This is a genomic window from Sphaerochaeta sp. PS (genome assembly GCF_032144095.1).
In the GTDB taxonomy this organism is placed as follows: domain Bacteria; phylum Spirochaetota; class Spirochaetia; order Sphaerochaetales; family Sphaerochaetaceae; genus Sphaerochaeta.
The window spans coordinates 1-57,671 of the sequence record NZ_JAVSNJ010000003.1; the positions used below are offsets into that span (position 1 = coordinate 1).

At 49.7% G+C, this 57,671-nt stretch carries 58 protein-coding genes (1 of these 58 running past the window's edge); 25 read left to right on the forward strand and 33 right to left on the reverse strand.

Going from position 1 to position 57,671, the window contains the following annotated elements; genetic code table 11:
• Positions 1–65: 65 nt before the first annotated feature.
• From ROJ03_RS04455 to ROJ03_RS04475, 5 genes are all read right to left on the reverse strand, one after another.
• On the reverse strand, positions 66–1,070 hold the full coding sequence (locus ROJ03_RS04455) for an aldo/keto reductase (protein ID WP_313725793.1): 1,005 nt from the start codon (positions 1,068–1,070) through the stop codon (positions 66–68).
• A gap of 106 nt (positions 1,071–1,176) precedes the next feature.
• Positions 1,177–3,492 carry an alpha-xylosidase gene (gene yicI / locus ROJ03_RS04460; RefSeq protein ID WP_313725794.1) on the reverse strand — a complete coding sequence of 772 codons (2,316 nt, stop codon included), beginning with the start codon at positions 3,490–3,492 and terminating at the stop codon, positions 1,177–1,179.
• Between the two features lie 14 nt (positions 3,493–3,506).
• On the reverse strand, positions 3,507–4,337 hold the full coding sequence (locus ROJ03_RS04465; protein ID WP_313725795.1) for a carbohydrate ABC transporter permease: 831 nt from the start codon (positions 4,335–4,337) through the stop codon (positions 3,507–3,509).
• The gene (locus ROJ03_RS04470; protein WP_313725796.1) at positions 4,334–5,224 is read right to left on the reverse strand and encodes a sugar ABC transporter permease; all 891 of its coding nucleotides are present in this window, start codon (positions 5,222–5,224) and stop codon (positions 4,334–4,336) included. Before ROJ03_RS04470 ends, ROJ03_RS04465 begins: the two co-directional genes overlap by 4 nt.
• Positions 5,225–5,289: 65 nt before the next feature.
• Entirely contained in the window at positions 5,290–6,549 is a 1,260-nt protein-coding gene (locus ROJ03_RS04475; RefSeq protein ID WP_313725797.1) for an extracellular solute-binding protein, read from the reverse strand.
• Positions 6,550–6,727: 178 nt separating this feature from the next.
• Between ROJ03_RS04475 and ROJ03_RS04480 the strand changes: the two genes are divergently transcribed.
• The gene (locus ROJ03_RS04480) at positions 6,728–7,813 is read left to right on the forward strand and encodes a LacI family DNA-binding transcriptional regulator (protein WP_313725798.1); all 1,086 of its coding nucleotides are present in this window, start codon (positions 6,728–6,730) and stop codon (positions 7,811–7,813) included.
• Between the two features lie 93 nt (positions 7,814–7,906).
• Here the strand turns inward: ROJ03_RS04480 and ROJ03_RS04485 are convergent, their stop codons facing one another.
• Positions 7,907–8,461 carry a hypothetical protein gene (locus ROJ03_RS04485; protein ID WP_313725799.1) on the reverse strand — a complete coding sequence of 185 codons (555 nt, stop codon included), beginning with the start codon at positions 8,459–8,461 and terminating at the stop codon, positions 7,907–7,909.
• A 459-nt stretch (positions 8,462–8,920) separates the two neighbouring features.
• Here ROJ03_RS04485 and chvE point away from each other — a divergent pair, with 459 nt between their 5' ends.
• The 16 genes from chvE to ROJ03_RS04565 all read left to right on the forward strand — a co-directional run bounded on the left by chvE (position 8,921) and on the right by ROJ03_RS04565 (position 25,300).
• Positions 8,921–10,009: a multiple monosaccharide ABC transporter substrate-binding protein gene (gene chvE / locus ROJ03_RS04490; protein ID WP_313725800.1), complete on the forward strand. Its 1,089-nt coding sequence runs from the start codon at positions 8,921–8,923 to the stop codon at positions 10,007–10,009.
• A 230-nt stretch (positions 10,010–10,239) separates the two neighbouring features.
• Positions 10,240–11,778 (forward strand): multiple monosaccharide ABC transporter ATP-binding protein, encoded by a 1,539-nt coding sequence (gene mmsA, locus ROJ03_RS04495; protein ID WP_313725801.1) that lies wholly within the window; start codon positions 10,240–10,242, stop codon positions 11,776–11,778.
• 5 nt (positions 11,779–11,783) lie between these two features.
• A complete protein-coding gene (gene mmsB, locus ROJ03_RS04500; protein ID WP_313725802.1) occupies positions 11,784–12,968 on the forward strand; it encodes a multiple monosaccharide ABC transporter permease in 1,185 nt (394 codons plus the stop codon).
• Positions 12,969–13,526: 558 nt separating this feature from the next.
• Complete coding sequence (gene folE, locus ROJ03_RS04505) at positions 13,527–14,186, forward strand: GTP cyclohydrolase I (protein WP_313725803.1); 660 nt, start codon at positions 13,527–13,529, stop codon at positions 14,184–14,186.
• A gap of 13 nt (positions 14,187–14,199) precedes the next feature.
• Positions 14,200–14,901 (forward strand): SDR family oxidoreductase, encoded by a 702-nt coding sequence (locus ROJ03_RS04510; protein ID WP_313725804.1) that lies wholly within the window; start codon positions 14,200–14,202, stop codon positions 14,899–14,901.
• Between the two features lie 12 nt (positions 14,902–14,913).
• Positions 14,914–15,276, forward strand: coding sequence for a dihydroneopterin aldolase (locus ROJ03_RS04515; protein ID WP_313725805.1), 363 nt, complete (start codon positions 14,914–14,916; stop codon positions 15,274–15,276).
• On the forward strand, positions 15,273–15,785 hold the full coding sequence (folK, locus tag ROJ03_RS04520) for a 2-amino-4-hydroxy-6-hydroxymethyldihydropteridine diphosphokinase (protein WP_313725806.1): 513 nt from the start codon (positions 15,273–15,275) through the stop codon (positions 15,783–15,785). The genes ROJ03_RS04515 and folK overlap by 4 nt, the downstream gene beginning before the upstream one ends.
• Positions 15,786–15,798: 13 nt before the next feature.
• Complete coding sequence (locus tag ROJ03_RS04525) at positions 15,799–16,290, forward strand: carboxymuconolactone decarboxylase family protein (protein ID WP_313725807.1); 492 nt, start codon at positions 15,799–15,801, stop codon at positions 16,288–16,290.
• Between the two features lie 160 nt (positions 16,291–16,450).
• Positions 16,451–16,831 carry a DUF488 domain-containing protein gene (locus ROJ03_RS04530; RefSeq protein ID WP_313725808.1) on the forward strand — a complete coding sequence of 127 codons (381 nt, stop codon included), beginning with the start codon at positions 16,451–16,453 and terminating at the stop codon, positions 16,829–16,831.
• 32 nt (positions 16,832–16,863) lie between these two features.
• Positions 16,864–18,036, forward strand: coding sequence for an FAD-dependent oxidoreductase (locus tag ROJ03_RS04535; RefSeq protein WP_313725809.1), 1,173 nt, complete (start codon positions 16,864–16,866; stop codon positions 18,034–18,036).
• Between the two features lie 236 nt (positions 18,037–18,272).
• Positions 18,273–18,899 (forward strand): TetR/AcrR family transcriptional regulator, encoded by a 627-nt coding sequence (locus tag ROJ03_RS04540; protein WP_313725810.1) that lies wholly within the window; start codon positions 18,273–18,275, stop codon positions 18,897–18,899.
• A gap of 19 nt (positions 18,900–18,918) precedes the next feature.
• Positions 18,919–20,205, forward strand: coding sequence for an MFS transporter (locus ROJ03_RS04545; protein ID WP_313725811.1), 1,287 nt, complete (start codon positions 18,919–18,921; stop codon positions 20,203–20,205).
• On the forward strand, positions 20,180–22,534 hold the full coding sequence (locus tag ROJ03_RS04550; protein WP_313725812.1) for an ABC transporter permease: 2,355 nt from the start codon (positions 20,180–20,182) through the stop codon (positions 22,532–22,534). The genes ROJ03_RS04545 and ROJ03_RS04550 overlap by 26 nt, the downstream gene beginning before the upstream one ends.
• Before the next feature lie 18 nt (positions 22,535–22,552).
• Positions 22,553–23,305, forward strand: a complete 753-nt coding sequence (locus ROJ03_RS04555) for an ABC transporter ATP-binding protein (RefSeq protein WP_313725813.1) — start codon at positions 22,553–22,555, stop codon at positions 23,303–23,305.
• Between the two features lie 349 nt (positions 23,306–23,654).
• On the forward strand, positions 23,655–24,230 hold the full coding sequence (locus tag ROJ03_RS04560; RefSeq protein WP_313725814.1) for a DNA-3-methyladenine glycosylase I: 576 nt from the start codon (positions 23,655–23,657) through the stop codon (positions 24,228–24,230).
• 134 nt (positions 24,231–24,364) lie between these two features.
• A complete protein-coding gene (locus ROJ03_RS04565) occupies positions 24,365–25,300 on the forward strand; it encodes a pectinesterase family protein (RefSeq protein ID WP_313725815.1) in 936 nt (311 codons plus the stop codon).
• Between the two features lie 95 nt (positions 25,301–25,395).
• Here the strand turns inward: ROJ03_RS04565 and ROJ03_RS04570 are convergent, their stop codons facing one another.
• A complete protein-coding gene (locus ROJ03_RS04570) occupies positions 25,396–26,046 on the reverse strand; it encodes an RloB family protein (RefSeq protein WP_313725816.1) in 651 nt (216 codons plus the stop codon).
• Positions 26,039–27,340, reverse strand: coding sequence for an ATP-binding protein (locus ROJ03_RS04575; protein WP_313725817.1), 1,302 nt, complete (start codon positions 27,338–27,340; stop codon positions 26,039–26,041). The genes ROJ03_RS04570 and ROJ03_RS04575 overlap by 8 nt, the downstream gene beginning before the upstream one ends.
• A 263-nt stretch (positions 27,341–27,603) precedes the next feature.
• On the opposite strand from ROJ03_RS04575, the gene ROJ03_RS04580 reads away from it, so the two are divergent.
• From ROJ03_RS04580 to ROJ03_RS04590, 3 genes are all read left to right on the forward strand, one after another.
• On the forward strand, positions 27,604–28,281 hold the full coding sequence (locus tag ROJ03_RS04580; protein WP_313725818.1) for a Crp/Fnr family transcriptional regulator: 678 nt from the start codon (positions 27,604–27,606) through the stop codon (positions 28,279–28,281).
• Positions 28,282–28,379: 98 nt separating this feature from the next.
• Positions 28,380–28,541 carry a rubredoxin gene (gene rd, locus ROJ03_RS04585; protein ID WP_313725819.1) on the forward strand — a complete coding sequence of 54 codons (162 nt, stop codon included), beginning with the start codon at positions 28,380–28,382 and terminating at the stop codon, positions 28,539–28,541.
• A 20-nt stretch (positions 28,542–28,561) separates the two neighbouring features.
• Positions 28,562–28,702: a hypothetical protein gene (locus ROJ03_RS04590; RefSeq protein ID WP_313725820.1), complete on the forward strand. Its 141-nt coding sequence runs from the start codon at positions 28,562–28,564 to the stop codon at positions 28,700–28,702.
• On the opposite strand, the gene rpsD is transcribed toward ROJ03_RS04590, so the two are convergent.
• Positions 28,690–29,280, reverse strand: coding sequence for a 30S ribosomal protein S4 (gene rpsD / locus ROJ03_RS04595; RefSeq protein WP_313725821.1), 591 nt, complete (start codon positions 29,278–29,280; stop codon positions 28,690–28,692). The genes ROJ03_RS04590 and rpsD overlap by 13 nt on opposite strands.
• Positions 29,281–29,722: 442 nt before the next feature.
• On the opposite strand from rpsD, the gene tpx reads away from it, so the two are divergent.
• The 5 genes from tpx (at position 29,723) to ROJ03_RS04620 (ending at position 35,970) form a co-directional block, all read left to right on the forward strand.
• The gene (tpx, locus tag ROJ03_RS04600; RefSeq protein ID WP_313725822.1) at positions 29,723–30,211 is read left to right on the forward strand and encodes a thiol peroxidase; all 489 of its coding nucleotides are present in this window, start codon (positions 29,723–29,725) and stop codon (positions 30,209–30,211) included.
• A gap of 257 nt (positions 30,212–30,468) precedes the next feature.
• Positions 30,469–31,572, forward strand: a complete 1,104-nt coding sequence (locus ROJ03_RS04605) for an AAA family ATPase (protein ID WP_313725823.1) — start codon at positions 30,469–30,471, stop codon at positions 31,570–31,572.
• Between the two features lie 325 nt (positions 31,573–31,897).
• A complete protein-coding gene (locus tag ROJ03_RS04610) occupies positions 31,898–32,914 on the forward strand; it encodes an ABC transporter substrate-binding protein (RefSeq protein ID WP_313725824.1) in 1,017 nt (338 codons plus the stop codon).
• A 103-nt stretch (positions 32,915–33,017) separates the two neighbouring features.
• A complete protein-coding gene (locus ROJ03_RS04615) occupies positions 33,018–34,376 on the forward strand; it encodes a sensor histidine kinase (RefSeq protein ID WP_313725825.1) in 1,359 nt (452 codons plus the stop codon).
• Positions 34,377–34,380: 4 nt separating this feature from the next.
• Positions 34,381–35,970, forward strand: coding sequence for a response regulator (locus ROJ03_RS04620; RefSeq protein ID WP_313725826.1), 1,590 nt, complete (start codon positions 34,381–34,383; stop codon positions 35,968–35,970).
• Positions 35,971–35,998: 28 nt separating this feature from the next.
• Here ROJ03_RS04620 and ROJ03_RS04625 read toward each other — a convergent pair whose 3' ends face one another.
• The 24 genes from ROJ03_RS04625 to ROJ03_RS04740 form a co-directional block, all read right to left on the reverse strand.
• Positions 35,999–37,078, reverse strand: a complete 1,080-nt coding sequence (locus ROJ03_RS04625) for an ABC transporter permease subunit (protein ID WP_313725827.1) — start codon at positions 37,076–37,078, stop codon at positions 35,999–36,001.
• A 1-nt stretch (position 37,079) separates the two neighbouring features.
• Complete coding sequence (locus ROJ03_RS04630; RefSeq protein WP_313725828.1) at positions 37,080–38,156, reverse strand: ABC transporter permease; 1,077 nt, start codon at positions 38,154–38,156, stop codon at positions 37,080–37,082.
• Complete coding sequence (locus tag ROJ03_RS04635) at positions 38,144–39,661, reverse strand: sugar ABC transporter ATP-binding protein (protein ID WP_313725829.1); 1,518 nt, start codon at positions 39,659–39,661, stop codon at positions 38,144–38,146. Before ROJ03_RS04635 ends, ROJ03_RS04630 begins: the two co-directional genes overlap by 13 nt.
• Before the next feature lie 117 nt (positions 39,662–39,778).
• Entirely contained in the window at positions 39,779–40,765 is a 987-nt protein-coding gene (locus tag ROJ03_RS04640; protein ID WP_313725830.1) for a substrate-binding domain-containing protein, read from the reverse strand.
• A gap of 1,094 nt (positions 40,766–41,859) precedes the next feature.
• On the reverse strand, positions 41,860–42,033 hold the full coding sequence (locus ROJ03_RS04645; RefSeq protein ID WP_313725831.1) for a hypothetical protein: 174 nt from the start codon (positions 42,031–42,033) through the stop codon (positions 41,860–41,862).
• 85 nt (positions 42,034–42,118) lie between these two features.
• Positions 42,119–42,460, reverse strand: a complete 342-nt coding sequence (locus ROJ03_RS04650) for a hypothetical protein (protein WP_313725832.1) — start codon at positions 42,458–42,460, stop codon at positions 42,119–42,121.
• Positions 42,453–42,800, reverse strand: a complete 348-nt coding sequence (locus ROJ03_RS04655; RefSeq protein ID WP_313725833.1) for a hypothetical protein — start codon at positions 42,798–42,800, stop codon at positions 42,453–42,455. Before ROJ03_RS04655 ends, ROJ03_RS04650 begins: the two co-directional genes overlap by 8 nt.
• 2 nt (positions 42,801–42,802) lie before the next feature.
• Complete coding sequence (locus ROJ03_RS04660; protein WP_313725834.1) at positions 42,803–43,108, reverse strand: hypothetical protein; 306 nt, start codon at positions 43,106–43,108, stop codon at positions 42,803–42,805.
• Entirely contained in the window at positions 43,101–43,373 is a 273-nt protein-coding gene (locus ROJ03_RS04665; protein WP_313725835.1) for a hypothetical protein, read from the reverse strand. Before ROJ03_RS04665 ends, ROJ03_RS04660 begins: the two co-directional genes overlap by 8 nt.
• A complete protein-coding gene (locus ROJ03_RS04670) occupies positions 43,354–43,620 on the reverse strand; it encodes a hypothetical protein (protein ID WP_313725836.1) in 267 nt (88 codons plus the stop codon). Before ROJ03_RS04670 ends, ROJ03_RS04665 begins: the two co-directional genes overlap by 20 nt.
• A gap of 12 nt (positions 43,621–43,632) precedes the next feature.
• The gene (locus ROJ03_RS04675; RefSeq protein WP_313725837.1) at positions 43,633–46,125 is read right to left on the reverse strand and encodes a hypothetical protein; all 2,493 of its coding nucleotides are present in this window, start codon (positions 46,123–46,125) and stop codon (positions 43,633–43,635) included.
• Positions 46,125–47,501 (reverse strand): hypothetical protein, encoded by a 1,377-nt coding sequence (locus ROJ03_RS04680; protein WP_313725838.1) that lies wholly within the window; start codon positions 47,499–47,501, stop codon positions 46,125–46,127. Before ROJ03_RS04680 ends, ROJ03_RS04675 begins: the two co-directional genes overlap by 1 nt.
• Positions 47,501–49,177 (reverse strand): hypothetical protein, encoded by a 1,677-nt coding sequence (locus ROJ03_RS04685; protein ID WP_313725839.1) that lies wholly within the window; start codon positions 49,175–49,177, stop codon positions 47,501–47,503. The genes ROJ03_RS04680 and ROJ03_RS04685 overlap by 1 nt, the downstream gene beginning before the upstream one ends.
• Positions 49,178–49,179: 2 nt before the next feature.
• Complete coding sequence (locus ROJ03_RS04690) at positions 49,180–52,173, reverse strand: phage tail length tape measure family protein (RefSeq protein ID WP_313725840.1); 2,994 nt, start codon at positions 52,171–52,173, stop codon at positions 49,180–49,182.
• A complete protein-coding gene (locus tag ROJ03_RS04695; RefSeq protein WP_313725841.1) occupies positions 52,174–52,359 on the reverse strand; it encodes a hypothetical protein in 186 nt (61 codons plus the stop codon). It lies immediately after the preceding gene.
• Between the two features lie 83 nt (positions 52,360–52,442).
• Positions 52,443–52,799 carry a hypothetical protein gene (locus ROJ03_RS04700; protein ID WP_313725842.1) on the reverse strand — a complete coding sequence of 119 codons (357 nt, stop codon included), beginning with the start codon at positions 52,797–52,799 and terminating at the stop codon, positions 52,443–52,445.
• The gene (locus ROJ03_RS04705; protein ID WP_313725843.1) at positions 52,796–53,200 is read right to left on the reverse strand and encodes a phage tail tube protein; all 405 of its coding nucleotides are present in this window, start codon (positions 53,198–53,200) and stop codon (positions 52,796–52,798) included. The genes ROJ03_RS04700 and ROJ03_RS04705 overlap by 4 nt, the downstream gene beginning before the upstream one ends.
• 15 nt (positions 53,201–53,215) lie before the next feature.
• Complete coding sequence (locus ROJ03_RS04710; RefSeq protein ID WP_313725844.1) at positions 53,216–53,368, reverse strand: rubredoxin-like domain-containing protein; 153 nt, start codon at positions 53,366–53,368, stop codon at positions 53,216–53,218.
• Positions 53,368–53,823: a hypothetical protein gene (locus ROJ03_RS04715; RefSeq protein ID WP_313725845.1), complete on the reverse strand. Its 456-nt coding sequence runs from the start codon at positions 53,821–53,823 to the stop codon at positions 53,368–53,370. Before ROJ03_RS04715 ends, ROJ03_RS04710 begins: the two co-directional genes overlap by 1 nt.
• The gene (locus ROJ03_RS04720) at positions 53,820–54,230 is read right to left on the reverse strand and encodes a hypothetical protein (protein ID WP_313725846.1); all 411 of its coding nucleotides are present in this window, start codon (positions 54,228–54,230) and stop codon (positions 53,820–53,822) included. Before ROJ03_RS04720 ends, ROJ03_RS04715 begins: the two co-directional genes overlap by 4 nt.
• Entirely contained in the window at positions 54,227–54,802 is a 576-nt protein-coding gene (locus tag ROJ03_RS04725) for a hypothetical protein (protein WP_313725847.1), read from the reverse strand. Before ROJ03_RS04725 ends, ROJ03_RS04720 begins: the two co-directional genes overlap by 4 nt.
• Positions 54,803–54,815: 13 nt before the next feature.
• Positions 54,816–55,928 (reverse strand): phage major capsid protein, encoded by a 1,113-nt coding sequence (locus ROJ03_RS04730; RefSeq protein ID WP_313725848.1) that lies wholly within the window; start codon positions 55,926–55,928, stop codon positions 54,816–54,818.
• Positions 55,929–55,938: 10 nt separating this feature from the next.
• Entirely contained in the window at positions 55,939–56,583 is a 645-nt protein-coding gene (locus ROJ03_RS04735; RefSeq protein WP_313725849.1) for a hypothetical protein, read from the reverse strand.
• Positions 56,584–56,588: 5 nt separating this feature from the next.
• A protein-coding gene (locus ROJ03_RS04740; protein WP_313725850.1) for a phage portal protein crosses the window boundary here: on the reverse strand, positions 56,589–57,671 show its 3' portion. The gene runs 888 nt beyond the window's last position; 1,083 of the gene's 1,971 nt are visible here — the last part of the coding sequence; its start codon lies beyond the right edge, outside the window; the stop codon is at positions 56,589–56,591.

The following is a 57,671-nucleotide window of genomic DNA, read 5'->3' on the forward strand; positions in this document are numbered from 1 at the left end:
AAAATTATTCACCAAAACAACATGGAAACGGTATAGTCCCGTATGGAATGGGTTGTATTGTTGTATCAGGCCCTGGTTTCCTCGCTTCTGTCAGTTGCAGGTGGAGGTGGGGGGCTAATTGTATCTATTTCTGCCTTCAGTTGCTCGTCGATCGTAATGTCTATTGATGCAAGAGAGGATTGTAGCTGGCTTGGATTTGCCGCTCCCAGGATTGGAGCCGTAATGGCAGGATTTGACGCTACCCAGGCTACCGCCAGGCTAGCAGGTTCTACTCCACGTTCCTTGGCCAGGCGTGTGAACTCTGTAGCCAGGTGCAGGTAAAATTCGCCATCATATCGTTTCTGGTAGGTCTTGTTCTCGACCAGGCGTCCAGCAGAGGCTTTGATGTCCGATCCATAACGGCCTGTCAACAATCCTCCTCCCAGCGGGCTGTAGCTGAATACCCCAAGGTTCTCCGCCTTGGCAAGAGGGAGCAGTTCAACCTCTGACTGCCGTTTTGCAATGTTGTACATGGGTTGGAGGCAATGGATGGAGGTGAGGCCCTTGAGCTCCCCGATGCCCAGCATGCGGGCAACCTGCCAGGCAGCAAAGTTGCTGACACCCACTGAGAGCACTTTCCCTTGGGAGATGAAGTCGTCGAGGGTCCTGAGCACCTCCTCCATGGGGGTAAGAGGATCGTAATGGTGGATGAAGTAGACATCCAGGTAGTCGGTCCTCAACCTTCTGAGGCTGTCATGTAGGGATTGGGTCAGGTGCTTGCGTGAACTTCCTCTCCCATTCGGGCCATCGGCCATGAGAGAGCCCCCTTTCGAGGTGATGACCACATTGTGCCTCTCCTCCTGGATGAACTCGCCCAGATACTCCTCTGCAACCCCTTTCTGGTAGACATTGGCACAGTCGAAGAAGTTGATGCCTGCGTCTCGGCACTGCTGATACATCTCCTTGGAAGTAGTCTTGTCAGCCCTCCCTCCAAAGGACATGGTCCCAAAACAGAGCTCTGATACCTGTATCCCTGTTTTTCCTAGTGTCTTGTAGTGCATCTGTCCCATCGTGTTGCTCCTTGTCTGCATAGGTGGGGGTAGTATACTACAAAATGAATTCTGAATAGTGGGAATCTTTTCCAGAATGCGACGACACCTCCTCCACCTGTTTTGCGGTGGAAGAGGTGCTTTGGCATTATTCAATAATTTCTATTGCCGTACTCCCTTTTGGGATTGCGACAAGGATCCCGTTGGTAGTGGCAGAAAAGGTTCCAGCACTTGTGCTCTCTATGGTGGATAGGGATCGGAACAGTATGTTCCAAGGCTTCCTGGTTCCTGTATAACGGACGCTATACCCTCGCTCTGTTTTTTCTATCGTGAAGGATGCATCTACTTCGCCTTGAGCATTGAAGACCTGTGAAGAAGCAACTGAATTGAGGGTGAATACGTGGAACGTGACCCCGTCAGCGTAGTCATAATCGGGCCTTTGGTTGTTGGAGCCAACGGCCAGAACACTATTTTCCCTTACCATGAGAGGAAGGGTAAAGTACCCATGTCTTTCCCGTACCCATTTCCCTCCATTGACTGGTTCTCCAGTCAGGAAATTGGTCCATCGCCCTTGAGGTAGGTAGTAGGATACCTCTCCTGTATTCGAGAATATCGGGGCGACCAACAAGGTATCCCCCAACATATACTGACGGTCGACATAGGGACAGGAAGGGTCATCGGAAAATTCAAGTATCATAGGCCTCATCAAAGGAATTCCTGTTTGATGGGTGATGCAGGATTGGGCAAAAATATAGGGCATGAGGGAAGATTTCAGTTCAACATAATGCTTGAGTACCAAGCTCGCCTCCTCATCATAATTCCAAGGTACCCTATATGATTCATTGCCATGGAGACGGCTGTGCGAGGAGAGGAGCCCAAAAGCTACCCATCGCTTAAACAGGTCAGGCGTTGCCGTCAGTTCGAATCCCCCGATATCATGGCTCCAGAACCCGAATCCTGAACACGATAGGGAAAGCCCTCCTCTCAAGCTTTCTGCCATTGATTCATAGGTTGCAGAGCAATCGCCACCCCAGTGAACTGGGAATTGTTGCCCTCCTGCCGTTGCCGATCGTGCAAATACGACTGCTTCATGTTTGCCTCTCGCCTTTTCAAGGAGCTCGAATACCGACTGGTTATACAGTTGGGTATAGTAGTTATGCATCTTGATTGCATCTGAATGGTCATAATAGACAACATTGGTTGGAATCCTTTCACCAAAATCTGTCTTGAAGGTATCGACGCCCATATCGAGCAGCACCTGTAATTTCGCCTGGTACCATGAAACAGCCTGGGGATTGGTAAAGTCAACAAGGGCCATCCCTGCTTGCCATCTGTCCCACTGCCAAACATTGCCCTCCGGTGTAAGGACCAGATACCCGTTTTTCATCCCTTCATCAAACAACCTGGATTTCTGGGCGATATAGGGGTTGATCCAAACACAGATGTGCAGCCCCTTTGCCTTGAGGCGGGATAGCATGCCAACCGGGTCAGGGAACTTGTCTTCGTCCCACGTGAAATCAACCCACTGGTATTCTTTCATCCAGAAACAGTCGAAATGAAATACGTGCAAGGGGATCTTCCGTTCCTGCATGCCATCCACAAAGGAATTGACGGTTTTTTCATCATAGTCGGTGGTAAAAGAGGTTGTAAGCCATAACCCAAAGGACCAAGGTGGAGGGAGAGCGGGCTTGCCCGTAAGGCTGGTATAGTTTACCAGCACCTCTTTCAAGGTTTCTCCTGATATGATGTAATACTCCAGTATTTCTCCAGGAACCGAAAACTGTACTGTGGTGACAACCTCGGATGCAACTTCTATCGACACCTTCCCCGGGTCTGCTATGAAAACCCCATATCCAGCGCTGCTCAGGTAAAAAGGGATGTTCTTATATGCCTGTTCGCTGCTGGTTCCGCCATCCTCATTCCAGATATCGACGGCCTGTCCGTTCTTGACAAAAGCTGTAAACCGTTCGCCCAGGCCATAGATGGTTTCACCAACCCCCAAGGATAGGTGCTCACTCATGTAGACACTCCCATCTGACCTGGTTATATGGCCGGAGAGCCTTTGCACAATTGAGGTAAGTTTTTTGTCTCCCCTGAAAAAAGCCATTTCACCGGTGGAGCCTTTTCCGACTGCTACCCGTAGGTCCCCATGTTCCAATTCAAGGGAAGCAGCAGTTTCCTTGGTCACAGGGGTTGTGGACCCATCGTTATGGATGGAGAAAGCAGGGCCTGTTGGGCGACGGCCTTTGAACCTATAGGAGGTAACGTGTAGTACGTCCTTGGCAGGGGAAGAAAATTCCGTAGTGATCAAGGGTGCATTAAGCGTATCGCCACGGTGCAGTGTTTTCTTCATGCTCGAATATACGGTAATCTGAGCATCTGTCATCTTGATGTCCCGAGTTTCTGCTCGGTTTATCAGGGAAGTCCCTTTTTGTATGCCCCAGTACCCATCTCTGAATTTCATTGTGTATTCTCCAATCAGGTTTTGACTGCACCTGCAGTCATCCCTTTTATAATGTGTTTTTGCAGACTCAGGTATAACAGGATAGCTGGAGCAAGGGTAAGCAAGACACCGGCCATCGCAAAATTCCAATCGATCTTATACATCCCAAAGAAATTATAGGTTGCCAACTGTAAGGTAAGAGCCTTTTTCGAGCCACTGAGGACCAGGAGAGGCAGGAGAAAGTCGTTCCACATCCACATGGCATTGATGACAATTACCGAAACGGTCACCGGCTGCAACAAGGGGAAGATGACCTGAGCGAAAGCTCGAATAGGGGAGGCTCCGTCAATGAGTGCGCAATCATCCAGTTCCTGGGGAACCGATTTGACAAATCCATGGTACAGGAATAAGGCAAGGGGGGTGCCGAGACCCCAATACAGAACGCCCAACCCTATTGGGGAACCGGTCAAGGAGAGTGATTTGGCAATTTTGACAAGGGCTATCATAAATGAATGGAATGGGATCATCATTGGTGCAATCATGACCATGAACACCACCCAACTGTAGCGGGTCTTTGTCCTGGAGAGCTTGAACCCTGCAAGAGAGCTCAAGGTCACAACCCCAACGACCCCGATGCTTGTAGCAATAAACGTGTTTAGGAAGTAACGGGGATATTGCATGATGGCAAATGCTTTGACAAAATTGCTGAGGTTCAAGGATGAGGGCAGGGATATCACGTTTGACGTTATTTCGCTGAATGTCTTGAATGAGTTGATGATCACAAGAAAAAGCGGGTAGAGGTACAGGATTGCGATCAAGGCCGTGACGGCAGTCAATGCAAGAGATGCTGGTGTTCTCTTTTTCATACCTCCACCTCCATCTGCTTGAACATTCTTACCTGGAAAAATGTCAGTACCAAAATCAACAGGAAGAGGATTACCGATTTTGCAGTGCCATAGCCAAACCGGTTGATGACAAAGGCCGTGCGATAGATGTCCAGTGCAATCGTGGTGGTGGCACTGCCAGGCCCACCACTGGTGAGGCTGAATATTACATCAAACGCTTTCAGCCCATTGGAAAGGGAGTGAAATACTGCTACGGTAACTGAGGGCATTATTATCGGAAGGGTGATCTTGAAAAACCTGGCAAATGGATTGGCACCATCTATCATGGAAGCTTCAATAAGGTCTTTGGGTACTGTCTGTAGTCCAGCAATGTAGACGACGAGATAGAACCCAAGAGAATGCCACACTGAGACGATCACGACACTGAATAGGACCAAATGGGTATCGCCAAGCCAGCTGAGCATGAACACTGGCAACCCTGTCGCTGCAAAGAAGGAATCAAAGGCATTGCCATAGATGAAGCGCCAAATGTAGCCAATGATTATCAGGCTTATGATATTGGGTACGTAGAATGCCGCCCTAAGGAAATTTTTTCCTGCAATGTCACTATCAAGGATAACCGCAAGCAATAGCGCCAATACGTTGGTGATTATCACCGTGAAGAAGGTAAGCGTAATGGTGAACCACAAGGCTTTAAGCATCGCAGGATCATCCGTCAGTGCTTCGATGTAGTTTGCAAAACCGATGAATACCGGCACCTTGTCGAGGCCATTCCATTTGGTGAATGAATACAGGATGCTCATGAGAAATGGCAGTTCAACAGATAAGAGGATTGCCAGGAAAGCAGGAAGGGTGAATCCTATAAATACTCCCGCCTTATTCAGTTTCTTTTTGGAGAGACTTGTCATAATTTTGAATTCCTAAAACCGGAGAACTGAATGTTCTCCGGTTGTTTCAAGCGTTGCCAGAGTGTTTACTGTAAAGCTTTTGCAATTTTGGAATAGGCGGCGTCAAGTGCATCCAGTGTCTGGGCCCTATTGGTTTGGCCTGCACAATAGCCTTGCAGAATTGAGCCAAGCTGCTGTTCGGTTCCAGTAGGCCACATCTGGTAGAACCATGGATATCCAGGAACACCTGCACCAAGTTGTCCTACTGTCTCGACAGCTATCTGTGAGTCAGGTGCACCTGCTCCCTTGATAGGGGACATCTGCTTGATCTTGGTAGGGATCCAATTCTTTCCATATTCACTTGTTGTGAGCCATTTTAGCCAATCAAGTGCTGCAGATAGGTTTTTCCCATCCTTGGCAATCCTGATGGTTTGGTTGGAGTCAAACATGATTCCCGCAGCTGCGGCATTTTGGCCGGCAGGTCCTACCAAAAATCCAATCTCAACCTCAGGGTTTGTCTTGCGGATTGTATCTTCCGCCCAGTTTCCCTGATGGATGATACCGACCTTACCGGTTGCAAGAGACGATGTCTGGTCATTGAAGTCAGACTCATTGGGTTTTGGTCCGCCGTAGGCTTTGATGAGGTCCAGCAAGTCGAAAACCTGGCTCATCTCCTTGATATCCTTGAATTTCAGGGACCCATCGTTTAGGCTGGCAACAAATTTCTCATACCCACCATAGTTCCCGATTGAAGGGGCGAGTGCTTGCCAAGCGGTTTGTGGCAGTACCCAGAACTCCTTGAATCCTGTAGCAAAGGGCTGGATGCCTTTTGCCTGCAGTTTCTTGGCAACATCCTCAAATTCTTTCAAAGTCTTTGGCAATACAGTGATACCTGCATCTTTAAACACTTTTTTGTTGTAGATAAATGAGTGTGATTGCACCAGGAACGGATAGCCTAGCACTCTTCCATTGACAGTCACCCCTTGCAGGGCAGAGGGTTCGATCTGGGAGATGAATGACTCGTTGGTCAGATCATACACATAGTCCTTGTATGTTGAGTTGTCAGCGTAGGCGCTGCTCATGAATACATCAGGGACATCGCCTGTGTTGATTCGGCTTGTCAGGACAGACCGGTAGTCTGTCTGTAGAACTGTAATTTCCAGTTTGACTCCAGTCTCCTTAAAATATGCTGATACCATATCATCATATTGTTCAGATAGTTCTGGGCTATAGAACATTACATCCAGAGTAACGGGTTTTGTGGTGCTTGTTTCCTTGGCTCCATTTGAAAACAGAGGTGGAACTAAGAGAAGCATGACGCTCAGTACCAATAATGCCTTTTTCATGTAAGACCTCCTTAAATGTGTAGAGACTACACAATCTTACCAATATATGTTATACGTATAACATACAAAATGGCGGTTGTCAATTTATGATTTTCATACTTTGATTTTCCCGACCCGTAATATTGAATTATAGGGAGATTCGAATTAGATTACGACATTGGAAGACAAAGGAAGAGGCATGCGGACAACACAAAAAGATATTGCAAAAGAGTTAGGTATCTCATTGTTGACAGTTTCACGGGCATTGAATGGGACAGGGTATGTCTCTGCAGCCTTAAAGGAAAGGGTGCTCGCCTATGCCAAAGAGAAAAATTATGTGCCCCACAAGGCCTCGCAGGTCCTTGTAAGAAATAAGATCCAGCGTCTTGCCCTATTTTCCTCAACCCTTCCAACCTACTTCTGGGACGATATCCGTAAGGGTATCGATATCGCAGGTGAACAGATTGTTCCTTTTGATTATGTTGTTAGCTACCACAATGTTGCAGAACACGATACTGAAGGGTATATCCGCCTCATCAAGGAGGAAATACAAATCGGCTTGGCTGCGGTTGGGTTTGTAAACCAGCGGAAGTACGATATGAAAAGGATCATCAACACCATCAAAGAAGCAAACATCCCCTATATAACATTTAATTCTGATGCTCCAAAAAGCGGAAGGCTCAGGTACATTGGTTCAAACTATGGATCTGGAGGGGCTCTGGTTGCTGATTTCATCGGTAGTACACTGCGGTTCGCAACTCAAAAAAGAGTACTTGTTTTGCTGGTGGATGAGCATGAAAAGATCTATTCCCAAACTCCCGACATAAATGTTGAGCGGTTGGCAGGGTTTAGGAGCGTGATGGAAACCAAATATCCTATGGTAACGTATGAGGTGGTACATTTTTCAGCCACGCTCAATAAGCAGGAAGAGACAACAGAACTTGAACAGATCCTCCGTTCCTATCATGGTTCAGTTGAAGCCGTATACCTTATCCCTGCTTTTAATACCATGTTCCTTAAGGCACTTAAGGCAACGGGGTATCGGAATGTCGTCACCATCCTCCATGATATCGATGCAAATATTTCAGCATACCTGCAAGATGGAACCCTCACGGCTGCTGTATACCAAAATCCAGCCTTGCAGGGGTATTATGCGGTAAAGACATTGGAAGAAATTGTAGAAGCAAAAATAACCATACCTTTGCAAGATATTGAAATTGCCCATAACCTGGTTCTTTCTGAGAACATAGATATCCTGAATTCAACCCTTTTCAAGATTTACTGATGGATGATTGGAAGATGTGCACCGTCGGCAATCTCCAATAAGAAAGGTTGTGGCTCGTAGGGATGAGCTTGCTGGAACTAGGATAGGAGAGTGTTAGTTGAATCTGTACCGAAGTCCTATTTTGGGAACCAGGTCAATGCCAAAGGCATCATGCAGGTTACTTGCCGTAGGGATGTAGTAAAGATTGTAGATGAATTCGATGGGGAGCGAGAAGTTTTGGAAAAAGAGTATTTCGACTCCAAAGCCTGCTCCCACAATGATCTTGGCAACATAGGGGTCTGCTGTCTGTGAATCAGAATCATAGGGGATCTCCCCTGTATGGGCCAATGAAAGACTCGCGTAGAGTTGGCCTCCTATGAATTTGTCAAAATCATTGCCATATATGGTCCTTTGGTAATCAAACGAGACCGTATAGGCCAATACCGACTCATACATGTGGTCTGGGTCATAGGTGATGCCCACAACCCCTTGCAATGCATTCTCCCCAAAACGCTGGTGGTACGAGAGACCCCAAATAGAGGGGCCTAGTTGCATTCCTATTCCATACGGGTACTTTTGGTAGGTGCTGGTTTCTGCATGAAGGGGCACGCTACCAATGAAGGCCAAGAGCAATCCCATAGTGAGCAGTAGGTGGGGGTGGTTTTTCATGTGCAAAGTATAATTTGATACTAGTACAAGAACAAGGTCTTCCCCTATCGTTTGCCTCCTTTGGCAAGATGTGGTAACGGATATCCAGCAATGGAAAATGATGGGCTTACCTGCTCAATGGGGATTTTCTGTGTTTTTCCTTGTTTTTTTGAGGTTTTTCTGTTGTCCCTAGGACAAACGTCCTAGGGCAAGTCTAGGCATTTGGCTAGTGATGCACACCCCAAATGGGAAGTATCATCACACTAAGAGTAGATTCGTCCGTATAAAAATATGGAGGAACCAGCTTGGCTGATAGTATACATAGTTTTTATCAAAATGTGGGAGATGGGAGTATACTAAAGACCATCGGGAGAATGTACTGGGACATAACAAAATAGGTGCATAATTTGTACATCCATCAGTGGCCGTTGCATGGTAGTTTCGTGTACATGAACGAAATATAAACGGAGGAGTTTGAAGATGAAGAGAACATTGACAATTTTGTTGGTGCTTTTGATGGCTGTTGCTTTTGTGTATGCACAGGGCAGCAAGGAAGCTGGCGCAGCTAGCGATGTCGCCAAAATTGGTGTATCCATGCCGACTCAAAGCCTACAGCGCTGGAACCAGGATGGTGCTAACATGAAGAGCCAGCTTGAGGCCGCAGGGTACAAGGTTGATCTGCAGTTTGCAGGTGACAATGATATCCCGACCCAGGTTGCCCAGCTTGAAAACATGATCATGGGAAATTGCAGGGTTTTGGTTATTGCATCCATTGATGGTTCTGCTTTGACCGAAGTGCTCAAGAGTGCCAAGGAAAAGAACATTCCCGTCATTGCCTATGACCGCCTGATCATGAACAGTAACGCAGTTACCTATTATGCAACCTTCGACAACTACAAGGTTGGAACAATCCAGGGTGGATTCATTCGTGATGCACTCGATCTTGAACATGCCAAGGGCCCATTCAATATCGAACTGTTCACCGGTTCCTCCGATGACAACAACGTCAACTTCTTCTTCGGTGGGGCAATGTCCATTCTCAAGCCTTATATCGACAGCGGCAAGCTCGTTGTGAAATCAGGTCAGACAACTCTCGCACAGTGTGCAACTCCCAACTGGTCAACTGAAGAAGCCCAGAAGAGAATGGAAAACCTTGTTACCGCCAACGGCTACGGACCTAAGGGTGTGAAGCTTGATGCAGTACTCTCTTCCAATGACTCTGTTGCAAACGGCATCACCAACGCATTGGTTGCTGCAGGTTACACCAAGAGCAACTTCCCAATCTTGACAGGACAGGACTGTGACAAGCCAGCTGTAAAGAACATGTTGCAGGGCATCCAGAGCATGTCAATTTTCAAGGACACCAGAACTCTTGCCTCCAAGGTAGTGGGTATGGTCAACTCGATCCTGAAGGGAACAGCCGTTGAAGTCAATGATACGAAGACCTACAACAATGGTACCGGAGTTGTTCCTTCGTACCTTTGTGACCCAGTATTTGCGACAGTTGATAACTACAAGGAACTGTTGATCGACAGTGGATACTACAAAGAAGCAGACCTCAAGATCTAATTGGTTTCTGTTGTGAAGGGAGGCGGCAGTTGCCGCCTCTTTTCTGTATACCAAGCCAAGACCAGCTTGAAAGAGTCAAAGTATCCCACCAACTGGCGTATAAATGGTGATACAATGTTACATGTAAGGTTTTATATGCAATTCAATTACACCGTCCCTTACCGCATGTGATGGTGTGAGTAGCTGAAGTCCTGATGTCTTTGGCTCGCAATTTCTTAAGGAGGGTATCTGTGTCCAAAACACTATTGGAGATGAGAGACATCACCAAGGTTTTTCCTGGTGTCATAGCACTGAGTCATGTGAATTTGGATATTACCGAAGGGGAGATACACGCACTGGTAGGGGAGAACGGGGCAGGAAAATCTACCCTGATGAATGTCCTCAGCGGAATCTACCAATTCGGCACCTATGAAGGTGATATCATCTATGACGGCAAGGTGTGTGAGTTCCATAGGATCAGGGACAGTGAGAGCCAAGGGATCTCGATCATCCATCAGGAGCTTGCTTTGGTTCCCTATCTCTCGATTGGAGAGAATATGTTCCTCGGCAATGAGATTGCAAAGCATACGCTCATTGACTGGGACAAGACCTACGCAAAAGCCGATGAGTTGCTCAAGATGGTAGGGTTGAAGGAATCCTCGAGGACACTCATCAAGGACATCAGCGTGGGAAAGCAACAGCTGGTCGAGATTGCCAAGGCGCTTTCCAAGAATGTGCGGTTGCTGATTCTCGATGAGCCTACCGCTTCCTTGAACGAGACTGACTCCAGAAAGCTCCTGGACCTTTTGTTGGGCTTCAAGCGCAACGGAATGACAAGCATCATCATCTCCCACAAGATCAACGAGGTCTCCTATGTCTCAGACCGCATCACCATCCTTCGTGATGGAGCTGTCATCAAGACCCTCGAGAAGAACAACGGGGGAAGCTTTAGTGAGGATGAGATCATCAAGAGCATGGTGGGAAGAAGCCTTACCGACCGTTTCCCGAAACGGGAACCCCATATTGGGGAGGTCTGCTTTGAGACGAAACATTGGACAGCATTCCATCCGATCTATCAGGGACGGAAGATCTGTGATGATATCAACATTACCATCCGCAGGGGCGAGGTTGTCGGCATCAGCGGCTTGATGGGTGCTGGACGGACGGAATTTGCCATGAGTGTCTTTGGGAAAAGCTATGGTACCAATATTTCTGGTTCACTCTTTCTCAATGGCAAGGAAGTGGTACTCAATAGTGTGAAGGATGCCATTGAGCACCACTTGGCCTATGTAACGGAGGACCGCAAGGGAAATGGGTTGATCCTCAGCAATCCGATTCGGGAAAACACCACACTTTCCAAGCTTGAGAAAGTCAGCAGCCATGAGGTCCTTGATACTGACCTGGAACAGAAATACGCAGTTGAATATACGGAGAAGCTCTCCACAAAATGCTCAAGCGTTTCCCAGTTGGTCTCAAACCTTTCTGGTGGGAACCAGCAGAAGATTTTGCTCAGCAAGTGGATGTTTGCAGACCCTGACGTGCTGATCCTCGACGAACCAACCCGGGGTATTGATGTTGGGGCAAAATATGAAATTTACTGCATCATCAATGGCCTTGTGGCGGAGGGGAAATCTGTACTCATGATTTCATCCGAGATGCCCGAGATCCTGGGTATGTGTGATCGCATCTATGTAATGAATGAAGGAAAGATTGTCGGGGAGTTCCCACGTGAGACTGCCTCCCAAGAGGCTATTATGTTCGCAATCATGAAATCAGGAAAAGGAGAGTAAGGAAGATGGCCCCAAAGTCTAACGTTGCCAATGCATTGAAGAAAAATACCATGTTGATTGCCCTGTTTGCAGTCATGATCTTGTTCCAGATCATGATCACCACCTCTGGCAGGGGGTCCTTGTTTGCACCCGCCAATATTTCCAATCTGATCAACCAGAACTCCTATGTAGTCATCCTGGCAACCGGTATGTTGCTCTGTATCCTCACCGGAGGAAACATCGACCTCTCCGTAGGGTCCATTGTCGCGGTGGTCGGGGCTGTTGCCGGGACGCTGATCGTGAACATGCACATGAACATCTATCTTGCCATAGTGTTCTGCCTGCTCTCAGGTATTGCCATCGGTGCATGGCAGGGGTTTTGGATTGCCTATGTCCGTATCCCCCCGTTTATTGTTACCCTTGCAGGAATGCTTCTTTGGAGGGGTGTGGCTCTGCTTATTCTCAATGGCCTTACAATCTCCCCGTTTCCCAGCAACTACCTCCAGTACTTCACCAGTTTCATCCCCGGCGGCGAGGTTGATTCCTCCACCGTCTTTACCGTCACCATGGTAGTGGGGATATTGGCCAGTCTGATCTTTGTGATCCTGCGTATCATAGACAGAAAAAAGAAACAGGCAAAACAGTATGAAGTTGAACCCTTGGTATTCATGGTCGCGAAAAGCGTCATAATCCCTGTTGTTGTCCTAACCATGTCCTTTCTCCTTGGCAAACACAAAGGTATTCCTGTAGTGCTTGTTTTGGCCGCAATTGTAGTGTTCGTCTATAGCTTCTATACCTCCAGGACGGTTCCTGGCCGTCATCTCTATGCTTTTGGAGGAAATGAGAAGGCTGCGAAACTCTCGGGAATCGATACGAACAGGGTCCTATTCTCGGTCTACCTGAACATGGGTTTCCTCTCCGCAGTAGCCGCCCTTGTCTGTGTTGCCCGCTTTAACTCGGCGGCTCCTACAGCAGGGCAGAACTATGAGCTCGATGCCATTGGATCGTGTTTCATCGGAGGCGCCTCAGCCTATGGTGGAATAGGGACCGTAGGTGGGGCTGTCATTGGAGCCATCTTCATGGGTGTCCTCAACAATGGTATGTCCATCCTTGGCATCGACTCCAACTGGCAGAAAGCGGTCAAGGGCCTTGTCCTGCTGATAGCCGTTGTCTTTGACGTAGTGTCCAAGAAGCAGGTAAAGAGCCATTAGGCTCGGGTAGGTATCTATAGGCAAGGACATACTGTCCTTGCCTATTTCCCCGGTCTCCTCCCTTTTTGTTCCAGTCTGTTTAGCTAGGGGATGCGGTAAGGTCTCAGATCACATATGATACTGGGCCCTTCACAAGATCCTGAAGCAAGGTGTTACGCTATGGTCTATTTTGGAAAAGAGTTGCCAAAAGCAGTAATCGAAAGGAGTACCTGCTTTTGTACAGGATATGCCACAAAAGGATATCTCCATTATGTTGTGCAATATATGATTCATGATAACTGTTGTATCAACAGATAGTTGCTCAAAAACCTCCAAAAAATGTATTTGTTGATTTAGCCCTTGTTTGCTATTGACAGGGGAGAGGGTTGCTTCTATACATGAATGCATGCATATATAAGTATATATACATATTTTGGCGGAGGGAACCAATGGCAGTACAGATAAAAAAGCGCCTGCTTGGACAAAGAACCAATAACTCTTAACCCGTTCAATCCTCCGGCCCTGTAGGTTCCCTCTTTTTGTTGGGAGTACTCATGGAGTAAGAGAAAGGAAGGCCATATGCATAGTCATGATGATAATACGATTGATAGCGAATACCTTGCAGCGATGAAACTGCAGAAGCGAAGCGTTTCTGCTGAGCAATTTTCCCAGTTTGAAGGGTATGTTGCGGAAATCTTTACGGCTTTTGGCCTTGATCTGCACAGCCCATCCACCGAAGAGACCCCCCGACGGTTCATCAAGGCACTGTATGATATCACTGAAGGGTATGACGGGGACCCCAAGCTTGTGAAAGCCTTCGAAACCGAGTGCCACGGCGATTCCGATTGCAGGCTCAGCCAGATAATCCAGGGGCCGATTCCCTTCTATGCCCTGTGCGAGCATCATGCCCTTCCCTTCTATGGAAAGGTGTATGTAGGCTACATTGCCAATGAGAACATCATCGGAATCTCCAAACTTACCCGGTTGGTTCGGCTTTTCTCTAAACGGTTTGCTGTCCAGGAGAGGATAGGCCAGGAGATAGCAGGCCTGTTGGATGTGATGGTCCATCCCACCGGTGTCGCTGTCTACATAGAGGCCCACCATCTCTGTATGGAGATGCGCGGCGTTCGTGAGGAGGTTCCGATGACCCGGACCACTGTTTGGCGAGGCGCCTATCACGACGACCCAGCCTTGCGCTCAGAGTTCTTTACCTCCTGTGGGTTACCCCGCAATGGATAGGGGGAGGTTTGTTTTGGTCACCGGTGGAGCCCACCGGATAGGGCGCTCGGTCTCCTTGGCAGTAGCCCGTTCAGGCTTTGATGTGGCCATCCATTACTGGACCTCCCACGAAGAAGCCGTAGCCCTTGGCTCTGAGATCGAGGCCCTTGGAAGGAAGGCGATCCTGGTGCAGGCTGACCTTGCCCAGCCAGAGCAGGTACATACCCTCATCGCCCGTATCCTGGAGCATGGTTCCCTGGTTGCTTTGGTAAACAATGCTGCCATCTTTGAAAGGCTTGACTGGCAAAGCTCCACCCTTGAAAGTTGGAACTTACACCTGATGGTCAACCTGACAGCCCCCTTCCTGCTCAGCCAGGCGTTTGCCAGGGCCCTGCCTCCAGGGGAGCAGGGACGCATCATCAACATGCTAGATTGGCGGGTGTCGCGTCCGGGTGCCGACCATCTTCCCTACAGTGTCAGCAAGTCGGCCCTGGCCTCATTGACGGCCTCCCTTGCAGCCGCTCTGGCCCCACACATTACGGTAAATGCCCTTGCCCTGGGTGCCATCCTTCCCCCGACCGATGGCAACAAAGATCCGAATATACTGGCCAACATCCCTTCAGGACGGTGGGCCAGCCTTGAGGAAGTCGATCAGGCCCTGATCTTCCTGTTGACAGGGCCTACGTACATGACAGGTGAGATTCTCTACATCGATGGAGGCCGTCACCTGCTATAGTGAGGAGGCTCTATGGATCAGGTATGTATCAGGAACCTGGTAGCCCGTGGAATTATCGGCATCAATGATTGGGAGCGCGAGAAACCCCAGGAGATAATGATCAATGTGGTGCTGTTTGCCGACCTACATGCTGCCGGAAAGAGTGACAACATCCAGGATAGTGTGAACTACCGGACGATCGCCAAAAAACTGTTGCTACACGCAGAGTCTGCCCACCGTTTTACCGTAGAAGCATTGGCGGCGGACCTTGCTCGGCTCTGTCTTGATGACCCAGGGGTACATAAGGTACGGATCCAGCTTGAAAAGCCTGGTGCTGTGAGGTTTTCCAGTTCGGTAGGTGTCGAGATTGAGCGGACCAGAGAGGATTTCCTATGAAACGGAGTGAGCATGGCATCTGCCTGCTGTTAGGCTCCAATATTGAGCCTGAGGACAACCTCCCCCGTGCAATCGTCCTGCTGCAGAAGCACCTATGCCTTATACAGACCTCCTCAGTCTGGGAATCGAGGGCTGTTGGATCGGATGGTCCCAACTTCCTCAATGCCGCAGTATTGGCCACAACCTCGTTGGATGCCGATACCTTGCGCCTGCATCTGCTACGCCCTTTGGAAGCCCAACTGGGTAGGGTACGTACATCTGACAAGAATGCACCACGAACCCTGGATATTGACCTGATCATCTACGACCAAAAGTTGTTGGACCCTTCCTTATGGAAGTACGCCCATCTGGCTCTCCCAGTTTCGGAGCTTTTGCCAACCTACCGGTCTGAGACTGGAGCGTATCTCAAGGATTTTGCTTTGCTTGCAGCAGCGAGCAGTGGTATTTGGGTCAGAGCGGATGTTTCTGACTATCCCTTTTCGACCGTATTTTCGCAGCCACAATACTAAGGAGGCTATCGATATGGAAAAGAACAAGGCAGTGCAACCACGTATAGCGTATGGGAAAGTTTCCCCTGAAGGCGTCGCCATCCTCGGCACCTTGGAGAACTACCTCAAAGGTTGTGGATTGGATCCTGGGCTTCTCGAACTGGTGAAGCTGCGTTCATCCCAGATCAACGGCTGTGCATTCTGCATTGACATGCATACAAAGGACGCACGAAGCCGTGGGGAGAGCGAACAGCGCCTGTACGCGCTGAGTGCATGGAGAGAGACACCTTTCTATACCGCCCGCGAAAGGGCAGCCCTCGAATGGACTGAAGCTGTCACCAAGGTTAGTGACCATCAGGTCCCCGACGAGATCTACGAGCTGGTCAAGCCCCATTTTACCGAGAAGGAGCTGGTCGACCTGACCCTTGCTGTGATAGCCATCAACGCATGGAACCGCCTGGCGATAAGTTTCAGGACCCCTGCTGGTTCGTATAAGCCTTCTCACCCGGTGACCAGGGTGGGATGATTTGCCAGGAGCTTCCGGTATTGGTTTGTCTTCTCCTGCCTGCATTTCTTGTAGCAAGCCTTTGGCGTAGGGTTGTTGCCTGTAAACCATTGGATTACAATTGGTTAGGCTGGTAGGGAGGAATAGGGGAAAGAAACCCCAATCGCTCGAGGAGGAATGTATGGTGAAGATAAAACATGTGTATGAAGCCTATGACGCGGCTGATGGCAAGCGTTTCTTGATCGACCGCCTGTGGCCTCGTGGGATGAGCAAGGAGAAACTGGTCATGGATGCATGGCTCAAGGATGTTTCCCCAAGCGGAGAGCTAAGGGGTTGGTTTGGACACGATCCGGCTAAATGGGAGGAGTTCCAGAACCGTTACACAATTGAACTGGACAGTAATCCCGATGCCTGGAAACCACTTCTTGCAGCGGCAAGGCAGGGGACTGTGACCCTGCTATTCGCTGCCCATGATTCCGAACACAACAATGCTGTTGTGCTGAAGGCCTATCTGGAGAACCTTCTCCAGATCACAGAAGAGCAATCGAGGTTGAGGAAGTAACGGTAGCTAACACCAAACAAAAGGAGATAGCTATGAAACAGTACAAGTATTTGATCATCGGCGGTGGGTTGACCGGGGATGCTGCGGCCCGTGGCATTAGGGAACTGGACAAGAACGGCTCCATTGGCATGATCAGCCATGAGGTTGATCCTCCTTACTCCAGGCCAAGCCTCTCCAAGGGCTTGTGGAAAGGAAAGGCACTGGAGAAGATCTGGTGCAATACCCAGGAACTGGGGGTGGATTTGATCTTGGGACGAAAGGTTATCCAACTTAACGCCAAGGACAAGACAATCCTTGATGACAAGACCGATACATATAGCTACGGCACCTTGCTTCTGGCAACAGGGGGGAGTGCAAACCATCTTCCCTTTGGTGGGGATGCCATTGTCTATTTCCGTGGCTTCCAGGATTATCTACGGCTGCGCTCGCTCAGTGAGAGCGGCAAGACCTTTCTTGTGATAGGCGGTGGGTTCATTGGGACTGAGATTGCTGCAGCGCTGACCATGGTAGGCAAGAAAGTCATCATGGTTTTCCCAGAAGCGAGCATCGGCTCAAGAGTATATCCCCCCGATCTATCCCAATTCATCGGTGACTACTATAGGCAGAAGGGTGTAGAGGTCATATCTGGCGATTCTGTATCCAGCCTTGTACAAAACGGTACGCTTGTTTCGGTCCGGACACAACAAGGGAAGCTGTTTGAGGTGGACGGTGTGGTAGCCGGAATTGGCATCCACCCGAAGACCGAGCTAGCACAGCAGGCTGGCCTGAAGATCGAGAACGGGATTGTCGTCAATGAAAGGCTACAAACTTCGGACCCTGACATCTATGCAGCAGGTGATGTTGCAAACTTCTATCATACCGCCCTGGGAAAACGGGTGCGACTCGAGCATGAGGACAATGCCATCCAGATGGGTAAGCAGGCCGGGCGAAATATGGCCGGCTCCCATGAAGCCTACACCCATGCGCCCATGTTCTACTCAGACCTGTTTGAACTGGGGTATGAGGCGGTGGGGGCGTTGAGCACTACCCATGAAATAGTGGAGGACTGGAAGGACACCTATAAGAAAGGTGTAATCTATTATACCGAAAACGGACGTGTACGAGGTGTCCTTTTATGGAACGTGTGGGACACTGTTCCTGCAGCAACCGCCTTGCTCGCCCAACCAGGTCCATTCAAACCCAAGGATCTCATAGGCAGGCTGTAGGGAAGAGTGCCTTGAAAACTGGGTAGTGGGCATACGCTGTGACTTTTCCATTGTATTCGGATTCAGTGAGCCCTTTCTCCATGGATGAAGGGCGGGGCCGTCATGCATGCAATTGGTACAATGTCCTTCAGTAGGGATTTTCGTTTCCTACGATCTTTTGTCTATGGTATTGACAGAAGATTCTTCTTGCTCTATATATAGACCGACCGTCGGTCTATTGATATTGGAGAGGTAGTATGCGGATAACCAAAGAGTATGATGAAAGAAAGGCCGAGATTCTTGATACGGCAGAAACATTGTTTTACCGAAAAGGGTATGAACTGTGTTCAGTCAATGAGATCCTTATGGCAATAGGCATTGCGAAGGGCACCTTCTACCATTATTTCAAATCGAAGGAAGAGGTGCTGGATACCATAGTGGCACGGAATACAGCGTTACTCTTAACGAGGGCCAACGAGGTGGTCTCCATGGATACCCTTGCCCCTGCAGAGAAGCTCTTGCGCGCATGCATGGCAATGAAGATGACAGACCATATCGATTCTGCCCTATTGGCTGACATGCACAAGAGCGAAAATGTCTTGTTGCATCAGAAAACCCTGAACAGTGTTGTCCTGGGTATGGCTCCTCTCCTGGTAACGGTAGTTGAGGAGGGAGTGAGGGCCGGGATTTGGTCTTGCCGATTCCCCCTCGAGTATATGCAGATATTCCTCTCAGCAACCCTCACCCTGACTGATGAGGGTATTTTTTCCTTGGATGCCGAGTCGCAGATGAAGGTGATGGCTGCTTTGATCGCCCTTCTCGAAAAGATGGTGAATGCCCCTGTGGATTCCTTTATGCAGATGTTCATGCAGGCTCAAAAATAGTAGGAGAAGGGTGGATTTTGTGAGAAAATTTATGGCTATCTGGTTCGGCGAACTCGTTTCAAGCATCGGTAGCGGTATGACAGCCTTTGCTGTAGCCCTCTATGTCTACCAGGGAACTGCAAGTGTTACCCGTGTTTCGGTCATAGCACTGCTGGCATTTCTCCCAACGATTGTACTGAGTCCTGTTGGAGGTATCCTCGCTGATCGGTATGACAGGCGCTTGATGATGATCGCAGGGGATTCCCTTTCGGTACTAGGGTTGCTTGTCATATTCTTCACCATCCAGATGGGTGGTGGCTTTCTCCCCCTCTGTATTGGGGTTACCATAAGCTCTGTGTTTGTTTCCTTGCTTGAACCTGCGTACAGGGCCACAGTAACCGATCTCCTTACAGAGAGGGAGTACGCAAGGGCAAGTGGCCTGGTGCAGATAGCTGCGAACTCCAAATATCTCATCTCCCCATTTCTTGCTGGTTTGATCCTCTCTGTCACCGATATCAGGGCCATACTGCTCATTGACATGGCGACCTTTTTTGTGACCGTCCTTACCATAGCACTGGTACGCAAGAGTATCGCCACCACCCTCTCTTCCGAAAAGCGTTTTGATTTCATAAGGGAGTTCAAGGAAGGGCTTGGGAGCATTACTGCAGACAAAGGGGTGACCAGCCTGGTTGTGCTTATGGCGTGGATGTGTTTTTTCATTGCCTTTATCCAGACACTCATGACACCCATGATCCTTTCCTTTGCCGATGCAAGGACGCTGGGCATCATGGAATCCCTGAGCGCTGTGGGCATGTTGGTTGGAAGCGTTGTCATCGGAATCGTTAACCTCAAGAAAAACTATGCCAGAACCCTTACCCTCTCCCTGATGGCTGCCGGTCTATGCATGGCATTGACGGGAACCACTACCAGCATCTGGCTCCTTGTTGTTTTCTGCATGGTGTTTTTTGCCACCCTGCCCTTTGTGAATACCTGCTCCGATGTGCTGATACGCACCAAGATACCCAATGAGGTGCAGGGGAGGGCATGGGGGATGATAAGTTTCCTCACCCAGATCGGTTTTGTTGTGGCATATGCACTCTGCGGCCTGCTTGCAGACTATGTATTTGAGCCTCTGCTTAGGGAGGGCGGCCTCCTGGCCGGAACTGTTGGGCAGGTGATCGGCATCGGGAAAGGACGAGGAATTGGGTTGATGCTTATAGTTGCCGGAATGGTAATGGTTGCATTTGCCTTCATCTTTGGCCTGGGGAAGAACATCAGGCAGATGGAAAGAGGAGGTACATATGCAATGGTCGATGGTTGTAAATGATTGCAAGAGAAACAGGAGCATTACCCTGGCATTGCTGCTGTTCATGGTGTTTGCAGAAGCCCTTGCAGTGCTCTCTGCATTGATGGGGGTACAAACCTACACCTCGATTTCTGCCTTGTATAAGGTCGCTCAGCCTCCCCACTTCGTGCAGATGCACAAAGGGCCGATAGACGAACTCCAAATCTCCAAGTTCTTTGCAGAACATGAGATGGTGACGTACAGCCAGATCAGCACGATGCTTGATGTCTATGGAGAAAGCATAACTGTCATTGGCTCCAAGGCCCCCTATGACCTTTCCGGTTGTCGCCTTGACATCGGTCTTGTCAAGCAGAATCCAGATAAGGATCTTCTCCTGAATTCCAGCCATGAAAAGGTAGTACTCCAGGAGGGGGAGATCGGCATCCCGACCCTTTTGCAGAAGATGTATGGTGTTGAAATCGGCGATCGTATCGTGTTGTCCAGCAACGGCATACAGAAGGAGTTTGTGGTCAAGGAGTGCATCCTGGACGCCATGATGAACTCCCCAATGGCCTCCTCCACGAGGATCCTGCTCAGTGACAGGGATTTTGATGGGCTTGAGGGGAGGGTTGGGGAGAAGGAGTACCTGATCGAAGCCTATCTAACCAACCCGAAGGATGCCAATGCCTTCAAGACTGCCTATGAGGATGCATCCCTTGCACAGAATGGACAGGCCGTTACCTATGCGATCCTGTTTATCCTGAGTGCGTTGACGGATATCGTTACTGTTTTTGTCCTGTTGCTCGTCAGCCTTCTTTTGGTAGTTGTTTCCTTTATCTGCGTGAAGTTTACCATCATGGCTGCCCTGGAGGAGGAAGTGAAGGAGATTGGGACCATGAAAGCCATCGGTCTGACCTTTGTCGATATCAGGGGCCTCTACCTTGCCAAGTACAGAACTTTGGCTGTGGCCGGTATCGTTGCAGGTTACCTTGTTGCACTATGCACTATTGGCGCGGTTACGAGCCATATCAGCTCCACGTTCGGGGCCACAAGGTTCTCCTTTTTGACGGTACTGGTTTCCCTCGCTGTCAGTTGTCTGGTTTTTCTTCTTCTTGACTCTTATTGCAAAAAGACCTTGCGGAAGATACAAAAGCTTACCGTGGTAGATGCCCTGGTAAGCGGGAAGGGGTTTGGCAAGAGAAAGGCCTCGAGCAAGGACGGTCTGCATAGGGTCAGGAGGCTACCTGTAAACGCGCTACTGGCCGTTCGTGAGGTATTGCATGCAATTCCTGACTGGACCATTGTATTCACCGTGGTGGTGATCGCCTTCCTGATGATCATGATCCCTGTCAACTTGCTGAACACCTTTGAGGCTCCTGAGTTTATCACCTACATGGGTAGTTCCTTGGAGGATATCCTGATCGAGGTTGAAAATGGGGAACAGCTGGAAACAAACGCTGCAAAGGTCAACCAGGTTTTGGCAACCGATGGTTCCATTGCAGCCTACAATAGATACCGTACGGTCCGGGTGAAGACCTCAGGTGTCAAGGGCACCCTCATTAACCTGGATATCGACACAGGAAAGATGGCAGGAAAGGGCCTGCAGTATCTCGACGGCAGGGCCCCCGAAGGCCAGCATGAGCTTGCCATCTCCTACCTCAATGCCAATGCCCTTGAGAAAGGGGTGGGGGAGACGCTTGTCCTTTCCCTTGCGGCCGGGAGGGAGGAGTATCTGGTCTCCGGTATCTATCAGGATGTTACCAGTGGTGGGTATACGGCAAAGGCAATTCATGATTTTGCAGATCTGGAGGCGAAGAAATATTCGTTCTCTGTCATTCTCAAGGACTCTCATGAGGTGGAAAGCAAGGCGTCTGCATGGGCTACCCTCCTTGGAGCTGGAATAACGGTAGACCCGATGGAGAGATTCATCGACCAAACCTTGGGTGGGGTTGCAAAACAGCTTAGGGCTATGGTTATTGCAGTAGTCATGCTTGGGGCCTCATTGGTAGTGCTCATTACTGTCCTGTTTCTGAAGCTTCGGTTGGCAAAGGATGGAGCTGAGATAGCTATCCTGAAGGCCATTGGTTTCTCCCATCAGGATATTCTTTGGCAGTACCTGCTGAAAATGGGCTTGGTCTCCCTAGGTGGGGTCCTTACAGGGATGGTCCTCACCGCTTTTCTGGGAGAAAGGCTCGTAAATGGGGCCCTGGCCATGGCAGATCTTGGTGTCAGGAAGGTCCATCTCATCACTGATCCTCTAGTGGCATATGGTGTTTGTCCCCTTGTGCTCCTGGCTCTCATCTTGTTGGTTACCTCGATTGTTCTGAGAACCAGCAAAAACAAAAACATCATCTCTCTTGTGAGAGAGTAGACAATCAGGAAGGTAGCCATGGACACAATCTTGGAAGTTAGGAATCTCTCTAAAAGCTTCGAGCAAACGCAGGTCTTGCAGGATATTTCCTTTGCGGTTACTGAGGGTGAGTTCATCGCAATAATGGGGCCATCGGGCTCGGGAAAGTCGACCTTGCTCTATAGCATCAGCGGAATGGATAGACCCTCTTCAGGGGATGTCCTTCTCCATGGAAAGGATATTGCAAAGCTCGATGACAAAAGCATAAGTGAAATACGGCTCAAGCAGATGGGGTTTGTCTTTCAGCAATCCTATCTGCTGAAGAATCTGTCCATCAGGGACAATATCGTGCTCCCTGGGTTCAAGGCTGGTACCTCCTCCAGGGGCCAGGTGAACGGACAGGCCGATAGGTTGATGAAGAAAACCGGGATCTACCCTGTCGCTTCCCATGACATCCAGCAGGTTTCAGGGGGGGAGATGCAACGGGCTGCCATCTGCAGGGCCCTTATCAACAAGCCGGCAATTCTCTTTGGTGATGAGCCGACCGGAGCCTTGAACAGCAGTACCACCAAAGAGGTGATGGACATCCTGAACAGGGTCAATGAGGAAGGCACTACGGTCATCATCGTTACCCATGATGCAAAGGTTGCCAGCAGGGCAAGCAGGGTCATCTACCTTCTGGATGGCTCAATCCATGCAGAACTCAACCTGGGACCCTATGAAGGGGAGGAGATGACAAAAACTCCTCGCCAGGAAGTTTTGGCCGAATGGCTGCAGCAACAGGGGTTTTAGGAAGATGGGGGCAAGTACATCTATTCTCCTGCTCGGAAGGTGTCAGCAACGTCTGCCAAGCCTTACCCGATCAATATCAGCTCTTTTGAGATATCTATCGAAGGTATCGACATAAGAGCCATACAGAACTTTTGTTGCATCTAGCATCTCATGGATAGGCAAATAAGTGTTTTTTGCCAGATGGCCTATCCAGAAAGAGAGCTGGTTTCCTGGTTGCATGCGGGCACAGGGTTTCTTGACAGAAAAACTTGTAGTTGCCAACTCTGCTCTGTACAATGAAGCGAAGAAGCAAGCAAAGCTACCTACCTAAGGCTGAAGATGTGGATGTTTGCTTGTAGGAGGGATGCAGATGAAACGATGTAGCTGGACAGGTGATGACCCCCTGTTGATCGACTACCATGACAAGGAGTGGGGTGTCCCCCTCCATGATGACCGTAAGCAGTTTGAGTTTATCAGTATGGAGGTCATGCAGTGTGGGCTGAGCTGGCTTACTGTCCTGAGAAAAAGGGAGGCCCTTCGGTTAGCATTCGATGGTTTCGATCCTTCCAAGGTTGCCCTGTATGATGAGCCTAGGGTTGAGGAAATCATGAAGGTTGAGGGCATCATTCGTTCGCCCAGGAAGATCCGGGCGATCATCAACAATGCCAAGGTCTTTCTCAAGATCCAGGAGGAGTTTGGTTCCTTCTCCTCCTACCTCTGGCAATTTACAGACAACAGGATTGTGGAGTATCCCGGTCATGCAGATGGCTCGGTCACCATCGCAAAGAATGACCTTTCTGATAGGGTCAGCAGCGATCTCAAAAAAAGAGGTTTCTCCTATCTTGGCTCGATCACGGTCTATTCCCATCTCCAGGCTGCAGGAATTATCAACGATCACCACGCTTCCTGCTTCCGATACCAGCAATCGAACGAATTGCCAAAGTAGGAATGCTTCTGTGGTCGGCCTTCCCAACTCTATTTCCAGCAGGCGTGGATTGAAGCTGGTTTTACGAATTGGTAGGATACCGTAGGTGCTCTTGGAAAGGAGAACAGGATGCTTTTGCACACTAGGGGAAAGAGATGGTTGAACTTACCGTAGGCCACAGCGGCCACTATGATTTCTATTCGATTCAGGAAGCCTTGGACCAGGTCCCCTATGGAACGGAAGCCTTGATACGGGTGAAGAAGGGCCTGTATAGGGAAAAGCTCTTCTCTGATAAGGAGCATATTTCCATCTTGGGGGAAGGTCCTCAGGATACGGTCATAACGTTTTCCGATGGCGCCTATGCAATGCTTCCTGAAGGGAGAAAGCGCGGGACATTCCGTTCATACACAGCATTTTTCTCCGGAAACCAGCTCCATCTTGCCCATCTGGGGATTCGTAATGAGGCTGGTGATGGGCGCCTTGTCGGGCAATCGATGGCACTCTATCTCGATGTACGGAAAAGCTCCCTGGAGGATGTCCATCTATGGTCCCATCAGGATACCTTGTTTCTGGCCCCTCTTCCCGAAAAAGAGCGGGAGGTGCAGGGTTTCTTGGGCCCCAGGTGTTTTTCGAAGCGTATCCTCAATGAGGTTGTAGTCAGGGATTCTGTCATCAGCGGGGATGTTGATTTTGTCTTTGGTGGATCTGATGCCCTTTTCTCCTCCTGCACCCTGGTCTCCCTCGATCGGGGGGAGGCCATCAATGGGTATGTGGCGGCTCCCTGTGGGAAGAAGGGGGATAGGGGCCTGGTTTTTTCCCAATGCGAGTTCCTTTCAGAAGGGTGTAGGGCTGAGTCCGTCTATCTCATGAGGCCTTGGCGTGAGGAGGGGAAAGCCACCTTCCTATCCTGCTCCTATGGGGAGCATATCCATAGGTTGGGTTGCTCTCCCTGGCCAGGAAGGGAAAGTGAGTCTTCCTTCACCTTTGCAGAGTTCAATGCCCAAGCCTCGCTTCCCATGGAAAGGAGAGCACCTGCATCCCAGCTTGATGAGGTTGCTGCCCGCACCCTGGTTGCTTCTTTTTCCCGGTAGTTCTTGAAGTCTGACTGGACAAGCTGTTTCAGGATGGATGGATTGAGGGTTTGCATATCCTTGTTCCACGGTCTTTCATGAAACCATGCATTCAATTAGAAAAATGTTGAGAGGGTTCGTATACAATTTTTACAGTCTTGCTGAAAATTACAATTTTTGCACCCGTCCAGATGCCTGATAAGGAGAGAAATCTCTGAAAATGAACTTCTAAAGATATCTTTTTCTCTCCCAAGGTCTGTAAGAATTGCCCCTGAATTTTTAAGGGCTGTATCTAGGCCATTGTTTTCTTCAAGCTTTTCAAATATACCCGAGGTGTTGAAATAACCCTCTGTCTTCTCATAGCCCTGAAGATAGGTGTGCAATACTTTTTTTATGGCTTCATAGGAATCATAGACACGATTCTGTGGTGTTTTCATGAAATGCATCAGAAACCAAATTTCGATGCAGGGATAGCTGGTTATTGGAATTATCTTGTTAGGGAGTTCCCCGCAAGATCGTCTAAACTCCTGTAAGGAGTTCTCACGGAGAATTGTGTCAACATCAAGAACACAAAACGCTACATCGAATCCTTTGGAACACAACTCCTCTGCTTTGGCAAAGATATATGTATAGCTTGAATGTTTGGGCAGGTCTGGCTTCAAGGAAAAAGAGTATCTCCGATTTCTCCTGATATAGTCAAAATACATCCACTCAGTCAGTCCTTCTCCAATGATAGCGATAGATTTCTTTAAGGGTTTCTTACTCATCTTTGTCCCTTGTGAACACAGGGCTGCCCAAAATTGGCTTTGCCCCAAGTTTTCCAGCTCTGTAGAAATTTACAAGATTGATATTTTTGTGGAGTTTGAAATCCTGGGCGGAGAAATATTCGCTGGCACCGGTCTCATCTTTTTCACAAAACCAGACCATATCATTCCTCACATAATCCAGATCCATTATGTATTGGGCATGAGTCGTTGCAATAATTTGAGACTCTTGAGAATTCATGAGAAACATCTGCAAGAAGAAAGTGGTAAGATCAGGGTGAAGAGAGGATTCTAACTCATCTATAGCAACCGAATGGGACTTTGCAAGTAGTTCCTGAAGTACTCCCCCAAGCCCAAAGTACCGTAAGGTGCCTTGGGATTCATCCTCAGCCAAGATCTGATAAGACCCATTGGTTGTTTCATGGGTAAAAAAAAGTTCCTTAGTTTCAATTTGTTTGTCATTTTTGAGTTGTTCAAGAAGCACTTTTGGTGCCCCTTGTTCAGTTAGGTTGTTGAGTAATTCATCGTCAACAGTAATCTTGGTATTCTTGATTTCCAGGTCTGCAATCTGAAAATCAGCTTTTTCCAGAAATTGTATAAAAAACTGCTTTTTTTTATCGTCACCTGCTAAGCGTTTCAGGCTCCAGTTCCGTAAGGTTATGGATGGGGTGATCATGGGCATCAAGGATGCTTTAAAATATTCGAGGACTGTGTCCAAGGTAGAAGAATGAATATTGCATTTTTGATAGGCATGCAAAACCGTGGAATTTTCCAAAGTATTCCCATTGAGTATTGTCTTTTCCTTAGCCGAAAGGAGGCATTTAGCTCCAATGCTCAGCTTTGCGACAGAATTCTTTTCGTCGAAAATACGAGTGAAAAGTGTGGCGACTCTCCCTTCTGGACTGAAGCGCAATGATTCTGTGTAGATACGTTTGCTGTCAAGGCACACTGAATATTCATAGCGAATTCTTTTGATAAAGAAGATAAGAGAAAAAGTTCCCGGTTGTTTGCGAGTCTCTTCATCCAGGGAAAATGGGACAAAATCTGTTTCCTCATCCTTGGTTTCAGGGCCAGAAAGGACAATGTTGCGTAAAAAATCAAGAGCCTTGAGGAGGTTGGTTTTTCCAGAAGCGTTATACCCATACAGAACACAGAGCTTCAAGAGATGCACTGACTCATTTATTTGAGTGCATAAGTATTCTTCTGCGCCTGTCTGTAGTTTATTGTTTGCTAGGAAACTCAATGTCTGTTTTGTCTTTATGGAGCGATAATTCTCTACACTAAATTCTTTAATCATATATTTAACCTCAATATGTGTAGTATTACTACGTTTAACTGTATTATATTATGAATTCTTACAAATATCAAGGATTGGCTTTGTGTATATATTTTGGAAGGGGCAGCCTTCAAACAAATGCAATGATACATGAGGAATGTAGCCTAGAAGGATATGTATGGGTACACCTATAGCGTAAACCCCAGGATTCTCATAGATGTACCTGACTTTACGGTTTGCGGAATACAAAAAGTATACTATCCTAGAGGCAAGAGGAATACACTATGCAATGCGATCATCATGGCTGTCTCCATATAGTCCCTTTGTTCCAGAACCTCGATGCTGAGCAGATGGGCGCTATTGATGCCATAACCCGTGAAGGTACGTACAGTAACGGCCAGCCGATCTATCATGCGGGTGAGGCCAGTGGGTCTCTCATGGTTGTCCATACCGGGAAGGTAAAGATCTATCGTCTCGACTCAGAAGGTGAACAGCAGGTCATGCGGATACTCTTGCCAGGGGAGTTTGCCGGTGAATTGGCCTTGTTCAGCAAAGAACCTACCCAGGACTATGCAGAGGCAATAGGGGAGTGCTCGCTATGCATGATCAATGGAGAGCATATGAGGGGCCTTATGATCAAGTACCCCTCAATTGCCCTCAAGATTACCCAGGAACTGAGTATGAGGCTTTCCCAAAGCGATGCCACGTTGCATGGAGTGGTAAAAGGGAGTGTCGAACAACGTCTGGCAGGATATCTCTTCGGATTGTTGAAAAAGTCCCAGACCAACCACATACAGCTGCCTGTTGCCAAAGGGACTGTTGCCTCCCTTCTGGCTATGAGCCAGGAAACCTTGAGCCGCAGGCTAAAGATACTGCAGGATGACGGAGTCATTGAACTAGGGAAAGGAAGAAAGATAACGGTCCTCGATACAGAAGCCTTGGAGGATCGGATTCTTCAATAGCGGTACAATATCCTATGCAGGTATAGAGCTCGTAATTTCATTGCCTTTTTAGGTTTGTTGGCATATTCTGAACATACAGTTCAAGACGGAGGAACAACATGCAGAAATATGTTTGTGATATTTGTGGCTATGTGTACGACCCAGCAGAAGGTGATATGGACAATGGCGTCAAGCCCGGAACAGCGTTTGACGCTCTTCCAGAAGATTGGGTATGCCCCGTTTGTGGTGCTCCTCAGTCTGACTTTTCACCTATAGACTGATAAGACAGCTATGCCCATTGATGGCACCACTAGCAACAGCTGACAGTATTGCTAGTGGTGCTTCTGACCCGGAAGCAGCGGGTGACAAGAATCTGGTTCTCAAACCCAACGGCCACCTTGCCTGTATCGTAGTGCAGGGAATTGTTCGTCACTTTGAGTAGAATTCTATTACTGCCGATTCCTTTACCTCATAATCAATATCGCCTCGAGTCGGCTCGGAGATGACCCTTGCCTCAAACTTCTCGTCGTCGAACTGTAGCCAGGAGGGTATTTTCCGGTTCTGGGAAAACTTAGTCAGTGCAAGAGCCTGTTTGGCTTTCTTGCTGACGGTAATGACATCGCCCACCTTCAGGGTGACGGAAGGGATGTCGACCCGCCTGCCGTTCAATTCCAAATGGCCATGGTTGATTCTCTGACGGCTTTCCCTGCGGGTAGTGGAGAGTCCCAAACGGTAGACGACATTGTCAAACCGTAGTTCAAGGAGTTTGATCAGGGTCTCGCCGGTGTTTGCAGTCGATTTTTCTGCCCGATCATAGATCAGCTTGAACTGCTTTTCCAATACCCCATAGATAAAGCGGAGTTTTTGTTTTTCTATAAGCTGGCGCGCGTATTCACTCTGTTTCCGTCTTCTTGCTACTTTTTGCCTCCGAATGCTTGGCTTGTGGGTATAGCCAAGCACCAAGGGGTTTATTCCGAGATGATCACATCGCTTGAGGACCGGAGTTCTAGATATTGCCATAGTGTTGTAGTACCACCTAGTGTTTGTATTTTATTAGCTAAGGCTAACATTTATACAGTAATACCAACTATCCCAATTAATTGCAATATAGCAGAGTAGGGATTGCCGAAGCTTATGCAAGATGCTTTTTCCCAGAGCATAGAAATGAGATGGTCTGCAGTTTTACGGGGTTAGCAAGGATATATGGATGGAGGGGAATGCAATCTAGGCATCTCAGTATTTCAAGGCCTTGGCTTGGGCAAAGGGAAATCGATCCCCTTTTGTTTTGGCCTAGAGCACCAGGCTTTCTGATGCACAAGCTCCTATGCTCTTGATCTATCCCATACAGTGTAGTGAAAGCTGCTGTTTTTGTGTTGGGTCTTGGCATGTCGGGGTATTGCCGATTGCCAATTTTGTATGTATGTTTATACTATCTTATGAGATATACAAGGAAGGTGTAGATATGAAAGTGACTTTTGCAGGGAATCCTGTTGAATTGGTTGGAAAAGAAATTCATGTAGGCGATACGGTTGCCAACTTTACCGCAGTGAAAAATGACCTGAGTCCCTTTAACCTGACTGAAATTAAGGGAAGAAAGCTCATTGTCGCCGTCCCATCACTTGATACCTCTGTCTGTGATGCTGAAGTAAGGCGCTTCAACGTGGAAGCCACAAAGCTCAAGGATGTCACCGTCATAGTTGTTTCGATGGACCTTCCCTTCGCACAGTCGCGTTGGTGTGGGGCAGCCGGAGTGGAGAAGGTAATTACAGTCAGCGATTACAAGGATCGCGACTTTGCCCACTCCTTTGGAGCATACCTTCCCAATGTCGGGCTCATCGCACGGTCGGTCTTTTTGTTAGATGCACACAACAAGGTAACCTACGTCGAGTATGTTCCTGAAGTAACTGACCATCCTGACTATGAGGCAGCACTGAAGGCTGTTCGCGCATAATAGAGACGGTCCTCAATACTAATCCCGGATTGCACCATCATGGTAATCCGGGATTTTTTTGTCATTTACCCCTGGTAAAGGGTCTGCAGTTGCACCTCTGGTCCTGTCGTTTTCGTTCTCAAAAAGATGAGTGCAAAGTAATCACGGATATTCCACGATAGAACAAGGTCCGTTCGGTACGTGATTAAAGGTTGTCTCTATATTGTTTAGGGTATACTATTAGTTCGTGAAATACGAAATAATAAAGGAGTAGTGGTATGATAGTCATGAATCTTTCACTGAACAATATATATTCCTTCAATGATTTCACTATCAATATGGCGTATCCTAAAAAGATTGTGAATTCTACTATCGAGAATGAGTTCTTGAGTGGATGTCCAAATTTCAGATACAAAAAACTTGTCATATTAATGGGGGCAAACGCTTCAGGGAAGACAACATTGGGGAGGGCCCTTATGGGAATTTACAACTTCATATCCAAAAAGGTCCCTGATCATGTGGTCTCTTGTATCAATGACAAAAATAAAGATGCTTTCTTCTCCATTGATTTTGTTGCAAATACGAAAAAGATGTATCGTATAGAAGCAACCATTCACCCGACCGCTTCTGATTCCTATAGGGAAGAAGATATCGACCTTGTGGTAAAGGCTATTCCCATAACGAAACAAGATAGTTATGAAACCTGTGCAAAAAAAATAGAAGCACTGGAAAGCAAGCAGATTTCATACATCAAAGCCCTTGAAGAGGTTGAGAGTTTTGGCTGGTTTTTCTCATACCCCAATCCTGAGAACAATATCAAGATGGCAAAAGATTTTGACAGAGATAAGTTTCTTTCAACCCTAAGGATCGTCCTTTCAGCATTGGACCCTTCCGTCCGGGAAGTGAGGGAAGGTGCGGATATAGCAGGCTCATATGTCATCAAATTAGGAAATCATGATTTAATTCTTACTGATGACAAAATTTTGAATGATGGCATGCTTTCAAGTGGAACAAAGTCTGGAATTGATATAGCTATCTTGCTTACTTCAATTATGACAAGAAGGAATGGGTTCTATTATTGTGACGAGAAGTTTTCATACATACATAGCGATATGGAGAAGGAGATCTTGGCCAAAATGATAGAAAAGTTAGGAAATGATGAACAGTTTTTCTTTACCACACATAATACAGACCTATTGGACATGGCTCTTCCAAAGCATTCCTATGTATTTTTACAGAAAAACAAGGTTGGCGAGGGTTTTACTGTGAAGTGCATATATGCCGATGCGTACTTGAAGCGAAATACGGATTCACTGAAAAAGGCAGTTGAGAATGATCTATTTTCGATCGCTCCGAACATGAGTCTGATTGAGCAGTTGTAGGGGTAGGTAACGTTGGCACAAAACTATCAATATTTTGTAGAAGGTGAGACCGAAAAAAACAAATCCGAAACAATTTCTTGCATATTGGATTTGCCGTCGTTACGTGTGCTCTAGGACTATTTTTTACTGTTAATGATTTGATAATCCATGGCCCTCATGAATCTCCCCAGTAAACTGGCCACATCAAGAATACCGGCTCCCCCAGTATTGTCAGCATACATAGCCTTCTATCTACAGGGATGTCGGGCTCCCTTTTATTATTCTTGTAAATTCTTGTGTCGTGAATGTATAATGAGTTAACGTACACGCAAAAAGGATCCTGCCAATGATTCATGATAAAAACCGTATCAGAAAGCTATTTCGTATCATCATTTTTACCATACTCACCAGTTGCCTCGTTGGATGCGGGGCTCAAAAAAAGAGTTTCTCCCAAGCTGAAGATAGCGGTATCATTGTAGGGTTTTCGCAGATTGGAGCTGAAAGTGCCTGGAGAACCTGCAATACCCGCTCAGTTCAGGACGCCGCAGCTGAACGGGGGGTGCAGCTGGTGTATGCCAATGCCGAACAAAAACAGGAGAACCAGATAAAAGCACTACGCTCCTTTATCGCATATCAGGTTGATGTGATAGCCTTTATCCCGATCGTTACGGATGGCTGGGATAACGTACTGCAGGAGGCCCGGGATGCCGGGATTCCTGTCTTGGTCACCGACCGGAAGATAGATGTTGCCGATCAATCCTTATATGCAGGATTTATCGGTACCGACAGCCTGAAGGAAGGTCGGGATGCTGGATTATTTATATTGAATAAGTTTAAGGACAAGCGCGAGCGTTTCGCCGAAACCAATGAATATATCAATATCGTGGAATTGTTTGGCACAGAAGGCTCTTCCGTAGCCATTGGAAGGGCTGAAGGCTTCAGAGAGGTTCTGAAGGGACATCCGGAGTTCCGAATAGTATACAGCAAGTCAGGTGATTTCCTCCGCTCAAAGGGGTACGAACTGGCTGTTGAGTTTCTCGGGATGTATGACGATATCGATGCTATTTTTTCCCACAACGATGGGATGAGCCTTGGGGCTATCGAGGCAATTGAAGAGAGGGGCCTTCGTCCTGGTACTGACATCGTCATTGTCACAATCGATGCACAGCAGGCAGCCATTGATGCACTTCGCGCCGGTAAGGTGAACTGTGTCATCGAGTGCAACCCTAAGACCGGACCCGAAATCATCAAGCTGGCAGAGCGGCTGGCAGCTGGTGAAAACATTCCACGTCTGCAGTATGTACATGAAGAAGTTTTCTATGAAACCGATGACCTTTCACTCATTGAGCCCCGCGGGTATTGATATGAAAAACCAGCGATCCGTTATAGACAAGATTTTTGCAGTGTTTAAAAGTACCAGCATAAAAGAGAGAATCAAGATCTCCTACGTCATCATAATCCTCCTGATGATAACACCTCCGGTTATTACGATTGTTTCCTTTGTTGTCCAGATGGTCCGCTATGACCTTATCATAACGAATGTCAGCAAGACAAACCGCCTCAACCAGACGGTAAAAATGGACATCTCCGACGAAATATGGGATATCGTAGCGGGAAACAAGAAATTCGATGAAGGCAACCAATACGAAATTATTGACGGGATCAACAAGAGCCTGGAAGATATCATGAGAACGACTGAAGAACGAGAGAATCGACAGATGCTTGAGGTGGCAGGTCGTGCGGTCGAAACGCTGAAGCGCAATGTAGACCGTCTGGGGACCCAGATGGCGAACCAGTCTTCGGTGAGTGAAAATGAAGAGAGCCTCGATGAAATTCGGGGGGTATCCGCCCTTATATCTGACATCCTGCAGGATTTTATTGTACGGGTAATAGAATCGGCAACGATAACCAATGAGCATCATAAGCGTATTACCTTCATACTCACAGTCATTCAGATTTTTACCGTATTGTTTGTCACTGTCTTCGCTGCCTTTACCCAGCGTTCAGTGACCGCCAGTATCAACAAACCTATCAAGAGGCTTGAGGACCTGTCAAAGAGAATTGCCGAAGGAGATTTCACTGTCAGGGTAAAGCTCCCTCAGGTAAGTGAGCTCGATGGCCTGACCGACAACCTGAACATCATGGCGGTCAAGATACAGGCCTTGATCGCAGAGAATGTCCGGGAACAACAAAACCTTCAGAAATCGGAGATGAAAGCCCTTCAGGCCCAGATCACGCCACACTTTCTCTATAACACATTCGATACGATAGTCTGGCTTGCCGAAGAAAAGAAAAATGATCAGGTCATTGACATAACCCGAGCCTTTTCAAGCTTTTTCAGGATATCTCTCAATAAGGGTAAGGACTTTCTGAAGGTTAGCGAGGAGTTTGAGCATGTCAGAAGCTATCTGACCATTCAGAAGATCAGATACAGGGATATCCTGGATTATGAAATTGCATATCAGCCTGAGATGGCAAACTGTCAGATCCTGAAACTGTTGCTCCAGCCCCTCATTGAAAACGCCCTCTACCATGGGATTAAGAACAAGAGGGGCCGCGGATTATTGTCAGTGAAGGGGTGGCGTGAAAACAACCGCCTCTGTTTTTCCGTACAGGACAATGGGATAGGAATGCGGGAAGAACAACTTGCGAATATCATGAAACAGATCAGCGGTTCGCCCGATCCCGAGGATTTGAGCAATGTCTATGGTCTGTATAATGTTAACAAGAGGCTTGAGCTGTATTACGATACAAGCACGAGGTTGGAAATAACAAGCCGGTATCAAGAGGGCACTACCGTGTATTTCAGCGTACCAGAGGTGTAATACAATGTATAAGGTATTTATTGTAGAAGACGAAATAGTAGTACGTGAAGGGCTTCGGAACAGCATACAGTCGGGGTCTGGCCCCTTTGTCCTCGCAGGTGAGGCTTCAGACGGGGAGATGGCCCTGTCAATTATGAAGGATGTGAAACCCGACATACTGGTAACTGATATCAGGATGCCGTTTATTGATGGCCTTAGCCTTTCAAGGATTATCAAAAAGATACTTCCCTGGATAAAGATAATTATCATCTCAGGTCATGATGAATTTCAGTATGCACAGGAGGCCATATCAATCGGTGTTGACGAATACATGCTCAAACCCGTTTCCGCCTCGGACATGCTTTCGGCACTCAATAAGCTGGTTGCTACGATTGAACAGGAAAAAATACAACTTTCAAGTATAGAACACCTGAAACTGCAGGCCCAATCCAGTTCGGACCTCATCAGGGAGCGCTGGCTATGCGACCTGGTAACCGGAATTGTCAAGACGGAAGATGCGCTTGAGAAGGGTAGTGATATGGGGGTCGACCTCATTGCCCACTGTTACCTTGTGGTGATCATCAAGCTTTCCACCTCCACTGAAAACTATTCGGACCTGATCACCGCCAAACTCGAGATCAACAGTATCATAGACAATCAGGAGGATGTGTTATGCTTTTCCCAAAGCAGGGATTCCATCATCCTGCTGTTGATGCAGCTTGTATCCGAATCGCTCGAGGAAACTGCCTATACCTTAGGCCAGGCGATTAAATACGAGGTTGAACGAAATACTGATTGCATGGTGGCAATTGGGATTGGCTCTCCGGTCGAGCGAATAGGAAGCCTATCCCAGTCCTATGCTGACGCGGAAAAAGCCGTAAAATTCCTTGTTAAGACAGGCCAGAAACTGATAATCGGATCACATGACCTGAACCCCTTTTCCGAAATTGATTTCTTGAGACTGGATGGAAGCCCCATATCGGAGCAACTGAAATATGTGAAGAAATCGGGTATTGATGAGATTATCGCCCAGTATATTGCCATGATAGGCGATAAACCGTTTCAGGGCACTCTCATAGGCTATTATCTTCTGTATGACCTTATGGTGGCCATCTCAAAGATCATTTATGAACTGGGTGGTGATGTTCAGGAGGTTATACCTTCGTTGTCACATAAAACACAGCTTTCAGAGATAGCAGGCTCAAAGGAGACCTTCTGTGACGGGGTGAGATTGATCCTTGATACGTTCATAGAGTTCAGGGACTCAAAATCGGCGGGAAAATACTATGCAATGCTTCAGAAGGCAAAGCAGCACATACATCTGCATTTTGCCGACCAGGATATTTCCCTGCACTCAGTGGCATCGATCGTAAATATCAGTCCAAACCATTTCAGTACCATCTTTTCCCAGGAAACCGGTGAGACCTTCATTGAGTATCTTACACAGGTCCGTATCAACAAATCGAAAGAACTGCTGCTGACGACAGCTCTCAGAAGCGCGGACATCGCTTATGAGGTAGGATTTGGCGATCCCCATTATTTCAGTTTTATTTTCAAGAAAAATACAGGCATCTCACCCCGGGAATTCAGAACCGGTAGCAAATGCCTGTATTGAGGGAGTAGTCTCTCCAAAGCCTTCACGCCTAGCCTTGGGTCACTGTCTTTTTTCGTAGCCAAGTCGGTAGGGCGAGGCTGAATTTCTTCTTGTCACGCAACGACATGATGACACTTTGCAACACTATGAAGAAATACAGCAGCAGTCCGCTTACTATCGCCTGGTAGTTTGATTGAACTCCCCCTGCACGGATCAGTTCATTGATCACCAGAAGGATCAACGTACCTATCGGCGCTCCAAGCAGGTTCCCAACACCACCGTTGAGCAGTGTACCGCCTATGATAGCCGAGGCTATCGCTTTCATTTCGGCTCCTGCCGCATTTCCGACATTGCCGGCTCCCGTTGTCATTATGTAGACAAAACCTGCTATCCCGGCCGTCAATCCGCTTATCACGTAGGTGAAGAATATCGTTCTCTTTACGTTGATGCCGAGCATCATGGCGCTATGGCTATTTCCGCCGACGGCATAGACATTGCGTCCGAAACGAGACCACTTCATCAGGGTTGCAAGAATGACAAGAAGGACCACCACTACTATGACACCAGGCTTTATCTCACACGGGATGAAAATGCCCAGTCTGTTTTTCGTACCGAGCCAGGGGATCACGAAATCAAAATCCCTCAAACTCACGAATGCAGGCATAGTCACGTTGATCGGGTCTTTATGGAGTGTCGTCAGCAGTCCCTGTGCCAGAAACAACCCTGACAGCGTAATAATAAACGGCTGAATCTCAAGATAGGCTATGAGATATCCCTGTAGGAGTCCGAATGCGATACCAATACCCAGTGCAACAAGCACGGCTCCCCCGATGCTGCCCATCCTCGATTCCAGTGAGACAGCACAGGCCATGGTTATCAGACCGCATACTGCGCCTATGGATATGTCGATACCACCTCCGATCATGACGATGCTCAACCCTAGGGTCATGATGATGAGCGGGGCATTTAGGTTGAACAGGTCAAAAAAAGTTTGGACCTGCCTGAAGCTGCCTGGAAAGCTGATAATTGCAAACAGGTACATCACTACAAATATGATTGCAGCTATGAGAAATAGAATATTCGAATTCGATAGTCTTGCCTTGGGTTTGATTACGTGTAGAGATGCCATCCTATTCCTCCTTCTTTCCGGTTGAAACCATTGCATCTTTTGGGATAGTTGTAGTAAGTCTCCAGGTTCGAACCCTATCCAGGGTTTTGCTGAAATATACCCTGACTACTGGCGATGCAACTACCATGAGAATGATAATGAAGACTGCTTTGAATACCTTGATCATGGCAGGTTCTATCTCCAGCCTAAGCAGGGTCCTGTTCAGCATCTCTATAGTGTATGCACCGATTATGGAACCGGTAATGCTGAATTTTCCACCGATCAAGGAGTTGCCGCCTATTGCCACGGCGAGAATCGCATCCATCATGATAAGTTTGAGCTGGTTTACGCTATCGTGACGGCCTGCCTTGTTTACTGCGATGAAGCCTGCAACTGCACTACAGACACCCATAATCAAGAAGGTCAGAAAAATTATTTTCTTCGGGTTGATACCGTTCAGACGTGCAGCATTCGGGTTGATACCCACAGTCTCCACATAGAGCCTGAGGTTCGTGGTCTTGAACAGCACTGCAACTAGGGCGATGAAGATAGCAGTCAAAATTATTGGAGTCTGTATTGGTACTCCCGGTATGACGGTGCCGATTTGATTCGATATGTCGTTGGCCAGAATGGGGGATAGTTTGCCATCAATCATAAAGGCTATGGATCTGCCCCCCGTAAACAAGATGAGGGATGCAACCATTGGCTGAACCTTGAACACCGAAACCAGCGTACCGTTGAATGCGCCGAGAACTAAGCCTGCGACACAGCTCAAGAGGAAACCCGCCACTATGACAAGCAGTGTGACCTCTCCGGCATGGAGGACGAACAGGACAAATACGGCGGAAGAAATGGTGGCATTTACCCCTATGCTTATGTCTTGCCCTTGTGAAGCTGCCGTTACCAGCGTCATGCCTATGGAAAGGATGACCAACTCGGAGGCACCGAACAAGATATTCGGTATATTCCCATACAATGCGCCGTTTACCAAGGTGATATTGAAATAATCGACGCCTTTTATCAGATTGATGACAATGAGGAGCATCATAACCGAGATGGGGAGAACCAGCTGAGAGAGGGTTGTTATCAATTTGCGCATTTGGACTCTCCTCCCTGGGCAATCATGGTCATGACATCGTTTTCTGACAAATCCGTTCCTCTGAGTTCCCCTACGATTTCACGGTCCTTCATGACTATCAATCGGGAACAGGTTCGGAGCATCTCACCAATTTCCGAAGAGATGAATGTCAGGCTCATTCCTTCTTCAGCGAGCTTGATCACAAGTTTTTGAATCTCTACCTTGGTACCAACATCGATGCCCCGGGTCGGTTCATCCAGGATCAGGTACTCTGGGTTAGTGAGCAGCCAGCGGGCCAGAATGACCTTCTGCTGGTTGCCTCCGGAAAGAGACTTGATTGGCGTGTTGGGGGTCGGAGTCTTGATATTTAATTTCCTTATATACTCGTCAGCAAAGGCCTCTGTCTGTTTCAATGAAAAAGGTTTGAAAAAGCCTTTCATAACCTGCAAGGCCAGGATGATATTGTCTCGTACCGAAAGGTCAGCGATAATCCCGTCGCCCTTGCGGTCCTCCGGCAGATATCCGATTCCTTGTTTTATGGCATCCAGGGGATTCTTGATCTTCACCCTCTTTCCATTCATTCGGATTTCACCACTAGTCACTTTGTCGGCAGCGAAAATAGCGCGTACACTTTCACTGCGCCCGGAACCAAGCAGGCCGGCGAACCCGTTTACCTCGCCTTTTTGTATGGTAAAGTCGAATGGTCTTACTCCTGCAGCACTCGATAGCCCCACACCTTCAAGTACTGGAATGGTGGAGTCGGAGACAAGCGGCTCATGTTTTTTTATTTTGGTGATATCCTCAAGCTTATTACCCAGCATCTTCGAGATTAGTTCGATCTGGGAGAGCGAGGATGTTTCATATTCGCCGATCAACTTCCCATTGCGAAGCACGGTAATCCTGTCGCTAATTTCGTATACCTGTTCGAGGAAGTGAGTTATGAAGATGATTCCCACACCCCGTGCTTTCAGTTCAAGCATGAGAGCGAAGAGTTTATGTACCTCGTCCTCATCAAGTGAGGAGGTCGGTTCGTCCAGAATAAGAATCTTGCAGTCCATATCTACCGCACGTGCAATTGCAATCATCTGTTGCACTGCAAGTGAACAGCTTGTAAGTTCCTGCAGCGGGCTTGCTGGAATACCTAGGGATTCAAGCAATTGTGCCGCCTTATTGTTCATCTGCTTCCAGTTAACGACGGGGTTCCGACTGCGGCCGATAAACATGTTCTCAGCCACAGTCAAATTGGGACAGAGCATTATTTCCTGATAGACTGTTCCTATTCCCCTGTTCTGTGCTTCCTGTGGCGTCTTGAAGTGGATAGGCTCTCCCTGTAAGGTAATCAGGCCAGAGTCTTTTTCGTAGACTCCGGTAATGACTTTAATCAGTGTGGATTTACCCGCTCCGTTTTCACCCATGACGGCATGGATCTCACCCTTTCGGAGTTTGAAGTCCACGCCATTCAGAGCTTTGACTCCAGGAAAGGATTTGCTGATGCCCTTCATTTCGAGTATGGTTTCTGACAACAATCAAAGATCTCCTTATACTGGTACTGTTCAAACTGACCGCGGTGCGGCATACAGAACTTAATCCGCATACCGCACTGCGCACATACAATGATGGTGATTGTACCTTCTTACAGATACTTACCTGGTGATTACACCCTTGCCAGGATCTGCATTGATTCCCCAATTCTCGATGTCTGCATCAGTAATTGTAGAGGTAGTAAAGAGCAGCTCTTCCTGATAGATGATTCCGCTTGGGAGCTTACCGCTCTTGATCCATCTGGAAATCTCGGCTGCTTGACGTGGATTGCATTGCATATCGGCATCCCAGTACCCAGCCTGTACGTTCCGAAGAGCAAACCTGTTAAAGTCAAAACCAATTATCTTGACCTTGCCGTTCTGGCCATGGCTGATTCCAGCTGCTTCGAGCGCCTGGACAGCACCTTGTGCCATACCATCGTTTTCTGCATAGATGACATTGAAATTCTTGCCTGCTGCAATTGCTGCTTCAACAATTTTGCGAGCTTCATCAAGACTCCAGCTATCTCCACCTGTTCCATCGGCAACAATGTTGAGTTTCTTTGCTTTTGCGGCATCGAGCACTGCTGCGCTACGGCCGATCTCAGCTGCAGAACCCATCTGTCCGCGAATAAGGATCAGATTGATCGGATCAAGGCCCAGACTCAATACCCATTCAACGGCCTTTTTGCCTTCATAAGCCATATCGGAGAGAAGAGCTGCCTGGAAATTGGATTCGTCCGTATCAATTGCACGGTCAAAGAGAATAACCTTGATTCCTGCAGCTTTTGCAGCTTTCAAGGTGTCATCCCATCCAGAAGCGTTTGCGGCTGAGATCAGCAGATAGTCCACTCCATCTCGAATGTACCCTTTCGCTGCAGCGATCTGCTCGCTGTTGTCGCCTGTGTTTGTCTGTTTGGCGTCATAGCCGTTTGCAGTTGAAAACACACTGTTCATGGCTTCAACGTTAGCCTGCCGATATCCTGACTCTTCTGGTGGAAGATTTACAATACCCACCTTGGTAAGACCAGACTCTTTCTGACCAGCGGCGAACAGAACGCCCGAACCCAGGATAACCAGAACCATCAGTACACATAGAGCCTTTTTCATATGCCCCTCCTTTTAAGGAATCATGAAAACTTGGAAAGTTGGTTAGCGGCAACGCCGCATCGATAGATATAGTTTAAATCGGTAGTGCCAGAAGTACATGAGGGATTCTATCGAGTTTTGTTTGATATTATACGCTTTCATTCCAAATCTTGAGGAAGGAGGAAAAATGTGTGTTTTTTTATCAATAACATTCGTTTTCTTCCGATGGTATATGGCTTAAAGCTGAGAGATCAACTTAGCGAGCGTGTTCGAAGCCCTTACTTCAAAGAGAGTTCTTCCGTACAAGGCATGGTTGGAGGAATTGGATATAAAAAAGGGAGGTAATTGCTTACCTCCCAATGTTTGCCCAGGAAAAGACTCGAACTTTCACGACCTTGCGGCCACTAGGACCTGAACCAAAATTCAGCATGTGAACCGCTATGTAAGTATGTGAATAAAACCCTATATTGCAAACCTTTACTATGTTTTGTTGTGAATCGTTATGTCACTAAATGTATGGATACTGTGCCCACAACTGTGTACACTAATATGCTACACCAACAAGACCTTTCGTGCAAGATAAAATCTGCATACTTGTTCCCATAGAGAATATCGTATACTAATATGGTTGACTCATTCTATCGAGGTGGCAATGACAAAGTTTAGGACGTGTGATGCGACTGACAGGATTGTCAGAGAGCTTGGTTTAGAATTTCAGTATTCTCAACAGGATGATGGGGTAGGGCAATTGCATCGGAATCGTCTATGCCAACTGGACGGTACTGTACTCATGGAAGCAAACATCCAGGAAGAAAATGGGAAGTTACTGATCAAGGATACGCAAGGAATACGAGAATACCTCGCCATTGATATTGATCTCCTGAATCTTCTGATCATAAATGTTGGAGGAACTCTTTCCCCCGAGGTACCGTTCATATTCATACGAATACTTCATAATCAACGTCTGCTGCATCATTCAGAATATAAACTATGAGGATCCCCAGAATCATCTGTCAGGCTTTGGCTAAACCCATCAGGTGCTAGTGAGACAAGAAGACCCGGGGAATTCCTTCCCTGGGCCCATTCAGTAGATCTTAGATGTGCAAGTGGATATACTACAGATTCCTTTGGATACGGTAAAGGGAAGCTATGTCCTTGATGTACTGTTCAAGGCCCCCTGGGTTCTCTCCGCCCCAGGCATAGTCCTCCAGATCCAGCGAATAGGTCACCACCGTGTTGTAGTTGCGCAGCATCGTCGGTGGTATCTCTATCCCTTTCGATATTGTCACGGGTTCCAGTACCGGCCTCGCGGGCCTTACAGCTTCCAGTGTTGGTATATCGATATAGTCCGGTACCGCCTTGATAGTGCTGCAGCTAGCGAGCAGTATTGCGAGCATTGAACAGATCAGTAATGCCGTTGGCAATCTTCTCCTGGTCCTTCCTTTTCTCATCAGGGTCCTCCTCCTTTTCGGTTTCCATGATCTGGTGGTCTACCGATTCCTTTTTCTCCTGGTTTGCTTTCTGGGCCTCTACGATCTTATCCTTGGCCTTCGCAGCAGTCTCCCCGAGCCTAAGACCCAGCTCCGCTTTCCGTGCCCTCTGCTCGGCTTTCTCAGCTTTGGCCAGGGCTTTCTTCAGCTTGCGCTGGAAGAGCGCCCACAGGCCCACCAGCAGCACGGCTCCTACCGCTCCGATCATTCCCAACAGATCACTCATCCAGCACCCCCAGGTCATTCTCCGTCACCCCGTATTCCTTGAGCTTTGCCTTGCCGAAGAGGCCAAGGGCCTTGCATATCCTCTTGATGGCCTTCTGGTCGATGAACCATTGCAGCAGGAAGATTCCAATTGCATACCCCGGGAACGTCCAGGGAAGGCCCGGGAAGGCCAGGCCGAAAGCAAATGAAGCAGTCAGGATCACTGAGAGCAGGGCCGCTACCATGATAATCTCCCGCTTTCCCGCCTTGTCCTCGCGCAGCCATTTCTTGTAGGCCTCCATTCCGAAGCCGATGACCAGCACCAATGCAGCAACGACTGCTGCAACCACCTTCCAATCCATGCTCATTCCTCCTTGCCGTCGGCCTTGTAACCGGCTACGGCGCATTCGCGGAAATAGTCTTCCATGACCCGGTCCTGCACCTCGCTTTCCCCATTGATCTGATTCTTCCTGAAAGCGTCGAAGATCACCTGGTCGTTCTTGAGCGCGATGTCCATCCCCTTGGCAATCCTGTTGACCTGCTTATACAGACTTGTAATTGCACCCTGCAGCTTGACCAACTCGTCATTCTTGTTCCACCTGCGCGAAAGCAGGGCATTGGCCAACGTAACCGAACCGGTGATGACGGCCACCCATATCACATCACTCACCGGTTCCTCCCATCAGGATGTACTCCTGGAAGGGCATCACCCCGTCCAATACTGCCTTCAGCCCATCCAGGTCCTTGCCGATGCATTCTTGGGGAAGGTTGCGAAGATATTCCCTGTATATGACGGCCTGCAGCCTTGCATCCTCATTCCCGTCGGCCATGGCATTCTGGATTCTGACGTCGTTCTCTGCGAATGCAGATTCCCTCCAAACCCGTATCCTCTCCTGGGCGATCAGAATCGCCTTGTCATTGTTTATCCTGAGCATCCTCGATCTCCTCAAATGTGCAGAATTCTGAACCGTACCCGTCGGGTGGCCCCCAATCTTCTGGTACTTCCCAGGCTTCCCGAAAAGTCCTATCTACAGGGATTTCTGGCTCCTCAACAATCCAATAGGGAAGTCCATCTGGTACGTCCTTAAGGGCGATTGCTACCAATTCGTGGTCGAGAAGACATTCGGGGGATGGGATCAAAATGGACACAGAACCAGCCAAACCTTTATATACAATTATCATTGCCAATTCTCCTTATTCAAAAATCGCAACATATCCATACAGACAATCTGCATATACATTCGATGTAGTATAATAGCCGTGAGATACAGTTACTCCTCCTGTGGTGATTGCGGCCAATCTTGAGACTCTGAGATCATAGGCATTCTCATTGGCATCTCCGTCTTGCCTTGAGGATGTAGCAACGGCATAGTCCACAGATTTCATTGGATTTGAGAAATTTACTCTGTAGACCCCCATACCGCTATCAGTGATCGATGAAACATTCTTGCTTGCACGAATAGCGACTGATCCTGTCCCGTTGAAGTTGACCCAAGCCCTACATGCATACCCAGGCATTCCCCCCAGGTTGAGGTTCTCACCAATCAAGTTCTTTCCGATGATGTTCATGAAACGCATGATATTTCCGATTGAGTATGTATCAGCTTGTCTGGCATTGATGTTCATCATCTCAGCGCCTGCAACCGATGAGATGACTGCATATGATCCCGAGGCATGATAGTATCCTGAGTTCCCTGGATCTGCATTTGGAAGTATGAAGTTCAACGAACCATTTTCATGGAATATTGTCATAGCTGTCGCCGAGTTCTTCATTACTCCTGTAACCTGGTACGTGATGCCATTGTAAGTCAGCGTTCCTTCAGCAGTCTTGAGTTCATTGATAGGATACCCAGCCACACCATTGATGAATGCTGATGCCTTTGAATATTTCAAGACTTGCGTGTATCCAGTCATGGTCAATGAATTACTATAAATGCCCAAAGGTATCAATTCAAAAGAGGAATCGGTGTATTTGAGGGTTAGGCCAGGTCCAACAATTGTACTGTATGCAGTAACGGACCCAGAACCTGTTATATCACTTACAGAGTATCCAAAATCGCTGTCATAGCCACCATATCCTCCCCGTATGACAACAGTGACTACATCACCGGTTGCTACGGCAATTGTTCCAGTATAGGTTGTAGAACCTGAAACTGAGATACTAGCGGATAGTGTAGAGCCATTTCTATAAATCATGCAGGATGCGGCCGGTGATCCATAACGAATAAGATAAAGGCTGTACCCCAAGACAGTGCAGTTTGCTGGTATAGTATAAGTGATAATTGTCGCTGGAATAGCTTTATTTTCTCTTCCTCCACCGTCAGACTTCCCCCCAGCCCCATTTGATGTTCCACTCCCCGATGCAGAACCTAATTTTGCCCTTCCTCCCGAGGCGAGCTTTGTTGCTTGTGATAATGCCTTGCCTTTATATGACCCCGTAACATTCTGCAGTACTTCTCCTGTAGTCAGGGTACATGCACTATACATATCATCAGAAAGCCAGTGTGTAGGAGCATCAAAAAATATCTCAGTTCCTGCTTCACTTTCTGTAGTAGTTGTCAGGGGACCACTTTCAATTGTTCCCTTGAATATACCAGACCCAGAAATTATTGCGTTGATCAGATTGGCGTTGATTGCATTGAACGTACCGTCTGCTTTCAACAAAAACCCAAGTTGGTTCTCGATGTACTGCTCGGACTGGATAGAACCTCCTCCCGCAAGCTTAAGAACTCGGGTCCGGAGGCCGTCGATGTAGGCGTTGGTTACTGACATATGGTCAAAGTATGCATAGAGGGCAGAGGTGACCGGAATGATGTTGGGGACCTTCAGCGCTTCGGCTGCGGCATGGCTCATGATGTCAGCATAGTTGGGCACATAGGAAAGACCGTCAGGTGTGAATGAAATCCCGTTATACCAGTATGGGATCATGTCCGTCCCCAAATAGTAATCACCTCCAAGTTCGGAACTGTAGAACAAGGGCCCTTCCGGGGTGTATGTAGGGGCGACGGTAAGCAATCCCATGTACATCGGTCTTGCCGAACCACCGGGGATTCCCTGCACTTCCACACTCTTGGCCCCGAAACCAGCCACTGTACAGGAGAGGTTGAAGGAGGACAGCATCGATGATGCCTCAATAGTTATGACGACGGTCTCGCCGGTAGCTGAAGAAAGCTGCACACCGTTTGCAACCCAGCCGATGGAAGGGGAGCCAACGATATTCATTTTCCTACAGGTTGCCGTTATGACCTGGGTATCCTTCACCATGCCCCTGCTAGATACCAGGAAAGCTCTGGGAGAAAGCTCAATGGAAAAGTCCGAGGCCAAAGAACCAGTCTCGCCTTGGTATACCTTTGACACCACCAGTTTCTTCAGCAGGGAAGCCTGTCCAGCCTTGGATGCAGTCACCTCCACATACCCGTTGTCGGAACTGATTGCAGTCACCGAGACCACCCCGGAGGAATTGACTGTCGAGGTCACCCCTTGCTGCGTCCTGGTGAATGTCCATCCTGATTGCTCTATTCCCCCCTGGATTATTACCATCCTGGAGGTCAGGGGCGAGGATCCCAGAGGTATCCTTGGGATCCCCTGGGAGTCGCATGGGACGAGCAGCACCTCGCTTGTCAGCATGGCAAGGCAAGGGTCGTACTGTTCGGTGAATGTGATGGTTCCTGTTGCCAGCAGTTTCATCAGGCCAGTACCTCGATGTCTGTGGAGCCGAGGTTGAAGATATCATCACCGGTTATGGTGATCACCTTGGCCGTATCGGTGAGTCCGCACTTCTTGTTCGCGGACTTGATGGGGGCTGATGCCGCATGGGCAAACTGTACACCAGAGACCAGAGGTATGGTGGTACCCGATACATACGAAGCACCCACCTGCACAATCTCTTCCTTCGCTCCCACACCGGGTTCCAACACCAGCCGGTCCCCTTCCTTGATTGCCTTTGCCCCAGTCCCCGCCGAGGCGACGACCAGCGATGTAGCGCCAACAGCTATCGCCCCGGAGATGGAGGTGGCAAGATCGTAGGCCGACTTGAAGTAGGTGATGTTCCCGTTCTGGTCATGGAGGGTGAGCCTGTAGAGCTTGTATGCACCACTGACCAGGTCGATTTCACTCCCGTTCTGGAAGAGCCTCAGACGTATGGTCTTTGTGCCTTCCCCGTTCTTGAAGATCGTCCCGCCATCGACAGAATATTCAACCTGGAAGGGATCGGTCAGGTCCAGGATTGAAACCTCAGCCGAATACACCGTCCCCGTCACATCAGCCTCGGAGTCGTTGTCGGTGAACTCGATGCGGTAGGTCCTTGAGTTGGTGATCGCATCAACCGTGGCCGCACTGATTGTCTTGGTTGCAGCAGTCTCGGGATTGGAGTTTGACAGTGCTACAGCCGTACCGTCATTGGTCCAGTTGCCACCCGGGTCGCGGTATTTCCACTGGGCCGATCCGGTAACAGAGGTATCCTTCACCCCGTTACGGTAGACGGAGAACTTGAGGGCAAGGGTCGAGGTTGCAACGGAACCGTTTCTGATCACATATTGCCCATTGTCCTCAAATATCTGGACAAATACCGCTTTGCCCCCGCTCTTCATCAGGGAGAAGGTCACCGACGTCTTGAAGTCGATGGAGAGCGCAGTCGAGGGGTCCGTGTAGGTGCAGGAGAATGTACACTCCAAGGAAGGCTTTGCCTCTGTCATGCAGTTCTTGTTCAGGGTCAGCGTATAGGGAGCTGCAGACCCTACCGAACCGAAAGCAGCATTGGATGCCCCTGCAGCAATCACCACAGCAGTATCCGTAAATAGCTTCAAGGTCCATTTGGGGTTTGTGATACCCACCCCGTTCCCGCCACCAGGCGAGACAAGGTCGAGGCCAGATGCCCCTGCTGCCTGCCTGAACACGTTCGGGGTGAGCAGGTTGTTTGCAGTCGCCCAGTCGGCAGACCATTTGCCACCACCATCCTTGGAAAAGACTTGCGTCTTGGGATGGGTGGAGTTGATGAACCCGGTCAGTGAGAGGGCATCATTGTAATCGATGAACGTAATCTGTCCGGTAGCCAGTATTGCCATCAGCAGACCTCCTTGTATTCGCACTTGAACGTTGTACTGCCGTAAAAATCGGCAGGGGTGAGCTCTATTTCCTTGTAGCCAGTGGCATGGGCGGTATTCCAGGCGATATCTCCCAACTCAGACTGGCTCGTCCTTATCCATACCAGGTTTGAAGGGGAGACCGTCCCTGTAATCTCCCCTGTATCGTCGTATACATGGGCAATCATCCGCGTGTACTGCGATCCTGGACGAAACAGCAGGCCATTGGTCGATTCGATCTCGACACGGTAGGACTTGCCCCGTGGTCCCTGGGGTCCCTGCCTGCCCTTGCCCAGTGCATTCTCCAGCGCATCGATCTGCTCGACGGGAATGTCCAGGTCGATCTGTCCGGTCCCCTCGGACGTATAGCGGTACAGGCCCGAGTTTGCATCGAATTCGCGAGAGAGTATGCGTACCGTCACATCCAGGAAGGAGACCTTGTCCTCGATGACCCGCACTATCTGTGCAGGCTCCAAGGAAACGACAGACTCGAAGCTGTAGGCCTGCTGGCCCACCGTCTGCCTGAGCGACAGGATACGTGCAAGTCTTTGGGCGCTCCCTGCTTCACTGATCACCTTTGCCGTGTATGTCCTTGGGTTGCTGCCCTGGACAACCTGCTGGCTGTAGCTCCTGCCCTGGTACCAGACATCTGCCATGATCCTGAAGGCTGAAACCTCCTGGCTTTGGGAGATGGTCGAGCGAAGGTAGGCGCTGCAGTCATCCACACCGAACTCTGTATGCTTCGATACCTGTAGCGTGATGGGTTCGTACTCCATCTCTGGGTTCGCGATGGCTAGCAATTTACCCTCTGTAAGCTCAGAGATATCGTAGGGTAGCCGGTAGCCCTGTACATCAGAACCTTGGGGGAAGATCGCTCCCCCCACCAGTGTGGCCGGTGTTCCTGCAAATTCGTATTCGTAGACTGGCACCCTTGATCTGGTGAGGATTGGAGACCACTTGACCACGGCCCCTTTGTGTGAGCTGTCGCTACGTGTCAGGGTGAACCCGGTCCTCAGGTCGGCCGCCCGGATGGTAATATCCGGGACAATCAGATCCTGTGAGATGTCCAGGATACGGAATCTTCCCTCTGCCGTCGCACGATAGGTCAGGCCATACTCGTAGAGGGCTTCCTGGATGCGGTCGCTGATGTACTCGCCGTTGGAGAGTGCATAACTGGGGATGACCTCGGCCCTGTCGAAATCGACCAATATCTCAGGTTCATCCACCCCTGCCGCGGCGAAGAGCTTATGGATCAGGGAACGCTGGACATCCTCCCGGTCGATCAGAACCAGGTTGGTCCACCGCATGGAATCAAAGACATACTGCTCCAGCGTTGCCGAGCGGTCCAGGATAGAAAGCGAGATGGGTTCCATCCGGTTCAGGCTTGCTTTGGATGCGTTGAAAGGCCTGATGATGCCTGTCATCACGGAGAGGCCGTTACGCAGCAATTTGGCCGGTACAGGGTCATCAGTGGTTGCAAGCCTCGCGCCCAGGCCAATGGACCGGTGGACCTTCAGGGTGACGGTCTGAATCTCATGGGTCCCTCCCTTGCCTATGCATAGGCGGGGTGCATAACCTTCGGCAAGGATGACCCTGTCAGAGAAATCTTCCCATCCACTTCCAAAGTCAAGGTGGAGGGTATATGTTGCCTTGTCCATGCCTATTCCCCCCACCTTGCGATCCTTCCGGTACGTTGTCCTCTCGCGATTCCCTCTGCTATGCTCTGGGCAAGCTGGTCGCCTGTGTATGAGGGGCCGGTGACATAGATGTTGGTCACCTGACTGTTCTGGCTTCCCGATGCGAACCCAAACTGGCTCGCCTTGGACAGGGGGACCACAGCCTCAGGTTCCCCGCCTTCCCCTATGAGGGCTGTGGTAGGTCGATAGACAATACCACCCTCTGCAAGGGCGGTTGACGGGGTGAATTGCTGGCTGCTGATGGTCGCAACCTGGACCGCTGTCACCCCAGCTATCAGGGCGGCAGCTATCGAGCCTCCGATCGGTCCCAACGAGGCATACCCTTGCAGGATGGCCTGGGCTCCCAGGATCAGCGACTGTGCGATGCTTTGTTTCTTTGTGTTCTCGAAGGTTGTCTTGGCTATCGAGTTCTGTATCGCAAGCTTCTGCTTCTCCAATTCCTCATAACGCGAGGCGGCAGCCTCTTCGCTCGCCGTCTTGCCCTCGTCGAGACTCTGCTGGGCGGAGATATATTCTTCATAGCCCATAAGGCCCCATGCGTACTTGTCTGCCAGGGTCTTGGATCTTGCATCATACTGGCTGTTTATGGCCTTGGTCTGTTTCTCGTACAGCTTTTTCTCTGCCGCAATCTGCGTCTCAAGTACCGCTATCTGGGCCTTTGATGCCTTTTCCTGGGCTTCTGTGATCGTCTTGTAGAAACTAGTTCCCACGTCGATGATTGAGCCAAAATTGTCCTGCATGAAACCGGTCAGATCGCTTATGGCCGACTGGGCATCCTTTGCCCATTTCTTGACCCCAGTAGTGGGGAATTGTGCCTCGAAGGATTCATCGAGCTGCTCACGCACGGTCTTGGTTGCCTTCTCCATTTCTGTAGGTATTGCCTTGATGGCAATTTGCAGGCCATTGAGGATTTGGCCAATGTTCTCTTTCTGCTCCTCGGTGAGGCCATTCTGCCGTCGGTAGGCTGAGGCAATGTCATAGAGGGCAAGGAGCCGGGTCTTTTCCTGCTCCGCCGTTTCCTTCGCATAGCCTGCGTTCTTTTGCAGGAAGGAGGAAAGCCCGTCCTGCCCGTCCCGGACCTTGTAGTCGATTTTGAGCTGCTCATCGAGGAGGGTGTTGAGTCTCTCATAGTTGGCTACCTGCGAGGCCGTGAGGTTCTTGTTCTGCATCGCCTCAAGGTTGCTTTCTTTCAAGGCCTCGAGCCTGGCTATCTCGCTCTCCAGCAGTATCTGTTGGTAGCCCGAGGTAGCACTGACCAGTTGGTAGGCTGCCTCCTGGGCAGTGGTGAGGGTATTGGTCGCCTTTTCTGTTTCTGAAGGTATTGCCTTGATTGCAATTTGCAGGCCATTGAGGATTTGGCCAATGTTCTTTTTCTGCTCTTCGGTGAGGTCATTCTGCCGTTGGTAGGCCGAGGCGATGTCATAGAGGGCAAGGAGTCTGGTTTTTTCCTGTTCGGCAGTCTCCTTTGCATACCCTGCGTTCTTTTGCAGGAAGGAGGAAAGCCCGTCCTGCCCGTCCCGGACCTTGTAGTCGATTTTGAGCTGCTCATCGAGGAGGGTGTTGAGTCTCTCATAGTTGGCTACCTGCGAGGCCGTGAGGTTCTTGTTCTGCATCGCCTCAAGGTTGCTTTCTTTCAAGGCCTCGAGCCTGGCTATCTCATTTTCCAGCAGTATCTGCTGATAGCCCGAGGTTGCGGTCACCAGCTGGTAGGCCGCTTCCTGGGCGGTGGCGAAAGCCTTGGCTTCATCCGCCGCATCCTTGGCAATCCCAGTCGACGAAGGAACCATTGATGTTGGGGAAAGTGTTCTCTGTGACCTCTTCTCGTCCTCGAGGGTTTGGGGATTGTCGATCTTCTGCTGTGCAAGCTGTTTCGCATAGGCTTGCCCATACGCATTTGCTGAAGCATAGCCTGCTTCCCTGGCTCTCTTGTTGACTTCAGCTATAACCGGTTCAAAGACGGGGAGCAACTGGTCCAGAAGGTTTTGGGCAATCAGTTGTGTTGACACGTCCCCGATTGACATTGCCTGCTCGATCTGTCTGCGGTATTGTTCGACCTTGCCTTTCTGGGCCTCCCAGGTCTCGGTAAGTTCCTTGTCGCTCATCGATGAAGGCGAGACGATCCCTGCCTCTCTGTTGGCCCTGGCAATCTTGTCGTTCACGTCTTGCAGCTTTTCCAGCAGCCATGTCATTGCAGGGCTTATGCCGTCGATGATTGACTGGCCGAGCCCTTCCTTGATGTCACCCATGGTATTCCTGATCTGCTCGATCTTGGAGACGTCAAGGGCTCCCTGGGCGCGTGCAAGCCCTCCATAGGTTGCCGACAACTGCTCCAGGATCACCTTCTGGGCATTGGCCATATCGCCCTGCTTTACAAAGCCCTTGATCGAGGTCTGCTGCTCTGCACTCAGGATCACCATGCTTTCCTTGAGCAGGCTGATGCCCTGTATGGGATCTGCCAATGCCCTGGAAAGCTTCTTTGCGTTCTCTGCCGCACCTGTTCCCATGGCTGTGGACATGTCCAATACAGCTTCGGTTGCCAGTGGCATGATGTCGGATCCGATCTTCCTTGTCTGGACCATCATCTGCTCGACAGTGAGGATCGTCTCATCACCGTAGTTGGTTACCGCCTGCAGGGATGAGGCGTATTCACGAAGCTGTCCGATGGTGAATTCCGATTCCTGGCCTGTCACCTTGATGGCCGCAGCCAGGGAAGTCTCCGCCTTTGCCTGCACTGCATACAAAGCAACCGCTTCCTTGGCGGTTGAGAGCACCTTGGAAAGGGTCACAGAGACGCCTGCCGCAGCGAGCCCTGTCTTCAGAAGGTTTGCCGTAAACAAGGCAGCGTCAGAAGAGCCTTTCGCTGTACCCATCTTGTCGATGGCCGAGCCGACCTTTTTCAGCCCTGCTTCCGCCTGGGCCGTTTCGCTCGTTACCTTTATCCTCAGATCCTTCGCCATCTATATCATCCTTGGGTGGTAGAGCCGATCCAGGGGGTCCAGCAGCTCCACGGTCTGGGAAAGAAGGGCCGGTTGTTCGGCCCATCCGCCACGGTACGGCCATCCCATCGTCCGGTACCGCCAATAGAAATGGATTGCATCCTCTGCTATCCCTTCTTCCTTGAGGAGGGAAGGTATCTCGTCCAACCTCACCTCATACCCGCTTCTGAGCACTACGGTACGGTCACTGCCTCCATATACCCGCCTGTAGGATGATGAGTATCCTTCAGCTAGGAGACTGTAGGTGAGCGCAATTTTTTTTTATCGTCTGTAGCAAGGATGCTTTCACGCAGGATATGCTCGGCCACCTCGAAATACAGTACGAAGGTACCCGGGATCCCCGGTACATCCTTTGCCGCCACTTCCTTTTCCATCCCGTCTACCTCGAAGACCGTGTTTCCCAGCCTGGTCACCTGGCTTTTCCATATCCGTGCCCAGGAGTCGGCCTGGCTCTGGCTACGGACCATCTCGACCTGTTCGCCTGTCATCAGCCTGTATTCGACGAAGGGACGGGAGGAATCCTCCTGCCCCTCGAAGTCAAAGCACTTGGGCTCATACCGCCCGGTCGTCGCTATTGTCAGCCTCATGCTGCAGGAGTCCCCTCGGCCGGTGCCCCGTCAAAGGTGAAGTTCGCAGACCAAGTCACCTTTCCAGCTGCTGGGGTGCTCATGTTGAACGAGCTGAGGACAGCCGGGCCCGAATATTCCTTGGTTGCGCTCTGCACCAAATGGATGTCCGCCCGTACCTCATCCTCCCCGAGCCATGTTGTCACCAATGCCGCAAGGGCCGTATCCGAATCTGAATAGCTTCCTCCCAGACTGCCTGTGGCACTCTTCTTGCCGCCTTGGGCATTTGCCCAGCTTGTGCCGAGCTTCAGTATCTCGGATGCTTCCTGGGACAGGTCCATCGACCATGTATCACAATATGCGATCTGGTCTTCACCAACCTTCACCTTTCCGTCCTTGCCTGTCAAAACTTTGGTATTCATCTCTGGACTCCTTTGTCAGTCCTCGAGCTTGTCGAGGAGTTTTTCCTTCTTTTCCTTCCCCTCTGTCTTTACGACATAGGGAACCATCACGGCCCCGCATCTGGGGCAAAGCTGGGGGAGGCTTCTCCCCTCGATCTTGTGCCCACATTTCTTGCATTTGATAGCCATCAGGGCATCCTCCATGCCAGGACGTCAATATCGATGTCGGCCTCCACGAACAGGAAGAACAGCGTCCTGGAGCTGTCCCTCGCCTTTGCAAACGTCGCCTTCTTGACCTCTGCGATGTTCCCCCCGAAATGGGGATCATCGCGCAGGATCGAGTCGAGGACCGCCTGGTAGGAGCAGAGCCTTTGGTAGCCCTCATCAGGATCCTCACAGCGGAAGACCAATGCGATGTCCGTCTCCATCGTCTGGAAGAAGGGTCCGTCTGAACTCTCCCCGTCGCGGTCACTCTTGATCAGGAAGGCCGGGTGTGCGTGCAGCCCGCTTGCCACGTCGCGGTACCCGATGTCCCATTCCTCGATGGGGACCAGTCCCTGTTCGGCGATCCTGTCGGCAAGGGCTACCTTAAAATACTCCAGGATGCTTTTCAGCACCTCATACGTATCGAACAATCCCGTCACAACACCTCCAGTTTCCGCTCCATCCTCTCAAGGTTCTTCTCCACAAGAGTCATGTACCGGCCCGTCGCCTCATATCCAGCCTTGCCCGGTCCCATGAACTCCCGTTTCGTCCCCGTCCACCGGTGCAGGTAGTTCAGGTGCCCCTTCACTCCCACCCCGAAGTCGACGTAATGCCCTGCAACCCCTTTGCTGGCGTTGTAGTGCCGCACGCTCCCTTCCGTCTCGCCGGTCCGTTTTCCCAGGGCCCTGCCGTTGAGGAAGGTCTCCCTGATATGGGACGCCATGTCCTGGGCCACATCACCCATCGAGAAGTCCATGATTGCAGGAAGCGATCCCCCCAAGGCGGTGATCCGCTGCCCGATCTGCTTGTCGATGTCGATGCGCAAGGCATTGGCGGCTCTACTCATCTGACCAGGTTCCTGCGGTATGCGCGCAGCAGGAACTTGGCATAGTCGGTGGGGGCCACCGTCTCCAGCTGCTCCGTTCCCCCGTCTGCCATGGTCCTGCTTGTCACGCCCCCTGCCACCCCGGTCACCCGTCTTGCCATCATCTGGATGGTGTCGGCAACCGCAGCCTCGATATCTGCAGGGATGGCCTCATACCCAGCCATATACACAACCCTTATGCAGTCTTTCACATAGGGGGTCTGCATACCGTACAGTGTGACGATTCCCGTTTCCCCATCCACACGGTAGAGGGATGGGTCCAGGGACGATGCAAAGGCATGCAAGGCATCGACGGAAAGGCTGACGATCGAGGCCACCGGCTTCTCGTCCAGCATGAGGCGGTCGTGCCCGTTGCCGTCCTGGTATTCGGTGACCTGGCGCAGGTGGAGGTCGCGGCCGACAAAATGCAGGCATGCCAGGCTTGCAGCGGGGATCAGCCTCTCGTACATCGCCTCGGTCCTGGAACCGGGGGCGATGGTGAAGCCGTAGCCATCGCGAAGCCTATCAAGCGTGATCAGGTCAGCCGTATCCATAGTTCACTCCCTATCAGGCCGCAGCCATCTTCAGGACCTTGAATGCATCGGCCCTGAGGACGTTTCCGTCCAGCCGTTCGGTACCCTTGATCCCCTTCTGGTCGGACTCCGCATACAGTTCGTTGAGCACGGTCAGCTTCATTCCCTGGCGGTCCACGATCTGGTAGTAGGAGAGGTTCGCGGCAATGACTGCACGTGCACCCGCTGCCATCTCGTCGACATCGTCGAGGGTGATGATCTCCTTGCCCTGGATGCTGGTCAGGTCGATCTGGGGCGGGAAGTAGTACTGCCCGTTGTCGTCCTTGAGCAGGCTGATCTCGGTCTTGGTTGCTGGGTTCATGATCAGAACGGCCCCAGTGGCGTAGTCTTTCATTGAGCCGACCAGGCGCTTGATCTCGTCCAGGGTGATTGCCGTTGCCGAGGCAGCCGTAATCGCGTTGGTACTGACCGCTGTCAGGATGCCGGTCATGTGCTTGTTCCCGCTTCCAGTACCCTTGAGGATCTCGGTATCTTCCTTTTTGGCGAAAGCCCTTGCGATGTTCTCTGTCAGCCAGGAGAGGGCGTCGATCGCGACGTCGGCAATGAATTCCTCGCTCACCTTAACCAAGGCACCGAGCTTGTAGGCTGTGAAGTTCACCTGGTCCAGGCTTGCATCCTTCTCCGGATGCTTCTCCCCCTCACCGACGTACTCTGCAGTCACCTGGTCCTTGTCGATGGCGATGGTGTAGTCCCCGCCCAGGGAGATACGTCTGCAGCGTCCCCGCAGCTTTCCGTAGGTCTCACGCTTCTTGATGATCTCGCTGGCTACGGTGGAAGGGATGATGCCGGTATAGGTTGTCCCCACCGCCACAGCATCCTGGATCTTCCTGACGAAGAGCTTCACCTCGTCGGTGAGCTTTTCCTTCGAGCCTTCGATGATGGTCCTAGCAGTCCCTTCCTCAAGCTTGTCGTCGAGCTCAATGCGCTCGGCTTCGGTGAGTGCGTATTCGGTGTCATGGATGTCCTTGGCCTTGTCCTCGTAGGCCTTCACATCCTCTTCCTTGTACCCGTCGGTCATGGTCGCGAAAAGGGCCTTGCGTTCCTTTCTCAGTACGGCCAGTCTTTCCCTCAGTTCCTTTGCAGTCATGTTTCCTTCCTCAGTCGATTGCTTCGACTTGTTTCAATATTGCGATGCGCCGCTGTATCTCTTTTGGGGACAGTTCCCCATCAGACCCGGGAGGCATCCCGTCCGGGTCATGGCTGCTTGCGCTCTCATTCTTCATACCTTCTTCCGGTTCGGTCCCCGGGCCCGCATACGTATCGTTGGCAGGGTCGGTAACGAAATCGAGGTACCGTACCAGTTCGTAGGTGGCGGCATTGACCACCCCGTCGTTGTCCGTCTCCCCATAGCCGACACTCGATACCCCGATGGGCACCCCTGCAGTGTGGATTGCCAGAAGCTTGTCGCTGTAGGCCTTGTCCACGAAGAAGATGTCCACCCAAAGCAGGCCGTCCTCGATCCGCGGCTGTTTCGCCACTGCCACAGTGTTCCCATAGGCCTCACCCCACTCATGCCGGTGTGAGTCGTAGGCGATTGTAGCCCTGTTCTCGGCTATAAGGCGCTCGGCCAGCTCCTGGGTATAGACGCGCCCGTTGAGGTTGATCTTGCCGATGTTCCAGATCGGGGCGCTCCATGCGCTCACCGACCCGGACTGTTCTGCGAGCCTTTCATCACCCAGGCGCCTGATCGTTGATGCTGTTGCGTATTCGCGAAATAGCTTCAGGTCCTTGTTCCTTGACATCCTTTCTATCTCCCTGGTGCCACCGAGCAGGAGCACCCTTCATGGAATGGAGGATGCTTCTTCGATTTGCTTATGTGCATGATGTTCCCCTCTCCGTCATCAACGTCCTCACCCTTGCTCAGCACATTGCCGTTGACCTCGACCACACGCCCGTCGAGCCTTTTGCAGAACTCGCAGGAATCAGCCGATGCGACCACGTGCATATAGGTCACACCCAAGGAGGCAAACAGGAAGACCGTCATTGCATTGGCCGACCGGTTCGTCTCTCCTTCCGCTTCACGGTTTGGTACCGTTGCGATCCATTCCTGGGTGGCGGTGGCAACGGTATCCCGCACCTGGTCGTCGGGGATCCCAGTGAGGGACTTCTCCAGGGCACCGCTCCTTGATGAGGCATGGCGGTCGCTGGCAGCATAGGCATAGGTCTTCACGAACCGCTCGAAGGCGTCGGAATCGACGGGCGTCCCTGTCTTGACCTGTCTCTGTACGATGGGCTGGATCTTCATTGCGATGGCAGAAAAGGCTGAAACATACTGGTCCCCGAATTCCCTAGCTATCTTCTCGGTTGCTAGCATGAACTTATCCAGAAGCTCGGATGTAGGGATATTCAAGTCAAGCAGGGCCTGTAGCGCATCAATCTCGGCCTTCAGTTGCTTGCGTGCGAGTTTTTCGATGGTCTTGCGCTGCGATGCTGCCACATCTGATCGCTCGGCCATGTATGCCAGGTCCTCGAGTTTTTTCATATCCTCGATCCGGGCTGCTTGGGTTCCACCATCCCTGGTTTCCTGGGTCATTGCCTTGTAGGTGTAGGGGTTGGTCGTCGCCGCGACTTTGCGCGGGACATAGTTCATCGGGACCATGTACAGGTCCCCGTAGTCAATGGGGTCCATGTCCTCGAGGCTGCGCACATCGTTGGCACTCATCCACCCGTCCATCAGGGCGTTGTGGTAATAGGCAGAGCGGGTGGTCGCGTCTCCGCGCATCAGGCCGTTGAGGTTGATCTTCACATACCGGGAATCATCATGGGGGAAAAGGGATGCATTGAAGGCATCTTGCCAGGCTACCGAGCGGGGGAGGATGGCATACTGCAC

Bases quoted from the DNA above. Each gene is read 5' to 3' on its own strand.
- ROJ03_RS04455 (WP_313725793.1), bottom strand. From the start codon at position 1,070: ATGCAGACAAGGAGCAACACGATGGGACAGATGCACTACAAGACACTA.
- yicI (WP_313725794.1), bottom strand. From the start codon at position 3,492: ATGAAATTCAGAGATGGGTACTGGGGCATACAAAAAGGGACTTCCCTG.
- ROJ03_RS04465 (WP_313725795.1), bottom strand. From the start codon at position 4,337: ATGAAAAAGAGAACACCAGCATCTCTTGCATTGACTGCCGTCACGGCC.
- ROJ03_RS04470 (WP_313725796.1), bottom strand. From the start codon at position 5,224: ATGACAAGTCTCTCCAAAAAGAAACTGAATAAGGCGGGAGTATTTATA.
- ROJ03_RS04475 (WP_313725797.1), bottom strand. From the start codon at position 6,549: ATGAAAAAGGCATTATTGGTACTGAGCGTCATGCTTCTCTTAGTTCCA.
- ROJ03_RS04480 (WP_313725798.1), top strand. From the start codon at position 6,728: ATGCGGACAACACAAAAAGATATTGCAAAAGAGTTAGGTATCTCATTG.
- ROJ03_RS04485 (WP_313725799.1), bottom strand. From the start codon at position 8,461: ATGAAAAACCACCCCCACCTACTGCTCACTATGGGATTGCTCTTGGCC.
- chvE (WP_313725800.1), top strand. From the start codon at position 8,921: ATGAAGAGAACATTGACAATTTTGTTGGTGCTTTTGATGGCTGTTGCT.
- mmsB (WP_313725802.1), top strand. From the start codon at position 11,784: ATGGCCCCAAAGTCTAACGTTGCCAATGCATTGAAGAAAAATACCATG.
- folE (WP_313725803.1), top strand. From the start codon at position 13,527: ATGCATAGTCATGATGATAATACGATTGATAGCGAATACCTTGCAGCG.
- ROJ03_RS04515 (WP_313725805.1), top strand. From the start codon at position 14,914: ATGGATCAGGTATGTATCAGGAACCTGGTAGCCCGTGGAATTATCGGC.
- folK (WP_313725806.1), top strand. From the start codon at position 15,273: ATGAAACGGAGTGAGCATGGCATCTGCCTGCTGTTAGGCTCCAATATT.
- ROJ03_RS04525 (WP_313725807.1), top strand. From the start codon at position 15,799: ATGGAAAAGAACAAGGCAGTGCAACCACGTATAGCGTATGGGAAAGTT.
- ROJ03_RS04530 (WP_313725808.1), top strand. From the start codon at position 16,451: ATGGTGAAGATAAAACATGTGTATGAAGCCTATGACGCGGCTGATGGC.
- ROJ03_RS04535 (WP_313725809.1), top strand. From the start codon at position 16,864: ATGAAACAGTACAAGTATTTGATCATCGGCGGTGGGTTGACCGGGGAT.
- ROJ03_RS04540 (WP_313725810.1), top strand. From the start codon at position 18,273: ATGCGGATAACCAAAGAGTATGATGAAAGAAAGGCCGAGATTCTTGAT.
- ROJ03_RS04550 (WP_313725812.1), top strand. From the start codon at position 20,180: ATGCAATGGTCGATGGTTGTAAATGATTGCAAGAGAAACAGGAGCATT.
- ROJ03_RS04555 (WP_313725813.1), top strand. From the start codon at position 22,553: ATGGACACAATCTTGGAAGTTAGGAATCTCTCTAAAAGCTTCGAGCAA.
- ROJ03_RS04560 (WP_313725814.1), top strand. From the start codon at position 23,655: ATGAAACGATGTAGCTGGACAGGTGATGACCCCCTGTTGATCGACTAC.
- ROJ03_RS04565 (WP_313725815.1), top strand. From the start codon at position 24,365: ATGGTTGAACTTACCGTAGGCCACAGCGGCCACTATGATTTCTATTCG.
- ROJ03_RS04570 (WP_313725816.1), bottom strand. From the start codon at position 26,046: ATGAGTAAGAAACCCTTAAAGAAATCTATCGCTATCATTGGAGAAGGA.
- ROJ03_RS04575 (WP_313725817.1), bottom strand. From the start codon at position 27,340: ATGATTAAAGAATTTAGTGTAGAGAATTATCGCTCCATAAAGACAAAA.
- ROJ03_RS04580 (WP_313725818.1), top strand. From the start codon at position 27,604: ATGCAATGCGATCATCATGGCTGTCTCCATATAGTCCCTTTGTTCCAG.
- rd (WP_313725819.1), top strand. From the start codon at position 28,380: ATGCAGAAATATGTTTGTGATATTTGTGGCTATGTGTACGACCCAGCA.
- ROJ03_RS04590 (WP_313725820.1), top strand. From the start codon at position 28,562: ATGGCACCACTAGCAACAGCTGACAGTATTGCTAGTGGTGCTTCTGAC.
- rpsD (WP_313725821.1), bottom strand. From the start codon at position 29,280: ATGGCAATATCTAGAACTCCGGTCCTCAAGCGATGTGATCATCTCGGA.
- tpx (WP_313725822.1), top strand. From the start codon at position 29,723: ATGAAAGTGACTTTTGCAGGGAATCCTGTTGAATTGGTTGGAAAAGAA.
- ROJ03_RS04605 (WP_313725823.1), top strand. From the start codon at position 30,469: ATGATAGTCATGAATCTTTCACTGAACAATATATATTCCTTCAATGAT.
- ROJ03_RS04610 (WP_313725824.1), top strand. From the start codon at position 31,898: ATGATTCATGATAAAAACCGTATCAGAAAGCTATTTCGTATCATCATT.
- ROJ03_RS04615 (WP_313725825.1), top strand. From the start codon at position 33,018: ATGATAACACCTCCGGTTATTACGATTGTTTCCTTTGTTGTCCAGATG.
- ROJ03_RS04620 (WP_313725826.1), top strand. From the start codon at position 34,381: ATGTATAAGGTATTTATTGTAGAAGACGAAATAGTAGTACGTGAAGGG.
- ROJ03_RS04625 (WP_313725827.1), bottom strand. From the start codon at position 37,078: ATGGCATCTCTACACGTAATCAAACCCAAGGCAAGACTATCGAATTCG.
- ROJ03_RS04630 (WP_313725828.1), bottom strand. From the start codon at position 38,156: ATGCGCAAATTGATAACAACCCTCTCTCAGCTGGTTCTCCCCATCTCG.
- ROJ03_RS04640 (WP_313725830.1), bottom strand. From the start codon at position 40,765: ATGAAAAAGGCTCTATGTGTACTGATGGTTCTGGTTATCCTGGGTTCG.
- ROJ03_RS04650 (WP_313725832.1), bottom strand. From the start codon at position 42,460: ATGAGTGATCTGTTGGGAATGATCGGAGCGGTAGGAGCCGTGCTGCTG.
- ROJ03_RS04655 (WP_313725833.1), bottom strand. From the start codon at position 42,800: ATGGATTGGAAGGTGGTTGCAGCAGTCGTTGCTGCATTGGTGCTGGTC.
- ROJ03_RS04665 (WP_313725835.1), bottom strand. From the start codon at position 43,373: ATGCTCAGGATAAACAATGACAAGGCGATTCTGATCGCCCAGGAGAGG.
- ROJ03_RS04670 (WP_313725836.1), bottom strand. From the start codon at position 43,620: ATGATAATTGTATATAAAGGTTTGGCTGGTTCTGTGTCCATTTTGATC.
- ROJ03_RS04675 (WP_313725837.1), bottom strand. From the start codon at position 46,125: ATGAAACTGCTGGCAACAGGAACCATCACATTCACCGAACAGTACGAC.
- ROJ03_RS04680 (WP_313725838.1), bottom strand. From the start codon at position 47,501: ATGGCAATACTGGCTACCGGACAGATTACGTTCATCGATTACAATGAT.
- ROJ03_RS04685 (WP_313725839.1), bottom strand. From the start codon at position 49,177: ATGGACAAGGCAACATATACCCTCCACCTTGACTTTGGAAGTGGATGG.
- ROJ03_RS04690 (WP_313725840.1), bottom strand. From the start codon at position 52,173: ATGGCGAAGGATCTGAGGATAAAGGTAACGAGCGAAACGGCCCAGGCG.
- ROJ03_RS04700 (WP_313725842.1), bottom strand. From the start codon at position 52,799: ATGAGGCTGACAATAGCGACGACCGGGCGGTATGAGCCCAAGTGCTTT.
- ROJ03_RS04705 (WP_313725843.1), bottom strand. From the start codon at position 53,200: ATGAATACCAAAGTTTTGACAGGCAAGGACGGAAAGGTGAAGGTTGGT.
- ROJ03_RS04710 (WP_313725844.1), bottom strand. From the start codon at position 53,368: ATGGCTATCAAATGCAAGAAATGTGGGCACAAGATCGAGGGGAGAAGC.
- ROJ03_RS04720 (WP_313725846.1), bottom strand. From the start codon at position 54,230: ATGAGTAGAGCCGCCAATGCCTTGCGCATCGACATCGACAAGCAGATC.
- ROJ03_RS04725 (WP_313725847.1), bottom strand. From the start codon at position 54,802: ATGGATACGGCTGACCTGATCACGCTTGATAGGCTTCGCGATGGCTAC.
- ROJ03_RS04730 (WP_313725848.1), bottom strand. From the start codon at position 55,928: ATGACTGCAAAGGAACTGAGGGAAAGACTGGCCGTACTGAGAAAGGAA.
- ROJ03_RS04735 (WP_313725849.1), bottom strand. From the start codon at position 56,583: ATGTCAAGGAACAAGGACCTGAAGCTATTTCGCGAATACGCAACAGCA.